The organism is Williamsia sp. z71, assembly GCF_059553375.1.
Genome location: NZ_JCANWX010000012.1, coordinates 57672 through 113185 on the forward strand (window position 1 = coordinate 57672; position 55514 = coordinate 113185).

Here is a 55514-nt window from a genome sequence, read left to right on the forward strand (position 1 = left end):
CTCATCGAAGTGGAATATCTTGACCATCCTGCGATAGCAGCCGCGGCCAAAGCCCTCTTCCGGCCCATCTAACAACTACCAAGCGTGTCTGTCGGATGACACCACATGAGAATAGTGACAGGGCAGATGAGACTGGCGCCATAGGATAGAGCCATGACATCGCGATCGTCGCAGGCGTTCCGCGACAACAGCAAAGATGTCAAGAGACTGTTGGAGATCGCGCGCGAGAACGCCAATGGTCCTGACACCGACCAGGCAGTCCACAAGGCCGCCATCGTGCTGGTCACGGCGTTCTGGGAGGCGTACTGCGAGGACATCGCCGCCGAGGGGTTGGAGCACCTCATCCTGCATGTCAACGACTTTGAAGATCTTCCGAAGAAGCTACGCCAAGATCTCGCGCGAGAACTCAAAGACGATAAAGACGAGTTGGCGGTATGGAATCTCGCTGGCGACGGATGGCGTGACGCCCTCACCGCACGGCTGGTGGCTTACACCAAGTCACGGAACGGGAGGTTCAACACCCCTAAGCCTCCGCAGATCGACGACTTGTTCAACAAGGCGCTAGGAATCCCACGGATCTCCGAGACGTGGAAGGTGCGCAAGCCACGGCAGCCCGCGAAAAACCTCATGACACCGGACGAGGCACGCCAACAACTCACAGCCTTCGTCGAACTCCGGGGGGCAATCGCTCACCGCGGGTATGCTGACGCCGATGTGACCTATATGCAGGTCCACGACTACTACACGTTGGTCCAACGAATCGTCGCCAAGACCGGTGGCCAGGTCAACACACATGTGAAGAAGTTGACCGGCGTGCCTTTGTGGTAGGCGTAGTGGGCCTGCGCCGAATGATCGGACTGAACGATCCGTTCAGCGACAACCGCTGCCGCTTCTTCATTTCTACGCAGGTAGCCACTAGGTCAACTTCCCTGTCGCCAAGAGCAAGGCCGGGTCGTCAGAAGTCGCGGCAGGATGTCAAAAGTTGAATGCGGGCCGTGGACCTTCCCGCCTACGACCCGCATCCATCACATAGTATCGAATACATGTACCCCTGAGTCCTTAAAGCCTCGTCCTCGATGTAGGCGACGAAGACGAAAGCCACCGCAGCAGTCCGGGATTCCCGTGTCATCTCGATTGTCCTCGACGCATCTCCTCGAGCCCAGCTACGGTCGGGTGATGGCGAGCACGGGAACAGTACGTGAGTGGCACCACGAACACGGATGGGGAGTAGTCGACAGCGCCGACACCCCGGGTGGGGCATCCGCACAAAGTTCGGCGGTCAGGGTGCAGGGGGTCGCCGACCTTGGCGGCGGTCTACCTCGCGTGGGACTGCGGCCAGGGACGGTCGTGACGTTCAACTGGGCTAAAACCAACCAACCGGTCAACGGCTGCAACTACGTGGTCACCACAGTCTGGCCGCCAGAATCGAAGCCACCAACAGAGCCAACGAACCGGGCATACTCAAGCGGTGCTTGGGACAGTTCCGGACCACCCGGACCAGATGGGTTGACTACGATGCTCGAAGTCGTCTTCGAGGAACAGGATTGGGCGTCCTCACCTTCACCAACCCTGCCGAGTACGTCAGGAACGGTCCGTCGCTGGGAAGGTGAGGAAGGTTGGGGCGTTCTAGATTCGGTAGACACACCAGGTGGTGCGTGGGCCCACTTCAGCGAGGTAGTCGGAACCGGATTTCGAACACTGATCCCTGGGCAAAAAGTAACGTTCAACTTCGAGAGCCGAGGCCAGGACGGTTACAACTACCGAGCTAACAACATCGAAGCCACCTGATAGTCGTCGGGCAGGCACATCAAAGGGTTCCGCACTGGTCTAACTTCGTGGAGTCAGGAAACCTGGCCGAGTCCATTCGGCCATCGTGACCAGCGGTCGCAGCTATTTTCAGATCGGCCGCCACGCCCACTAGCAGGAATCGAGGGTCACTAGCGCTAGCTGAGAGCTACCACAGCGACAAAGTGCGCCGATGAGCGGAATGGCTTGGGAGGCTCACGCAGTGATATTTATGTACCCGTTGTCGGATGTTGACAGACCGATCGACGGCACGAGTCCTTCGAGGCCGTAGTCACCCGGTTCGAGTCGGTCCGCATTGGGTGTGAGTATGTCGACGTCCGCGACGGTGACGCTTTGTCCTGGGTCGAGGCGCGAAGGTAGTTGAGCGAGTGTACGGATGAGTGCATACCGCTGCCGATAATGCGTGCACTCTGTGCATCGAGTATCCAGGCGTAGGACCACCCGTGGTCGCCTGCGACATTGACCCATGGGTGCCGCAGCGGTGTTGGTGATGGTGAGCTGCAACGCCGGGGTGACACCTCGGGTGACGCTCTGCTGCGCAGGCCAAGACAGCGTCAGTCCGGCGCGACGGGCCGCCTTCGCGGGTACGGCCGTCAGTGGTGAGTCGACGATCCTGCAAGACCATGTGTCTTGGTTCTGATGGCGAACCAGCGATACGAGTTGCCACGCCTCGGAAGCGTCTGGGTGCGGCGCCGCCAGCGTGGTGATTGCGACGTCTGGCCGCACCGGCGCCGACATCGAAGCGATCGGACGCCATCCCGTCTCCGGTAGCTGTCCTAGCTGCTCGAGCCCGCCTGGGCGGGCAGCAGTCATCTTCGAGCGGGGCGGAAGTAGATCGCGCAGTGCGGATCCCTCCTGTGTTCGCAGCGCCGCTCCGGGGAATCGTCGGTGCCGCCCAACTGGAAGGTGAGCGAATCGCCCCATGAGCTGAGCAGGCGTTCCATATACTCGGCCACACGGTCGGATGGAACGAGCCTTGTCACGAAAATCGGTCCGACCATGGTGATTTCCGAGGATATGGCTCCTTCGAAGGAGTAGCCGCCCACCGCCGGTAGGTCGATGATCGGCCCGTAGAGCGTGACTGTTCCAACACTCGCTTTGGGTGTTCCAGGTTGGACCGTCTGGCTCTCGATACGCACGGCCTGATGCCCTCGCTCGGGCATAGGTTGGTCGAACAGCACCACATCACCAATTTCGAGTTCGCGTAACGGGATTGTCTCGACACCTCGTGCACTCATGTAACGAGCATCGCATCACCAGAGACACTCAGAGAAGTTTGGCGGGGCAAGGTTTCGATGCGGAAGCCGGCCGCGGCTGTCACCTGTGCACCCAGCATCAAGACGAGATCGTCTCTGTAAGAGAGAGGTAGCGAACCATGCAGTCGGCGGCGACCAATTTTTCGTCAATCCTCATTGAGGGAGGATGAAGAGCTCGGCGGCGAAGGTCTCATCGAGAGCAAAGTGTGTCAATTCTTCTGTCCGATAGTCTGTTTCGGCGCGCACGACGACGCCCGTTCGCGCGTCGAAGGCGACCGCCACTGGGTGCCCGCCGCGCCACTCCGGCGGGAGCACGAACTCCCAGGCTGGTCGTCCCGCGATGGTGGTCGACATGGCCGGTGTTGAGTCGGGGAGCAGATCCGCAAGCGAACTGCCCCATCGGCGTTGCACCGCGAGCAGCTGTTCAGGCCACGTATTGGGTGTGTACGGGCCACGATGCCAATGTCCACGCGGCGTCGAAATCGCCACCGGGCCGTCGGAGTCAGCTTGCCGGGAGGATCCGAACGGTTCAACCCAGAACTCCACTTCGGTTTGCTCTTCGATCCCTGATCCGGAGTCGGTCAGGACGAAGGTTCCGTGGATCGTGGCGTCTGCCCACGATCGGTTGAGGCGCACGACCTCACCCCAGGACGCCTGGTCCCCCAGAAGGGAATGGCGCGGCGGCATTTCGTGGTCGACTGTGCATTCGTCGTCAGGAACGGTCGGGACGATGGCAACGGTGAAATCCGCGGACTGTAGTAGGTCTGTCGTGACGGCGACCCCGGTCAGGCGTTCGGCGAGTGCGAAGGCGCCCTCCTGGTGAAAGAACTCAGTCCTAGTCCCGTAGTAGTCGAGTTCGATGCCGCCGACCTCGGGGATGAGGTTTAAGACGGTGGGTGAGCCTGCGGTGGGTGATGCTGCCGCAGCGTCCAGATCGAAACCTGGCGACAGCGTGTCGAACGAGATCTGACAGTCACCGTCGCGCCACCAGACAAACCGGGAGTCCGCGTTGACGTTACTGAAATGACTTATGGCCTCATGCTGCTCAATAATCGGCCGCATCAATCTTCCGTCAACGCCTAAGTAGTCGCTATTGTGCTGAATCAACAAGACCCATCCATCACCCACATCGGCGACACCGACGAACTGGGCGCAACTAGTCATCGGTTTGACCAGTTCGAGCGCTTCGAACTCGCTGACCCGCGCACCGAACCCTGCGTAGCCCACACCGTGCGTACGCCTGTTGAACGCGCGCAGAGCATCGAGAACATCGCTCGAGGTGGAGTCGCGGATCAAGCTGACGAGATAACCGGTATCTACCCACGACGCGTACGACTCGTCCTTCAACCACAAATAATCCCGAAACGTAGACATCGCCGCAGCATGCCAGATCGACACAGCGAACGAGTCGGCATACGCGCCGCTCGCCACTCGAAACACACTTCAACCTTGGGTGAACGGTCGCTGTCGGTAGCCCGGGCTACGGTCCGGCTCACGTGTTTGCTTGGGCGATGAACGAAGCCGAGATGCTGGTGCAGCGGGTGCTCGACGCCGACGGTGGCGACCAATCGTGGACCGTGCTCGACGACGACTACTCGGTCGTCGAACCCGCGGAAGCGTTTCTAGCTCATCTGAGCGTCATCGAACGGTCCCCACAACGATTCGTTCGTACGCCTTCGACCTGCGCGACTACTTCACGTTCCTTCGCGATCACCAGATCGACTGGACAGCAGTAGCTCTGGAGGATCTGGGTCGCTTCGTCGCGTGGCTGCGTCTCACCCCACAAGCTCGTCGGGGTGCAGTGGTGGCACTGCCCACGGTCGCGCCCTACTGCTCGGCGGGCACGATCAACCGGAAGCTGTCCGCCATTGGCTCGTTCTATCGGTTCCATGCTCGCCACGGAGTCAATTGCGAGGAGTTGCTGACGGCAATGAAACCCGGCGGAGCGGCGTCGACCGAGTCGCGACCATTCCTCGCCCACCTGGGCGGCTCGCGCAAGACCCGCACTGTCAAGCTCATCGCACAGCGCCGACTACCTCGTAGCCTCACCGCAGACCAGGTGGCCGCGATAATTGCCTGTTGTGAGCATCTGCGAGATCAACTCTTGTTCTCGGTCCTCGCATGGGGCGCGGTGAACCACTCGTGACACAGTGATCGTCCCGGCGACCAGAAGACCAACGACAACTGCTCCGACGCCGAGCCATAACCACACTCTGCGCACTCGTGGCGTCCCGGTTTGCACCCACCTCATCGTTCGAATCAGGGGTCCGGGTCAGTCCGTCAACATGTGACGAGAAATTTCAGGAACACCCAGTGTCACCAGCGTTGCACGCCAACTGATTCCGGTAGGGACAGGCTCGCCGATCAGTACGCAGTTCACTGCTCGCCGTCACTAGTCGGTTCGCAAGTCCACGCTGACAGTCAGTAGTCGGGCAGGGGCGGTCCCCCAAACATGTGTTCGCCTTTTTCTGACATGTCCATGCCCGTTAGTCGCTTCCATTCCACGGGAATGTGCAAGCCCTTGATCTCAATCTCTTGCTTCGCTGGGCCGAGTGGATGAACCTCGGTCCAGCGAAGCGGTAACGAGAACGTGGTATCGACAAACAGTTCCGCCACGGACTGCGACATCTCACGGTCCAAGTGCAGAAGATAGCCGTGCTCGACGGACTCGGCGCCTGTCATCCGCCATTTGTCTCCAAGACGTCCCCAGATCTCGAACTTGCTCGGTTTCAACATCCTGACCAGTTTTGGCCACTCCGAAACCCCGGAGAGGTAGTCAATGACCTCGCCGCGCTCGTCGAAGTACTCCTGGCCGGACTCTTTCGAATACCGACGCCCTTCGCCGTATTTGACGACTTTCTCCGACCAGCGGTCAGACTCGTTATCGACTGTGAAGTGCACGATCTGAAGTCTCTTCGGCGGCCCCGTTAGATCGGCTTTTCCCCACGACCTGTATTCGGCAGTTCCGGAAACTCGTGAACACGATTCGGCGTTGAGGAGAAGGCCGATCGCGGCCAACGTGTCTTCCAGTGTTATGCCGATGACGCGGCCTTTCTATTTCCGTCGGGGCTGCGATGCGACTAGAACTCGCACTGGCATCACCGATGGCCGGGCATTCGAAGTCGGGCATCCGCAAGTTGGGGTGCGCCGTAAGGTTAACCCCTGTACTCGGTCCGCTGTTGATGACCATCCTCGTGTAGTCGTTCGTGAGATGGGCCGTTGCCTCGCTTTCCAACGGAAAGTAGGTCTCGTACTGGATGTGCCCTACCTCGAAAGGCAACATCTCCACCGTTTCAGGTTCCTGGATGTAGGGATCAGAACCGAACGCGACGGACCGCTGGCTGCAATGAAGGTTCAAGTGCCGCAGAAAATCCGGTAAACGGGATGGACGGCGCTCATATATGCCCATGGACGCCAGCATGGCGACGCACAGGTCTACTCGTCTCGCATCTACACGTCTCGGTGCCAGTAAACCAGGACGAGCTGAAACAAGTGAAAGTGCCTGCATTGCTGAGCCTCTGGGTAGACGCCGGGTTGTGCGCGAAGGTCACATCGTCGGACGACTTCATGTGACTTGCGTTCGAGGTCATTCGGGCGCGAACCCGCCAACCTCAATCGATATCGCGATGGGCACCAGGAACAGGACTACGGCGCTAAGGCCGGCGATGACCGTTCCGGTTAGCAACCGTCCACGCCGCCACCTCCACAGCAGCAGCGTGCTAGCGCTGTAGACCGTCAGGAGCGGAAATACCCACGACAACCAATACCCAAGGGTCGGTCCTGGTACTCCGGGGGCGCGGTCGTGAATCGGAACCGCCGAGAGTTCTGGGACATCAAATGCGTCTCGAAACGCATGAACCACCCAGGCCGACGTGTACCACCCGAGCACACCGCCAATGATCAACCCCACGATTGGCACAAGAGCTGCGAGTATTTCACGGAGAACTTCCAGCCCAACACTCTTGCCTATTCGCCCGTTGGTCGAAGGACTCGCGACCACCTCCTCTTCAACCACCTACCGACCATAGCTTGCCGTCGAACTCAGTCGTTCCGATCGCAGACCGGGGCTTGCAGCGGCGAATATCCTACGGCCCGCGTTTATTCGAAGCGCTTGGCGCCGCATATCGGAGCTGACCCAGCCATCCGAGCACCCGATCGGTAGGTCGTTCTGCTCGGTGCCAACTCGAACAAGTCTCATTACCAGCTGAATCCGGACGAGCGAAAACTCGTTGCTACGAAACAGGACAGCGCTTCTGCGCGCCAATTGATGTGATGCGGACGGGCCTGGCTCGACGACGCCGTGGTTCGAGATGAGGTCGACTCGAACGCACCTGGCGCGATCAACCCATTACGCGGTTCCGCCGGCCCGATCTGACCCCGGCTGCACCCGTCATTGCCGCAACGGTGGTTGAATGCTCTGAGGTGACCTCATGCCCGACGGCGTCGTCCGTCGGTTTCCCGAGTGCATGAGGACTGATTGTGAGTCTTCACATCGAGGACGGGTTCCTCGACAACCTCCTGTTCGGTGCCGTGCCTGTGTCCCAGGTAGAACTGTTGCGGCGCAACGTCCCGTTCACACGAGATATCTTCGACCGGTTCATTTACCGTGCTACACAGTACTCGGTCGTGGAGGGAACCTGGGACACATTCGTCGGCGAAAGCCACAGATATCTAGCGATCGCCCGCAACCAACCAAGCGATGTCGTCCCACCGCTGATTCCCCCACACGTTGCAGCAACGGTCGCCGACATCATGTCGAGGTTTCCACGCCGTCAACCTGGCGCGGCAATCATCGCAGGCCACCAAATGACCACCGCCCCACAGCAGCGCGTCGGCGAAGAGCTGATGCTCGCCCTCGGCGGCGACCACGACGACGGCATCCACGCCGCAGGCACGCGAACTTTCAGCATGATGATGTCGGCACGCATCGGCGACGGGTTTGTCCACCCCGTCATCGGTGGACACGTCTGGAGCAGCATCCTGGCCGCAGAACGCCCGGCCCGACACAGTGACCCGCACCTGACCGTCCTACCCACAATCGCCGCAGCCGTCGATACCTGGCGAACCTCGCCCACCGACCGAGCACGCTGCGAACGACTCATCATCGATCGCGCCCACGCACGCGGATGGCAAAAACTCCCGCCCGAGGACGGAAGCTGGCACGCCGTGCGACCCACATAGACCACGTCTCCCGCTGCCTATCGCCCGACTCGTCTCACTTCAGCACGTCTCAATGCTGGGCGCAGCGTAGCGCGGGCTCAATGGCGTACACACAGCATTAGCTCGTCGGACCGGATTCGGCCACGGTTGCCCAGGTGCGGGCGAAGCTGCCCTATGCAAGCACCGAGGGCGACGACGCGCAGGATCGTTCTACGCATTCAGTTGCAGCAGGTTTGGACACCGCTGAGGTTCAGCATCGCCAGTTGGAACGAGCGCGCGTCGCGAGCTAGCCGGGTGGACCGATTATGTGCGATCCATCCCGGCCGAGGACGGCGAGCAGGTCGCCCGCGCAGCTGGTGTGGTCTCGGACGTGTTCGCGGCGTGGTCGGCACGTACCGAACCGGTTCCCGGACCGCTGGCGCAGGCGGCGAACACATTGGCCCGTACAGCCTCCCGTACCTACAGCCGACCACGTCCGGTTATGCGGACCCGGTCGTCGGGAACACGGGCGGCCGCGGTGCTGATATTGGCATCAGCGCACGCCGACCCAGCGATGGCATGGGCGATGGTCATGGGTTAGCTCCTTGCCGCGGTCGAAGCAATCGCCGAGGCACAAGCAGCCGCGAACAATGCTGCTGCGGCACAACGTCTGACTCTGCTCCGCGAGCAGCAGCTCGCAGAACGTGCCCACCGAATTGGTGGCTCGACAGCGGTCCTGGAAGCTGAGCCCGCCCGCCGTCACATGCCTGACGACGGGTTCGCCGCGTTGCAGTCACCACTGCCACCGAACGACCGTCCGTTGCCGCACCTCGGAACAATCAAGCCGACCGGCAGCAAGGCGCGGGACCGCGTCGAGATGGGTATGACGATGTGGTGCGTCGCCGACGAGAGGGGCCGCGTCGGTAGACCGTTTGACCCACACCCCTAGCCAATCGCACGCCCTGCAACACTTGTGGCCATGACCCGGCACCGAGTGTTCTCGCTCGCCCGAATCACTGGCCATAGTGCGTGGTGGCTCTTTCTGGTTGCGACACTGTTCGCAGGCGGGATCACCTGGACGGGTGCTAGCGGGTACGGCAACTACATCGGGGCGACCTCTTTCACCAAGGAGTATGGCTGGACCGCGTATACCGGGTTGACCGACTCACCGGTAGTCATCGCCGACTTCGCAGGCTCGTCGTACGACCCATGGAGCGATCCTCGGTTGTGGTCGGCGATTGCGTTCGCCGCCGTACTCATCGCTGCTGTCATCGAAGCGATCTCGGCTGGTGAGGTAGTGCCCGGAATCATGACGGTCGCCGCCCCATGTATCGGGTGGGGATTGCTGCTGTCCACTACGCCAGGAGTCTTCGACAGCGTTCACGCCGACACGATGCAGGCGATGGCTGTGGTGCTGCTTGCGGTCGCTGTGCGGGAGGTGTGGGCGCGTCGGTTTGCGCCGCGCCCGAACTAATTAAACTCCGCTACAGGGCGGCTAAATTCCTTGCGCAGCTACTGCTGCGGTGGAGGGGCTGGCATTTGCACCAGCATCGCGGCGAGGGGGCGGAGTGTGTCTTCGTCTACCAGGATCTGCCAGTGCCCTCGCGGCACAAAGAGTATGAACCACAACGCGGAATCAGCGGTCGCAGCAGCCGACAGATAATCGTGACGGCCGATCACGTCAGCTCCGCCGGCATCATATTCGCTGATGTTCTTGTGGTGTTGAGTCAAGTCTCTCACCCGGCCTAAAGACCAGGTGAGATTCGCATCGAGCTCTTGCACTGTGTGGTGCAGGCGGGCCAGGGCTTCGGTGGACGTGTTCTGTGCGACGGCGTCGATGAGTTCGGCTGTAGTCAGGATGCGGGCTGGCGGCCTGCGTTTGGGTAAACCGCGGTACACCCCGTCGGGATCGGTGCCCCGGACGAAGTCATCGAAACCCGCATTGCTGATGGACAGGTTGTTTTCGATCGACCACATCTGTTCGGGAATGACGCGGATCGTTTGCCCACGTACGTGGGCGGTGTCCTCGGCCCATTCCTCTGGACTGGTGTCGATGGCGACGATGGGGTGTTCGGGATTGACGATGGTTTCGTGGTCTACCAGAAACACGTAGTGGGGCGGGCCGGAGCCGATCAACTCGAGAAGCTTGGGCACGGTCAGGCCGTCGTTGTCAGGGTGGTCGATACATGTCAGATTGGCTTGTAACTCGGTGGTGGCGTCGAGGTCGTCGGGTTGCGGGGCCACGGCCGCTAACGCTGTCTCGCGCCAGGCAGCGTCGTCGGTGAAGTCGGTGCGGATCAACAGCGACGCGTACGTGCCGAGGTAGTCGCGGAGTCTGCGGCCAGTGCCTAGCGCGGCGGTCTCTTCGGCCTCCTTGGCAGCGAGTCGTTCGCGTTCGAGTTCGGCGCGTTGACGTTTCATTTCTCGACGGTATAGGCCACAGCCGATGGGCGGCAATGCAGGATTGGCACAAAGGGCGGAAGACAGGAAAGCCTGGTCCCGGTGCTCGCGGTTTAGGGGGTGCGAGCACCCGTATGCGACGGGGGGTGGCGCACAGGACCAGGCTCGGTGGCGAACGTTAGCAGCGTGTACGGATGTTGCGTAGTCGACCACTCAGTTTCGGCTCGTAGGCGGTCGGGACAAACGCCTTGGCTCTGCAATGTCAGCACGATTAGTCACGTGCGGGTACGCAGAGGGTACGCAGCGCTACCGCACCTGACCCTCCCCCGCCAACGCCCGCAAAACACGAAAAGTACCCTGGCGCTACGTGTTCCAACAATCTCCAACAAATCCACAACATCGCTAACACCCAGAACGGCAATCTTAAAATCCGTCAAGTGTGGGTTCGAATCCCACTGGGGGCACAAAACCGCAGTTCAGAACGTTACATGCAGACATGCAACCCCGGTACGCAGTGGGTACGCAGCAGTTTGCTCTCGGAACAGGCGCCCAGCCCTCGCCGAGACGCTCAAAGACGCCGGCTGAACCAGCCAGGGCTTATCGGCAGGCATCTCGATACGCACGCAAAACTGCGGCCGGATGCTCGCGAAAACAGCTCAGTCGACCAGCACCAACTGCGGCAAGTCGCCGAGCGTCACAAGCACGACTGAGTCGTACCAATTAGTGGATCTGTCCTAAAGTTCCCCCATGTGTGTGGGTGACGCCACCGCCATCCGAAAGGATGTTGACGGGTTTCCCGCTCAGAGCCAAAGCCGTCGAATCCATTCTCATTCAAAGGATCACACGCAATGCGGGACGAGTGACTGACAGCCGAGAGAGTCGGACCTGCGGAAATAGCCAAGTCGGCAGCCACCTAGCCTCGTCATTGTTACTTAAGGGAATACTAATATCTGCACACGAAACATGTTGCACATCAACAGGTCTCGCGGACCGGCGAGGTAGTCGTGCCACTCACTGGCTGAGTCGAGATCCCCGGGGGCGTGCCCAGGTCAGCCCGGGGATCTGCATAGACGCTCGTCCCATATCCCTACGTGGCTCTGTTTCGCTTCGTTTTCGTCGCTGACGTAGTTGAGTTCCTGTTTGTGGTAGTCGCCGCGATGAATCGTTTCGGCGTAGCCTGCGCGCAACTGTTCCGCCCCGGCCTGCGAGCCCGTGGCCAGGAGCCGCACGTGTGCAAACCGCCTGCCTTTGTCGTCCGTCCGCGATTGACTTGGGTCGAAGAAGAGGCGAACTCCGCCGCCTGCCTCCTTGTTTCGAAGATGCGCAGTCGACAGTCTCCCGAGACACTGCTCGACCGCATCGGTCGCGTCGGCGCGGGGCGCCTTGATACCGATGATCGCAACGTCAACATCGTCACCGTCGACATTGACGCGCAACGTATCGCCTGACAACACTTTCGAGACTGTCAGCGCGTCCGGGTCTATGCGAGCCCATTCACCCAACGCAGATACCTTCGATGATTGCAGCTGCCGCGGCGGCTCCCCTTGACTCGACGCGGTGCACCCGCTTGCCAGAAGGCCAACTGCCAGAAGCATCAAAACGCGCCTTGCGCCCATGTTCCGCCTCGCGATTCTAGGAAATCCAACGTTCAATGTCCAATTGATAAAACCGCCCATACCTCAATGTTGAGTGAATCTTAGCAGCGTTAACGCGGCAATCTCCCCTTGAGAATGGCTGTCCCTATTATTGGGGACACTTGAGAAGTGAAACTTTCACCACCTGCGCATATTACGCGGCGCGCCGCAGGCTTATATAACATTCCAATATCGCCACCGGTTCAGCAGCCATCGGCCCCACGTCCACGCCAGGGTCAACCCCAGCCGTCGAATCGACGACCACCACGACGCCGAGCTCGCCGGACAGTACGACGACCACCACCACCTCGCCGGCGTTCCCTGCACCCCGTCTCTCTCGGAGACTCCGCTTACGGCAAGTCCGACGGAAATAGCACCAACAGTCAACGGCTCCTGGCGCCGCGGGCAGGCCCGCACTGAATCGACACCTCCGTCTAACCAACGCGCGATCACTACCAACTGCGAAAACCATCAGGAAGAATGGGCAGGCACCCGCAAGTTAACGTGCTACCTCGATCGCACAGCCGCGCTCATTCATCTAAACCTCGAAGACGAAGAAATAGGCCGCAATGAAGGTGTCGAGTCAATAGATGTGCTCGCTAATTGGAACAGCACACAATTCACCACAGAAAATATTTTGAGATCACAAACGTGGAAGGCGAGGCGCACCCAGCGTTAATAAGCGCAACGCACGAACGCCTCATTCGGTCCGGCGGGCGATTGCAACGGCACCGGAAGCACTGCCCCGGGTGTGCCCGCCGTGGTGGGTGCCGAGCTTCGCATTGTTTCCACGTTTAACGTGACAGTGGGCACAGCAAACAGTGGCGTCATCCGCTACGCCCAGGCGATCACTCGCCTCGTCGTAACCTCGCCCAGCCAGGAAGAAGTGGCGCCGTTCGCACAGGAAGTGCAGGCAGCGCGTTGAACCGACTGCCCACCGGCTAACCGTAGATTGACTGGTACCTACCAGCCTGGCGATCTCGGCATCTGTAAACACGCCCTTCTCTGCCGCCCGGTCACACACCCAATCGTAGAAGTCCATATCCGGCACTTTGTCATGAACTACGTTTGCCACACCCTGCCGATACTCAGCCTGTGGTTACCATTACGTGATGCAGCAGAGGGCGAATCGTGAGGTCTTGATCGAAGCAAGGCAGCGACTGGTCAATGCGACGGTGCAGCAGTCGATTTCACGACTGGAAGGCTACCGCGACTGTCCGACCGTGAAGTTCACCGACACTACCCCTGGCGCGTCTTCTGGCCGGTATCAGAGGAAGTCGAACGAGATATCAATCCGCGTTCCGAACTTTCTTGATGATCCAAACGTTCGCGATGAGGTGATCCGGGCGACCGTCGCGCACGAATGTGGCCACTGGGCTGATCCCTACCTAGACAAACGGATTAGACGGGCGCGGATTTATACGGCACCGATGTTCATCGTCGGCGCCGCCGCCCTGGTGGTGGTCCTCCTCTGCTCGCCTGCCTTCAACATCGGAAACCCTGATCTGGCACCACTGGCTGTGTTTAGCTGTGCAGTCGTGACAGCGCTGTCTCTTGTCGGCGCCGGTCGTTCTTACTGGCCAGGGGAATACCACGCCGATGCGGCGGCCACCAAGATCGTCGGAGTGCCAGCGGTGATCGAAATGCTCGAGACCTTCCCAGACTCAAAGATGCCCTCCCCTACCCATCCGAGCCCTAAAGCCCGGATTACACGCTTACATCGTCTGTTGTAGGTGGGTACACAACTTAGAAAGAGTGGCGGGCCTGAACCGGCCGTTATTTATTCAGCCGCCGAGATGACGCCATGAGCAAACTCGGCGTCGCCGGGGTTCACAATAAGCGGGCATACTCTGGCAACGAGCGGTGCCGTCCGGCACCATCGACCCATGGCTGATCGGGCCTACCAAGTGCGTCGGGTGAATCGCGACGAGTCGGACGCGAATCGCCTCGGCAAGTGGGCCTCACTATGGGCGGACCTGATTCACGCCGATATGGCTCTCGCCGCGAGGGCAGATTTACCCGACATCCCTCCAACGTCTTCGTTCGGCGTGCCCTTTGGGATGCTGCGGTCATCAGCTACGGACGCATAGCTGTCAGCGACTAGCGTCGCAACGTCGATTACGAGGAGTTGATCAGGGCCGCCAGCGGTGACCGCGGGATTGAGTTTCACCAGACTTTGATGGTGTGGCGCCACGACCACGTCGCTCACCGCAAGTCCCGCGAGCTTGAGACCGTCGAGGTCTACGCCGACTACCTGGACTCTGATCCCGACGTCCTCGACTCCATCAGGGTGGCGGTCGCCCTCGGGTGGGCCTCCCGAAGGCTCCTAACTCGCCGTCGCGCCAAGTCGGTGATTCCTTCGCGGCGCCGCGTCCAGATGGCGTGCTCGATTGCGTCGAGAACCAGTGGTGTGGTCATCCTTGTCGAGGTCCTCCAACCGAGGATCCGACGAGAATAGGCATCGACTACGGACGCGACAGACACCCATCCAGACCACGTCGAAACGTATGTAATGTCCGCTACCCACAACATATTTGATGCCACCGGGTTGAACTTGCGTTGCACCAGATCGTCCGCACGCTGCCCCTGAGGGTCGGCGATCGTCGTGCGCTTCTTTTTGCCGCGCCGCGCTCCCTCGAGGCCCAGTGCGCTCATCAATCGTTCGACTGTGCAGCGGGCCACCACAGTACCTTCACGTCGCAGCTGTAGCCACACTTTCCGGGCCCCATAGACCGAGTAGTTCTCGCCGTGAACACGACTGATCTCGACGTTGAGGTACTCATCGAGCAATGCCCGTTTCGATACTGCGCGGACTCGAGCGTCGTAGTAGGTAGACGGCGCGATCGGACAGCCGTGCTCGGTGAGCACCCTGCAGATCAGCACGACGGGAGTACTCCTGCTTGTTCTTCACGATGTAGTCGATGATCACTTGTTGTTGCGGTCGAGCTCCGCCGCGAAGAAAACCGATGCGATTTCAGGATCTCGTCGGCGCGCTTGAGCTTTCAATTCTCCGCACGCAGCTTACGCACCTCCGCCGCCATCTCACTCGTCACTCCCGGGGTTGGCCGGCACGGTCTGCGCCTTGCGGATCCAGTTGTGCAAAGTCTGAGCCGATCCAATGCCAAGCTTTCTCGCGACCGACTCGATAGCTGCCCACTCCGAGGCGTGCTCATGCTGAACCTCGGTGACCATCCGCACCGCACGCTCACGCAGCTCCCGCGGATACCTCTTTGCGATCCTGACGACATGACTTCCTCCTTCCCAGAGAACGAAGCCTCCGGACACACCGGGGTGATTCACTACTGTCTACATATCAATTGTTGCCCAATAGATTTCGCCACGAAAAGCAAACCAAGATGCGTCCCAGTTACGGCCGGAACGCAAACGTCTGCGCAAACCAGGCCCAGACCAGGGCCTGTGACGTCGAGCAGGGGCGAGACCACTCAGGAAGTCCGAGCATCGCGTCATCAACCTTTAAGGCCTACCGTTCGAGGTATGAAGACGGACCGATCTCCGATGCATTTCGACCCGTGGGCGATCGCCGGCACTGCCCTTTCCGTGGTCGCACTCGTGGTTGGTGCAGTGTCCGTCATCGTTACCGGCACCACCGATTCCGCACATCTATGGTCAATCCTCGCTCTGGGCGCTGTCGGTCTTGCAATGGCTTGGCGAGCACCGAACTTTTCGGTTGCAATTGCCGCACTCCTGGTCAGTCTGGAAGTGGACGACCCGGCACCATGGGGCACATGGGCAGTCGCCGCGGGCCTGCTTTTCCTTTACGCGCTGCGTAAACCCAGATTCAATGCCGTGACTGCTGGCGTTGTGGTCAGCGGTGCAGCGATGATCGCGGCCTACGCACCGTGGATCGACGGCGGCAGCGGCGGAGCTTTCGGGCTCGTGGCCATGGCGGCGGCGATGGTCGGAGTCGGCCAGTGGGTTCAGGCCCAAAGACGTTATCTTGCTGCGGAGGTCGGACGGCGTCAGGAAGAGGCTGAGCGTCGACGTGAAGAAGTGGCTCGTCATGTCGCAGAAGAACGGCTCCGTATCGCCCGCGAATTACATGACAGCGTCGCGCACCACCTGGCGGTGGTGAGCGTGCACGCCAATGTCGCGAGGGCGAACTTGCTCCGATCACCGAGCGCGGCCGAACGTGCCCTCAACGATGTTCAGGCCGCCACCCAATCCGTGTTGGAAGAGCTTGCGACAGTGCTTGGCGTTCTTCGTGCGTCCGAAGCTGAAATCGCGCCGACGACGCCGATCGACGCGGGGATGATCGAGGACCTTCTGGAGAGCTTCCGCGACATCGGCCTGGAGGTCTCGACGGCCGGACTCGAACACCTCCTATCCCTTGCGCCGCAAGCCCACACGGCCGCCCAACGTCTCTTACAAGAAGCGCTGACCAACGCGCTCCGGTACGGCGACGGCACCGTGGATCTGGCCGTTGCAGGCCCAGACAAGGGATATGTGACCCTGTCAGTCCGCAACAAGCGAAAGCCTGGAATGCCACCCTCCCCCGGTAGCGGACTCGGGCTCGTGGGCATGTGCGAGCGCGTCCAACTCCTGGGCGGAAAGTTCCATGCGGGTCCTGACGCCGACCACTTCGTGGTTTCCGCACAATTTCCGACCGCCACGCCCGAACCTGCACTGAAAGAGGCGACTTGACTCCCGCCGGTATTCTGCCCGAATGAGTGTGATTCGGGTTCTAATCGTCGATGACCAGGCGATGATCCGCTCAGGAATGCGCGCATTGCTCGAAACAAGCGACAACGTCGAGGTAATCGGAGAGGCCGCCGACGGTCGGCGAGCGGTGGACATGACGCGAGCGCTGCGGCCCGACGTCGTTCTGATGGATCTACGAATGCCGGTTCTCGACGGCGTCGGCGCAACCGCGGAAATTCGCGGTGACACACGAACGGCAAAGATCCGCATCCTGGTGCTCACCACGTTCGACACCGACGAGAACGTGATCCGCGCACTCAAAGCAGGCGCGAACGGATTTCTCGGAAAATCGGCGGGCTACGAAGAACTCCTCGAGGCGGTTGGCCGGGTTGCGGTCGGGGGCTCATCCCTTTCCTCTGTCGCAGCGGATTCTGTTGTCAGTTACCTCGCCAGTACCGGAAGCCAACTGCCGGCTCACGAACCGGCCTCTCCCGAAGATCGACGAAAAATCGCATCCCTGACCTCGCGTGAACGCGAGGTTGTCGCTCTCGTCGCACGAGGGCTGAGCAACGACGCCATCGCCGAACACTTGTTCATCTCCCCTATGACGGCCAAGACCCACGTCAACCGCGCGATGAGCAAAATGCATGTATCCGATCGCGCGCAGCTTGTGATCGCGGGCCTCCGCGCAGGCCTGCTCGACGAAAACTGACCGCACACAACACCGGCGGATATCTCACGAAATACCGCGGCTGCGGTAGGTGAATACCGCCTGTGAGGGACGACTTGCACCCCACTCACGGCCGAAGGTTGAAGCATCGGGTCGCATGAGCGCCTCCCGACTCGCCCTTCATCCCATGGAGTACTCATGTCTCGATTACTGTCCAAGGTCGGCGCTTTCAGTGCCAACCATCGTCTGACGGTCGCCGGCGCGTGGATCGCGCTCACAGCCATCCTCGTCCTCATAGCGGTCAGCGGTGCAAAGTTCTCCGACAGCCCGTTCAGCATCGACGGCGCCGAATCGACAACCGCCCTCGCGACCATGGACGAAGCGTTTCCCGCCGCCCCCGGACCGGAATCAGGCGAGCTTCTACTCGTCATCGAGGCCCCGGACGGCGGTTCGCTCAATCAGCCGGCCGACCGTGATGCGGTTATGCAAGTGGTCGCCGCTGCGGCCGAACAGCCAGACGTCTTATCCGCCTCAGATCCGTACGACGACAATCGCCCCTACGTCTCGGTGGACGGCTCGGTTGCAGTATCGACGCTCGCTGTCGACGTAGAGGCCGACCAAGGCGTCGTCGAAGACGACATCCGCAACGCCGCCGCAGATCTGACTGCCGCCGGCTACACCCTTGAACTGGGCGGGGCACTCGAGGACGGAGCGCCAGAAATCGCCAGCATCACCGAAGCGTTGGCAATCATTGTCGCCTTCATCGTGCTCTTACTGACCTTCGGTTCGCTCGCCGCCGCCGGCGCCAACATGCTGACCGCCTTGAGCGGCGTGATCTTCGGGGTCCTCGGGATCCTCGCTTGGTCATCGATCGGAGCCGGTATTGAGTCCACCACACTGATCCTTGCCCTGATGCTCGGTTTGGCCGTCGGAATCGACTACGCCCTGCTCATCCTCTCCCGATTCCGCGACGAACTCCGGCGTGGATCCGACATCACTGCAGCGGTCGCGCGCGCCTCGGGCACCGCCGGAACGTCCGTCGTGGTCGCCGGATCAACCGTCGTCATCGCACTGGTGGGGCTCGCGGTCATCCGAATCCCGTTCATCACCGAAATGGGGCTCGGTGCAGCACTTTCGGTCGTCGTGGCAGTCGCAGTTTCGCTCACCGTTGTACCTGCCGTTCTGAAAACACTTGGCTACAAAGCACTCCCCCGCAAGGAGCGGCCAACCAACAACGCCGACTTGGACACAGCACAGTTCGAGCGGGTCGATGAGGACAGCGCGGCAAAGCCCCGCCCCACTGTCCTGCGCCGCTGGGCTCTGTCCGTCGTCGATCGCCCACTGCTGAGCATGCTCGGCGGCGCAGCGATCATCGTCCTACTGGCCGCTCCCGTGATCTCGATGGAGACCGAGCTCGACCCTCCCGGCGGACCTGATCCCGCCAGTTCCCAGCGCGCGGCCTACAACACAATCAGCGACGCCTTCGGTGCCGGTGTACAGAATCCTCTCGTCGTGCTTTTCGAAGGACCAGACGCCGCCGGCACGGCAGCCAGTGCAACAGAGACGATTACAGCCATCGACGGAGTTGCCGGCGTCAGTCCCGTGCAGAATTCGGAGACCAGCGACGTCGCCTTCCTTGCTGTCATCCCTGAGCACGGACCGGCCGATGCCCAAACAGCAGACCTGGTCGGATGGTTGCGAACAGCAATGGATGGAGTCGACAGTGCCAAAGTCTCCGTGACAGGACAAACCGCAGTAGACGTCGATGTCGATGCACAGCTCTCCTCCGGACTCATCACCTATTTGATCTGCGTGGTCGGGCTGTCATTGATCTTGCTCATGGTCGTGTTCCGATCTGTTGCGGTGCCCCTCCTTGCAACTCTCGGATTCTTGATGTCACTCGGAGCCGGCCTCGGGGTCACAGTCGCAGTCTTCCAGTGGGGTTGGGCCGGACCGGCCGTCTCTCTCGACGAGGCCAGACCACTGGCCAGTCTGGTGCCGATCATCGTGGTGGGAGTCCTGTTTGGTCTTGCGATGGACTACCAAGTGTTCCTGGTATCCCGGATCCACGAAGCACACAAGAAGGGCCTGCACACTCGCGCAGCCATTCTCCAAGGTTTCGGACAGGCCTCGCCCATCGTCGTCGCAGCAGCCGCAATCATGGCGGCGGTATTCGCAGGCTTTGCGTTCAGTGGCGGTGACCCGATGGTCGCCTCCATCGGTCTGGCCCTGACCGTCGGCGTTCTGGTTGACGCATTCATCGTCCGGATGATTCTGGTGCCCGCCACACTGCAACTCCTCGGCGAGGCCGGCTGGTGGGTACCCCGTTGGTTAAATCGGGTGCTTCCCGCCATCGACACCGAAGGCACGGCTCTCGAAGAGGCGGACCCTGTCGAAGTGGGGTCGAACACCTGACACAAGGTCAAAGTCAGCAATAAAAACAACGTCGACGCCGGTCTGCCTCCAAACGGAGGCAGACCGGCGCCGCACTCGCTGGACGGGTTCCGGCTCCGCGGCCTGGAAACTCGACCGGCTCGGCCCCACCCTGACCCGTGAGGACCTCCAACCAGCGAGCAGAGCTGTGCCGGCGAACATCCCGAACACGAGTTTCCCCTTCCGAGGTTGAGGCGGCCTGACCGCTTAACGCCACGAGTCAACTAGAGGGGGCGGTTCCCTACGCTCCGTTGCGAGCAAGACGCGTCAGGTCGGCAAGCCGGGCGAAGCAGGCACGTCATGCAGGTTCACGTAGCGTGTGGCTGGTGTCGCGGCTTGGTTGCGTAGAGCGGTGCGTAGGGTCTGCGGGGCCGGCAAGAATCGACGCGTGGGAACAAATCCGTACCGGCACGTGAATCAGTTATGTTCTCCCACACGAGGTCTCGGGAAGACGCCCGCTGCGACTTCCAAACCTCACGCTCACAAACAAGAGACCGGTCGATGTCGTCCGTCGGCTTGAGACCGAGCCTGGCAAGTCAGCATGATCGGCCGACCAGATGGTCCGGTTTCCGGCGTGCTGATCTCCTCTTGACCTTGACGTAAGGTCATAGTCGACACTGGGACCATGCAAATAGGTCAGCTCGCTGCCGCTGGCGACACCACACCGAGAACGGTGCGCCACTATCACCGCCTCGGACTACTAGATGAGCCACAGCGACGCCCAAACGGCTACCGCGAGTACACAATGAGCGACGTCGTCCGACTGATGCGGATTCGCTGGCTCGCTGACAGCGGAGTACCACTCGGCTCGGTGTCCGCGATACTTTCGCAGGATTCGTCCGACGAGGAAACTGGCAATACGATCGCCGACCTCAACTCACTGATCGGAGTCATGCGCGCCGAGCACGCGAAGCTTGCGCGTCGACTCGCAAGGCTCACCGCAATGCTCGCTGATATCGACAACGGTCATCCGATCTCTGCGCTATCTGCCGATGTCACAATTCTATTGGCTACCGCCATTGACACCGCACCGACAGCTGCGGTGCGCACAGCACTCGAGCGCGAACGCGATCTGCTCGAAGTACTCGCCATCTCCGGCAATGTGCCCGATGACTTCTTGTCTTCGTACGCGGCGTCGATTGCCGACGAGGAGAAGCGTTCCCGCTACTTTTCGTTTCTCGCCCGATGGTCGAATCTAACAGGGCAGAAGCCGGATTCGGCGGAATCGGAAATAGAACTACTGGTTCAGGACTTGCTTGCACAGTTCGAAGAGGCAGGCACATTCACCGAGACGGAATCCGATACCGCGCAATGGGGAGGCCCCGGCATGCCGGTTTCCCTTGACGATGTCATACCCGACCCGGCTCAGCGAGAGGTGGTCCTACGCGTGCAACGTGCGCTCACGACCTCGCCGGATTCAGCGGCGATTGCCGAATGAGCATTCTCAGCGCCAAGGCTTTTCATCGGGTTACGCAACTGCTGACAGTGGCTATCCTGGTCGTCGATGCCGGCCTACTCGCGACAGGTGTTCTCACACCCAGACAAGGGTTGTTCTTGTTCATCGCTGTCGAACTTCCCTTGGTCATGCTGGTGACGGTCGGGTTCGTGGCACGTTTCAGACTTCTCCGTCGCCGCGGAATCGATTGGTCCGAGGCCGCGACTGCGACGCTCGATGATTCGCCCTTCTGGCCGATAATTCGGGCAGAAACCCGTGCGTACACGTCGCTATGGTTATGGGCGCGGGGCCGCGATGCCGACATCGAATCTGGCGCTCTCGTATTCCGGTCGAACCGCGGATCAGTGGTTCTGCCTGCCGCGTTCGGTGTCGCCACCCTTGTGGAGATCGGTGTGCTTCATTTCGTCCTACCGTGGTTGTGGCTTCGCGTCACACTTGCGGTGCTGTCCGCGTGGTCGCTGGTGGTGATGCTTGGATACTTGGCTGTTCACCGCGTGCATCCGCACTATCTGACCGATTCGCATTTCGTGCTGCGGCAATCCGGCACGATCGTCGCCTCGATCTCTCGTTCTGACATCACATCGGCTACACTTTCGCGCCGGTTTACCGAGAGCAATCCGATCGTCGTCGCCAGTCGGTTACACCTTCCCAATATGGACGGGACGAATGTCGATATCTCTCTCGTGCAACCAATCTCAATTCAACTGCCCGCCATGCTCCCGCGATTCCGCAAGACCTCGTCCGTCAATTCCGTCAGCATGTATGTCGACGACCCTGCTGCGCTCGTGTCCGAACTGACGAAAGAAGTGCTTCCTGCGTCGCCCTGATGGGCAGTGCTGAATCAGTAGCGCGGTCACCGGGCCAACTGGTGTCGAGCAAAACCAGGTTGCTAGCCATGGCGAAAGGCGTCAGCACTCGCTCTCCGCACGCGTCAGAACGTCATGGCGTGAACGAGCGGCACCATCAGCGGCGTCCGATCAGATCCAACCACGCCGTGAACGACCGTGTGAACTCTCCGGACAGTGGGAGCGGAGCCATCGCATCCAGCTGTCCTGGAGCTAAGGGCCCGATCTCGCCGAGTCCATGGTTCGTGCTGGTCAGTTGGGCGAAGGTGAGCGCCTCGGGCGCGACCGCCGTTCGCAGCCGCTCCACCTGATCGCAACTCACGTTCAGATCTTTCTCGGAGCACGTGACGAGAATTGGCAGTGAATCCGGTAGTGCGGCTGCAAGTTCGGCCGGATCGTAGCGATCGGCCTCGGCAAGGAAGCGCTCGTTGGCCGGTACAAACCCTACAGACTCGAGCAGCGGGTCCTGGTCGGGAGGAATGCTGCCGTTCTCCCGCAATGATCGAACCGTGTCAGCGAGACTGCTGCGCGTGGCTTCCGCGTCGGCGACAGGAAGTTGCCCGCTCTGAACGCTGCGGTCGAGACTCGCAGTGATCTGGTCCGAAAGTAGGTCGAGATACCGCTGCGAGAGCGGTTGCAGCAGTCCGAGACCAGCGTCCGACACCTCCACCCGGTGTTGCAGCGCAAGCGCGGTGAGCGCACCTTCACTATGTCCGAGGACGACGGTTCGGGCTGCCGGCGTCCCGGTCAGTTCACCGAGCAGACCGAACGCGGCATCGGCGTCGTCGACCTGCATTTCGAAGCCGTAGTCGTATGCGTCCGGGGCGCTACCACCGAGCGCCGTGCGGCCGGACCCGAACTTGTCGTACCGCAGACTCGCGATGCCGCGCTTCGCCAGCTCGTCGGCCAGGTATCCAAGGGTGTTCGGAAAGACCATCGCGCCCGCCTGGTTTCCGTTGCGATCGGTGGGTCCACTGCCCGGCAGCAGCAGCACCGCAATGTCTGACCGTTGGGAAACTGTCGGTGTCCGTAGGCTCCCGTAGAACGTCATGTCGCGGGATTCGAACGTCACCTCGGTGTCGGCACCCACACCTGCGGACAGAGATCCGGTGGCCGACGATCCTGTCGGCACTTCCGGAATCGCCTGCGCTACAGGTGAACCCAGTACGGCTAGGCCGGTCGAGAGAACGAACACGGAGATAACTGTCGCGGCGCGGCGCCAAACTGTGATCACCAGGCGAACCCTACCGGTCGCAACTCAAGCGCGACGCGGCGGCGGCCACCCAACAGCTCGCATCACTTGACCTACCAAAAGATCAAGTTCAATGAGCTCCCGTCAGATGCAATGAGCCAGAACAACAAAAGCGTGGTGACCTGAAGATTCCACGGAGGTAGGGGCCCTCACTGAGTATGTGGACCAACACTTTCGAATCCGATCTCATCGCTCGCAGGTGATCGGATGAAAAGCACTCTGTCGCTGCGTGATAGAGCAACGGGCGGGGTTCGAGCCGTTACATAGACCGGCGCCAAAGAAGGCGCTGATGCTCATCGGTCGGATTTGTCATCGCATCCTCTCGCGGATAAACGGAGCGGCAATTCCCTGCGCCGGATACGCCCCGTCATCGAGATCAGCGCAGCACTGCGCGAGTTGCGGCCCTGCGACCGGTGCCCACCGCGCCTATGGTGGGCCGATGAACAGGCGTGCGAGTACCTGGCGGTTTCTGGTCTGGGTTGGCGCGGTCTCGATTCCGATTTTTGTGTTGGGCGCGGTAGGAGATGGGATCGGGGTCGGCGCGATGCGCCTGCCGGCGAGCGCGGTGATCGTGGTCGTTCCCGGCGCGGTCGCTGCCGCACTATGCTGGCGTGCCGGCAGGTGGCCGGCGGTCCGGGCGCTGGCAGCCCGGTTGTTCGATCACCCCCACGCCCGGTGGCGCTGGTACATGGTGGGGGCGGGCGTGTTCGCGGTCGGAGCGGTGCTCGCCCAAACCGTGGCGGCGATGAGGGGCGCCGGGTCGGAATTACCGCTGCCGCTCGCGGCCGCGCCGGTGGTGCTCGTGGTATTCGTTATCGCCGCGGCCGCCGAAGAACTGGGGTGGAGCGCATATGCAACTGCTCCCCTGCTGGCTCGAATCGGTGTCGTGAGAACCGGAGCGGTGTTGGGGGTGTTCTGGGCACTGTGGCACCTGATCCCGCTCGCTCAAGCCGGACATCCCTGGTTGTGGACCGCAGGCTGGTTCGTGAACACTGTCGCCGCCCGGATGCTGATCGTCTCCGTCTACGACCGCACCGCCGGTGCGGTCGGCACCGCGGTCACCGCCCACGCCGCACTCAACCTCGCGCAGGCCTACACCCCGGCGCTGGACGCTCCCGCCACCATGGTGATCATGGCCGCCGTCACCAGCGTTTGCGCCGCCGCCCTGCTCACCAACCACCGCACCGCCCAGCCACTCCAGTGACCCGGTTCGCACCCCCTCTCGCCTACGACCCGACACCCCGACCGGCGCATGCCCGTGCCCTTCTGCGATGTCGATCCGGTCAGCACTGTGCTCTGCCCGGACCGGGCTATGGCGTGCAGCTCCAACTCTTCTGACCGCGATTACGCCCCAGTCCCTAGTAGGTCGTCTGCGGAGGGTCCGCGATCACGGCCGATGGCGGAAAGCTGATGCGCACCAGGCGGCTGTCGGCCCAGTCTTCGAGCCGGGTCGGCCGGATGGTGCCGGGGTCGTGGGGCTGGTTGAGATCCGCGACGATCTCCGCCAGCACGGCCTGACGTTCAGCCGGGGCGGTGACCGGCGTGGCCCGTGCAGGCAGATCTGCACGGATCCCGTTCTTGAGGTGGAAGGTGAAGTCGGGATTGGCCAGAAGGTTCGCATGCCAGTCGGTAGCGGCCCCGCCGGCGCCGCTACACAGGTAGGTGATGCCCGCAGCTCGGTAGAAAAAGATCTCGATGCGGCGTGGCCGGCCGGTGCGGCGCCCCAGCGTCGTGATGTCGATGATCCGTTCACTGGTGCCTGCGGCGGGTGTGATCTCGATGGCTCGCCGGATGCGATCGGGCAGGTGCGACAAAGACGCGTCCCGTACGGAGTCTTTCCATCCGGTCGTCTCTGGGCTGCTCATGCGGTCTCGGCCTGAAGGGCGGGCCCGAGAAGGAGCCCACCGTCGATGACGTACTCCGACCCCGTGATGAACGACGCGTCTGATGACGTGAGGAACAGGAGAAGCCGGGTGACGTCGGCCGGCTCCCCGAGTCGGGGAATGGCGAACGGCTCGGGTGAATAGAAGTCGGCGATTGCCGCGGTGGCGCCGGCTGCTGGTTCTTGGATGAACGGGGTGGCAATCACGCCGGGGTGGATGGTGTTCACGCGAATGTGGTCCCGGCCGAGCTCGAGCGCTGCCGTTTGGGTGAGACCTCGCACAGCCCACTTGCTGGCGACGTACGGCGCGTAGTGCCCCGTGCCGCCCAGGCCCATTGTCGAGGCGATGTTGACGATGGCTCCCCCTGTTGCCCGACGCAGAGCGGGGGCGGCGACCTTGATGCCGAGAAATGTCCCCGTGAGGTTGATGTCGAGGATGCGCGACCACGTGGCCTGGTCCGTCTTCTCGATCGGCGCCGGCGGATTCTGGACACCCGCGTTGTTGACCAGCACGTTCAGCGCACCAAAGGCGCTCTCGGCGGCCAGCACAGCGGCGGACCACGAGCTCTCGTCGGTGACGTCTAGGTGAGTGAAGCGAGCGCGGGTCCCGAGCTCGTCGGCGAGAGCGGCGCCGCGTTCGAGGTTGATGTCGCCGATCACGACGTTCGCTCCCTCCGCGTGAAAGGCACGTACGTGGCTCGATCCCTGGCCACCGGTCCCACCGGTCACGAGCACGGTTTGGTCGTCGAAGCGGTGCATCTGAAGTTCCTTTGGAAGTGGGTGACTGACCGGGCTCATCAGTGATGAACGGCCGCCCAGTGGTGAGCCGATCGACTCACCACTTCAACACTAGGACAGTGACTATGGTGAGTCAAGCCACTCACCTCGTATGCTCGGCCCATGAGCAGGGTCGTGACGACATACCACCAGCGCATCGCCCAAGAGAAGCGCGCGCTGATCTTGACGGCAGCGACCGAACTGTTCCTCGAATCGGGCTACGACCGGACGTCACTGGCGCAGATCGCAGAGCGTTCGGGAGTTTCACGGGCCACGTTGTTCAAGAAGTTTCCGAGCAAGGCCGCCCTGTTCGACGCCATGGTCACCGAGTCCTGGTCAACCGCCGACAAAGAGAACCCTCCGCCGGCAGGCAACATCGTTGACGGCCTGGGCACCATCGGTCGCCGCTACGCCGAGCTACTGAGTCGCCCCCAGATGACCGACCTGTTCCGAATCGTCATTGCCGAGCTGCCGCGATTCCCCGAACTCGCCAATGCGCAGTTCTCGCACGGGAAAATGCCCTACTTCGAGTCCGTACGCAGCTACCTGCTGACCGAGCATGAGGCGGGAACGGTGCGGGTCGAAGACCTGGACCTCGCAGCCACCCAGTTCCTGGGCATGATCTCCAACTACGTCTTCTGGCCGACACTCTTGGTGCCGGGTTGGGAAGTGAGCGCCGAACGCGTCGCCCAGGTGGTCGACGAGGCCGTTCGCACCATCGCCGCCCGGTACGCCGCGACCGAACCGGCGCCGTCGACCAACGACTGAAGCCCGCTGTCCCCGAATAGGTTCCACCGCACACGGACCGGATCCCTAAGCGACCCTCGTGGTTGCGTTGTCCCCAGCAGGTTTCGGAGTCACCCCCCGGCGCATAATCCCCGCGCCGCCATGAGTTGCCCCCAGAGGCCACTCAAAACCACGTTATTGGTCATCCAATCAAAAACGCCCTAGGATGGCGGCATGACCAACACTTCGGCGCTGACGCGCGAACAAATGATTGATATTGCAAAACAGTATTTCCACCTCGTGGACGGCGGTGAAGGTTCGATCCTCGCCCTGTTCACGTCGGATTGCCGAGTCTTCTTTCCGAAGTACGGGACAGCCAAAGGGCAGGAACAGTTCAGCGAGCTCGCGGCAGGACTGCTCAGGACGCAGCACTTCTTCAGGCACAACTTTCCGAGCATGGTCTTCACAATCGAGGGGAACCGCCTGGTAGTCGAGGGACTCGTCACCGGCGAAGCCGCGGATGGCCGGCCCTGGCCCGCACATCCGCGCAACGAGGGGCGCTACTGCAATGTGTTCGAGTTCTCCGGGCCGTTGATCTCACGCCTGCACATCTACGAAGACCCGGACTTTCTGACCGAGGACACGAACCGCCTCCTGTGGGACTGACGAGGAACAGAGGCGCGATTCACACAGTTATTGGTCGTATAACCATGAACTGGTAGCGTCGTGGCATGGCGCGACCGCGAAAGTTTGACGAAGACGCGGTGATCACTGCTGCGCGACAGCAGTTCTGGCACAAGGGCTACGAGGCGACGACCATGACCGAGCTCTGCATTGCCACCGGCGTCGCCTCGCAGAGCCTGTACGGCGCCTTCGGATCCAAACACCATCTGTTCGTGCGCACCCTTGACGACTACTGCACCAAGCAGGTCACCGCCCTTCTGGGCAGCCAAGAGGCCGCAAACGATCCGTGGGCCTGGCTGATGGATGCTGTGTCTTTCGAGGATGGCGGCCGTCTCGGACTCACCGAGGATGGCTGCTACCTGGCCGACTCTGCCGCGGCTCTGGCCCGTCTGGACAGTGAGGTCCACAACGCATCGCAGCGAACATTCACCCAAATTCTCGAGGTGTTTGCCACAGCTCTCAAGAGAGCGAAAGCCCAGGGGCAGCTCAGGACTGGCATCGATGTCGACGGAGCTGCACTGACACTGCTGACCGCTATGCAGGGCATCGAGTTCCTCCGGAAGTCGGGCTTCAACGACGATCAGTTCGAGAAGGCAAAGGCCAACACCACCGCCATGCTCACCCGAGCATTCACGATCAACGAAGAACCCCATTGATCGTCCGGCACATCATTCACCACGACCTGACGGGGTGAGTTCGACGCCGAGCTGGCGCAGGAAATCAAGATTGTCATACTGAACCCACTCCTCGGCGAGCTTGCCGTTATCGTCGAAGCGGAACATGTTGATCAGCGACAACGTGACTCGCTTGCCATGCGGCTCGACCGTGCCAATCGGAGAGAGCCCAAAGGCAGCCACGAAAATGCCGCCCATCTCGGTTCGGCAGCCGACAAGGGACCCGGACGAAACGATTTCTCTTCGCTCACAATAGAAGTCGCTGAACGATGACCGCATCGCCGTGAAAAATGCCTCCAAGCCGGCGAAGTCGAGTTCGGCGCCAGGACCGTGGAATGCGAAGTCTTCGCTGAAATACTCGCGCAACGCGGTCGGGTTTTCCCGCGCGATCGCTTCACGTCCGATACGCACAAGTGCACGCGAACGATCGTCGTATCGGATGTCGTCGGCTTCGATGAAGGCAGACATGAAGTTCCTTTACATTAGATGGTTGATTACCAACTGGCCCACGCGACGTGGGGATCACGCTGCGGATAAGCCAGTGATACGACCGTAAAAGCTGGAGTCGACTCCAGGTCAAGCCCTGCGGGCGGTCGTTATGAAATCTGCGGTCGGCGAATGCGCGCGCTCAGACGTTTCGGTCTGCAAAGTAGGCGTCGTCGGTGTCGTCCCGCACAAAAAGCTCGCCGGCAGATCCTTGAGCCAGAGCTTCGGTGTAGGCGGCAACCTTCGCAGCGATCAGGTCGAGAGATTCCTGTAGGACGGCCATTTGGGCGCGCACCTTTTCCTCGTGACGCTTCAGCAGCGCCAGCCGCTCGGTCTCGTTACCGATCCCCGCACGGACCAACTCGGCGTACCGGGCGATGTCGGACAACGACATTCCCGATGCGCGCAAGCGCTGGACTATCCCAATCCAGGCCACGTCATCCAAGGAGAAACCGCGGCGACCAGAAGCACTTCGTTGCGGCGGAGGAAATACGCCCTCACGTTCGTAGAAACGGAGCGCGTCCACGCTCAGGCCTGTGCGGGCACTGACTTCACCGATGGACAGGAGCTGCTGTGCCTCTGACATCAGATCAGAATACGTTCGACCGCGACAGTTGGATTGTCACGCCGGGCCCGTACCCGAGTAATCATTGCCGTGCACTACTTCGAATCGATCCGGCCTGGTGTGGTCGAATCTGCGTCATACGCAGCTTTGGCTCGTTCCCAGCTCGGATCCTGCGGATAGAGAGCGCTGCGCAAGAAAGCCACCGTCAAACGCTGCAGTGCCGCGACCCGGTCGGCATCCTCATCGGTGGTCTCGGCGGCTTCGTACCCAGGGATGCCGCCGAGGGAATGCTCCGCACCAAATAGAGTCAGCAGCGACTGCGCACCGGGGCTCAACCAGTAAGGATCGGCCGACCAGTCCGCTCCACGCGTGGTCAGAACGCTCACATCGGCATCTCCTGCCACAACCAGACTCGGAGTGGTCATGTTCGTGAAACTGGGGTTCAGCCAGGGCATCTGCGTGGCGAACTCCGGACGAATATCGCTCCCACCTTGACCCGCGGTGGCAAGCAAAACGCCGGCAGAGACACGAGGATCGGACATGTCGACACCCTCGTGTGTGTCCGGGTCCAGAACCCGCAAGCCGAGCAAGATACCTGCGGTTTGACCACCGAATGAGTGCCCGGCCACAGCAATCGTGTTGTGGTCCAAGCGCCCCTGCAGCCCGGGAACCGCGGCCTCAACTGCAGCCAGGTTGTCGAGAACCCGGGTCATGTCGTCAACTCGGTGCCGCCACAGCACTTTTCGCCGCGGGTCGTCCGGATCGAGACCGACCGTACGAGAATCGAGGTGCGTCGGTTGGATGACGACGAATCCATGGGCGGCCCAGAAGTCCGTCAGCGGGCCGTAGGCACGCATAGATGAGCCGAAACCGTGGGAGAACAAGATCACGGGCAAATCGCGACCAGCGATTGGGGCCGACACCCGCAGTTGTACATCCACTCCCCGGCCAGGGGCCGATAACCGCACCGGACTCACCGACACCACCGGTCCAGCCACGTCCCTATCACCCAATATCGCCTCTTCGTTGGCCACCAGTAAGTCCTTCTGATCAGTTGTGGGGATGCTGTGCAAGGATTACTCGCACGATCGTTCTAGTTAATTATTAGAACGATCGTGACAGAAAGTCAACGACGAGAGTGGAGGGTTCATGGTCGGACGACCCATAGATCACCGGCGGCGTACCGAATTGCTCGATGCGGCAGTCGATTACGCCGCCCAACGCGGTTTCGCTGAGCTGTCATGGCGCCCGATCGCTGCGGACCTCGGCGTCTCGACCTCGACGCTTGTCCACCACTTCGGCACCAAAGAGCACCTATTAGCGGCCATTCTGGAGAGATTGCGTGAGCGCGTCGTGGTCGCAACCGGAGAACTGGCCGGTGCCCAGCCCGACCTTCGCACCGCCGCGCGGGCGGTATGGTCATGGAGCTCAGATCCACGACAGTGGGCCACATTCCGGCTGTTCTTCGCGGTTTACGGCAATGCCCTGCAAACCCCAGAGCCCTACGCCGACTTCATGAGCTCGGTGGGCGACGACTGGATGCAAGCCCTGCGCAGCGCTCAGGCCGGCCACACCGATCCGGCAACCGCCAATCGCAACGCCACACTCGTGATCGCCACAATCCGGGGTCTCCTCCTCGACCTCCTTGCCGGCGGTGATCGAGTCCGAGTAGAGGACGCCGCGGAGCACTTCATCGAGACCCTCAACTGACAACCGGTCAGCTCACATGCAGATCGGCGGCTCAGGGTTGCTGATGGCCGGCGCAAACCGCCGCATCTGCGAAGAGTTCGTCCGCGACTGCGCGAGCGGGCGGTGCCGCCAAGATATACGGCACCCCGCATCATCAACGGTCACCGCCACCATCGGGCCGCATGAGGCGCCCTCAGAACATCACGGGGTTCCCAACCGCTGCCTTCCGGCGGGCGGGATTGACTTTGCTCAGCCAGGGATGTGCTGAGTACGCATAAACGGCTTTTCGCCCTTCACCTTTGGACTGCCTTCGGGGTTGTCTTGTGCCCCCCGATTTTTCCGTTCGTCACTGTCGAGCCAGCCGACCGGGTCTTCTACATAACGCCATTCGGTACCTTCGGACCAAGGCCCCTGCCCCTCATTCCAGGGTCCTCGCGTCGAGCCGCCGCCGCCGGACATGTTGAAGGTGAGATTCTGGAACCGATCGTCACCGGGCTGCTGGCCGGGCGGAAAGTTCATCGGCAATTCGTTCAAAGCAGCCGTGAACTGTTGGAAGTGTGCAACTTCACGCGACATCAGAAAAGTCAATGTGTCCTGAATACCCGGGTCCGTGGTGAATTGTTTCAGGTATTCGTAGACCACTTTGGCGCGGGACTCGGCAGCGAGGTTGCTGCGCAGGTCGACCGTGGGATCCCCGTTGGAGTTGACGTAGGCCGCGGTCCACGGCACCCCGGCCGCGTTGGTCAGGTCGACACCACCACCGCGCAGTGTCAGGTATTCGGGGGTTACCGCAACCTGGTTGATGATCGAGTCCTTACCGTCATTACTAGAGACCGCCGGCATCCAATCACAGTGCTCGTTCGCCTGCTTGAGATCATCGTTGAGCCCGTCGAGCAGCATGGTGATCGTCGCTCCGACCATCTCGAGATGCGACAGTTCCTCGGTGGCGATGTCCATGAAAAGGTCGTACATTTTCGGGCTCTTGCGTCGCAAGATGAAGGCCTGCGAAAAGTACTGCATCGCCGCTTTCAGCTCACCGTTGGCCCCGCCGAACTGTTCCTGTAGGAGCGTGGCGAACTTTGGATCGGGCCGCTCGACTCGTACATCGAACTGAAGCTCTTTGTGGTGCATGAACATGATTACCTCCAGAAGGGTGGATTAGTTCATCGGTCGACTACCCCCAGCGGCCCTCCTTCACACTGTCCGTTTCGGTTCAGGCACTGTCCGTTTCGGCTCATCCTCTGCGTGTTTCGTCAGCGGTCAAACGAGGTAAGCCACATTAATCCGGGCGTTGCTGCCCACACAGACGACGGCGAAGGAGATATCCATGGACCCGTTGGATATGTTGCGCGCGGACCACGAGAGCGTGCTCGGAATGCTGGAGCTTCTGGACGGACCCCCCGGAGACAGTGCCGACAGCCGCGCCAAGCGCAAGGAGCTGGCCACGACGCTGGTGATGGCGGAGTCACAACACGAAGCCATCGAGGAGCAGCTCTTCTGGCCCGCCTTCCGGCGCCTGGTCGACAACGGCCACGCAGTGGCAGACCAGGCGATTGAGCAGGAAGAAAAGGGTAAGCGATTGCTGCAGACCATCGAGGACAACGACGCGGGAACACCCGAGTTCGAAGATGCTCTCACGGCGTTCATAAGTCTCGCCCGCCTGCACATCGAGTTCGAGGAGACAACAGCCTGGCCGGCGCTACGAGAGAAACGCCACACCGCCGCCTCCGACCTCGAAGCTCTCGGAGATTCGTTGCGCGTGGCCAAGTCGACCGCACCCACCCGACCCCATCCCCACACCCCGTCGAATGCTGCTGCGCAGGGCACTGTCGGTATGGCGGCCGCTGCAGTGGACAAGGTGCGCGACAAGGTCACCGGACGCGACAAGCAAAAACCGGCGCAGGCGCCCCCGACGTGAGTGGTCGCACATAAACGACCAACGACGGGCACCAACGGGGTGTTCGTTGCTTCGCGCCCGAACCAGAACGGATTGTCAATGAGTGCTGCCCTTCCCACTGCCGTCGACGTCATTGTGATCGGCGGTGGTCCCGCAGGGCTCTCCGCGGCCACCTGGCTCGGCCGATATCAGCGATCCACTCTCCTCATCGATGCCGGACAGCAGCGCAACCTGGCCGCCGACGAAATCCACGGCATGCTCGTCCCGGGTCCGAGTACCCCGCAGGACTTCTACGACGCTGCCCGGGCCAGTTTGAAGCGGTACTCGCACGTGCGGCTGCACAACGGGACCGTCACCGCTGTGCGACTGGAGGGCCCGGAGAGGTTTGTCGCCACCATCGACGGCGCCCAGGTGCGCGCCAAACGGATCGTGTTGGCCACCGGTGTCCGTGACCGACTACCCCAGGTTGCGGGCATCACGAACCACTACGGCACCGACGTCCATCATTGCGCGTCCTGCGATGGCTACACCGCACGCGGCAAGACGGTGATCGTGCTCAGCAGCGGTGAGCATGCCCCCGCGTACGCGTCCGAACTGCTGGACTGGGCGGCGAAGGTGCGGATCGTCACCGAGACCAACGGCGATTCCCTCTTCGGCGAGGAACAACGCACTGTATGCGCCGAGCACGGCATCGAGGTCGTCGACGGAGTGGCCCAAGCCTTGATCGGTGATCCCGGCGCGTTGACCGGTGTCCGGTTGGCCGACGGACGATTGGTGGCGGGCGAGAAAGTGTTCTTCTCCTACGCACACCATCCGACCAACGAACTTGCCCAGCAACTTGGATGCGAACTCGATCACGAGGGCGGGATCGTCGTCGACGCGCTGCAGCTCAGTAGCGTCGACGGTGTCTACGCCGCCGGGGACATCACCTCTGGGCTGCAATTTGTATCTGTCGCCGTCGGCAGCGGTACCACCGCCGGCGTGGCGTGCGCGACATCTTTCCGTGGCCACTCCACGACCTCCGCGGCACCCGCCCCGGCCCCGCCCGCCCGGCATTTCGCCGCTAGATAGAGTCGCGCAATGGCGGACGAAACCACTTGCAGCACTGCGAATAGCCGCGACGTCGACCGCCACAATCGGAAGTCAGGTGCGGAGCGCAGTTCGAACGAGTTCGGCGACAGCCCGAGACCGACTGTGTGGTGGCCAGGCAATGACCGTGGTGACCGGTGGTGCGTCGACTATCGGCACAGCGACAAGATCGTCATGCAGGTGTGAACGGCAGGAGTCAGGCGCGAACATCAAGGTTCGGCCAAGTGAGATGAGCTGTAGAAGCTGCGTGTGACTGTGCACCTCGGGCCCATCGCCTTCTGCGAAGGTACCGTCGGGCCCGGGCCAGCGGGGCAGCGGTAGCTCGGGCACCTCAGTGAGATCCTTCAGGCGCAGATCACCGCGGGTGGCGAGCGGGTGACCGGCAGGTAGAACCGCGATCTGACCTTCGGTGTGAAGGTTCTCAGTGTCGAAACCTGTTGTGTCGTCATATGGTCGGTGAAGCAACGCAACATCGGCGCGACCGCTTCGCAATAGCTGCTCTTGTTCACCGGGCCTACACAACACCACGTCGACGCGGACGGACCCGGGTACTGCGTCATAGGCGTGCAGAAGCTTCGCCAGTAATTCATCGGACGCTCCGGCTTTGGCAACCAAGATGATGGCCGCTTCACCGACCGCTGCCTCCGCGGCACGCTGAGTGCGGTGTTCGGCAGCCCTCATTGCGTCCAGAGCCACCCGTCCTTCATGAAGCAGGACAGTACCGGCCGGGGTAAGAGTCACCCCTCGGCTGTTGCGCTGCAACAACTCACCACCGAGCCGGCGTTCGAGCTGGCTGATCGCCCGAGATAGTGGTGGCTGCGCGATGCCCAGACGCTGAGCCGCTCGACCGAAGTGCAATTCTTCAGCAACGGCGACAAAGTACCGTAGCTCTCGGGTTTCCACCGTGACAGCATAACCAGCCGGCGATGAGCGTCGATACCTTGCGGGTATCGCTCATGACCCGATTGGTCTTGGACGGACGCGTGGGCCGAACCGCATGATCGATGGCGTGAATGAAGCAAAAACTGTCCTCGTGACGGGTGCGAACAAGGGTATTGGCTACGAGATCGCCGCGGGGATGGGCAGTTTGGGTTGGAGCGTTGGTGTGGGCGCCCGAGATCAAGCGCGGCGGGACGCGGCAGTGGCCAGATTGCGAGCAGCAGGCGTCGATGCTTTCGAAGTGCCACTGGACGTCACAGACGACCGCAGCGTCACCGAGGCCGCTGACGGGATCAGTGAGCGGACCGGGCGTCTGGACGCGCTGGTCAACAACGCAGGTATCACCGGTGGCGGACTGCAGCAACCGACAACCGTCGACCCAGACATCATTCGCTCGGTCGTGGAGACCAACGTCATCGGCGTCATCCGGGTCACCAATGCCATGTTGCCGTTGCTACGGCGCTCACCCGCTCCGCGGATTGTGAACATGTCGAGCAGTGTGGGGTCGTTGACGCGACAATCCGAAGCCTGCAGTGAGACCACCACCGGTCCGGTCGCTGTCGCGTACGCACCCTCGAAAACATTCTTGAATGCAGTCACCCTCCAGTACGCGCGGGAACTGGCCGCAACCAACATTCTGATCAATTCCGTCTGCCCGGGATTTGTCGCGACCGATCTCAACGGCTTCCGCGGCGTACGCAGCCCGAAAGAAGGTGCTGCGGTTGCGATTCGCCTGGCCACGCTCCCCGAGGACGGTCCCACGGGCGGCTTTTTCGAGGACACCGGCGTGGTGCCGTGGTGACGTCCATGCTCACGCTCCCATTCGCCCGCGCCGCCAACAACTTCTCCATTCGTCCACTGCTGAGGAAGATTTCATGAATATCGCGATATTGGGTACCGGAAAAGTCGGAACCGCTCTCGGGACCCGTCTCGCTTCGGCAGGCCACCACGTGGTTTACGGGTCCCGGACACCGTCTGAGGAAGCCGGGATCCTCGCCCAGTGCGAGGCCGTCGCCTCGGCGGAGATGGTGATCACGGCCATCCCCGGAACAGCCGTACTCGATACATTGCAGGAGATCGGAGAGGAGGTCCTCGGCGACAAGATCGTGTTGGACCCGTCGGCCGCGTTCACGCCGGAAATGACGATGGCGTACCCCGGCGACAGCGTCGCCCAGAAGCTGCAGGCGCGGTTCCCGAGCGCGAGGGTCGTGAAGACCCTCAACACGATGAACTTCTCCATCATGGTTGACCCGAAAGGGTCCCTGTCACAGGCGACCGTGTTTCTCAGTGGCGACCACGACAACGCCAAAGACGTTGTCACCGAGGTACTCAAGGACCTGGGGTGGTCGACCGACAGCATCCTCGATCTGGGCGGTATCGATACTGCTTTGGCAACCGAACACGTGGCCCCACTGTTCTTCGCGCTCGTCAGGGCCCTGCAGACCACCAAGTTCAATATCACGATCTCTCGATGAGAGCCCCCCACGTGGTGGGCTCGTCGAGGATCTGGCACCTGGCGTTCCTGGCGTCAGCGAACCGGAGCATGCAACCTCCGGTGAAGGTTCTTGGGCCATTCCGTGAGACAACGTCCCCAGGGCCTGACCCGCCCCACCCGGTTGCCCGATCATAGCGTCGACAGGCGAGCGAACCTGCAGGCTGTGGACGTGAGAGAATGAACGGTGTCGGTAAAGACATTGCCGTCGCGCCCGTGTGCCTTAGTGCCCACGGGCGGCGATGAACTGTTAGAACCGAAGGGATCCCGTCCGTGAATCGAGATAGCACCGACGCAGTAATCGTCGATGGAGACGACTCAACCGCCGGCACCGCCACATTGACCGTGGTCACCGTTGCGCACAACGAGCTGGTCATCTTGACCGTGCAGGGCAGCATCGACGTCCTGACCGCACCACAGCTCACCGAGGCGGTCGCCGACGCACTGACCAGCGAGCCACGTGGACTGATCATCGATCTGACCACCACCGAGTTCCTCGCCTCGGCAGGCATGAGTGCCCTGGCCTCCGCCCATGAAGCCATCGCCCCGACCGGGCTGTTCGGCGTCGTGGCCGACGGCCCGTCCACCTCACGGCCACTTCAAATGGTCGGACTGGACCAAACATTGACCCTCTACCCCACCCTGGACCAAGCAATTGCCGCGATGGCCTGATCGGCAGCCTGCGTAAATCTGCCATCGGCTGGGTAGTCAGCACCTGTGACCCCACTACCCCAACTACGGCGCACCTCCGGGCACTGCGGGTTCTCGCTACACAACCTTCCCGCCGACGCCTCAGATGTAGCCACCTTCCGCCGCCACTTCACCCGATGGATCGCCGACCAGACCAACGCCACCGACGAACGTCGCGCCGACATCGTCCTGGCCGTCTATGAAGCTGTCGCCAACGCCGCCGAACACGCCTACGCCACCCACTCTCCCGACGCGACCTTGAACATCGCCGCGCGCTACCGGCACACCGCCCGCACCCTCGATGTGACCGTCACTGACCACGGCACCTGGAAAAAACAGCAGCCCGGCCACGCACGCGGACGCGGTCTACTGCTCATCCGCGCCCTGACCGACACCACCGACATCGCCACCGGACCTGCCGGCACCACCGTGAACCTGCAGTGGCGGTTGTTCTCCTCGAGCGCCAGCGGCAGGCCGACGACACTCTAGTGCCGGCGCCCCCCTGCGGCGGTGCGGTAAAGGACCTCACGGCACCGGGTAAGACCCAGAGCCACTACTTCGCGGACGAGGTACCGCTCTCCAGAATGCTCACGATGGAGTACAGCGAGAAGCAGATCGCGCCCAAACCGACGAGCACGCGAGCGGCGATGAACACATTCAGGTTGTCCACTGCTTCTTGGAAGACGAAGGCGGCCAGGAACAGACAGCTCAGAGCGGTGACAACGGGAATCAACGGAACCCGGTTGGCGAGCCCGAAGGTCCTGCGCCACACCAGCGCCAACAGGCCGACCTTGCTCAGGATGCTGAAGCAGACCAGTCCCAGCCCGATCATCACGAAGCCGGGCGTCAGGTAGTACTCCTTGCTGTGCAGTGCGAGGACGACGATCCCCCAGACCATGCTCAGAGCGCCCATGGTGATGACGAGCCACGGCCAGAAGATCCGCTCCCGCGGCTCATAGGTGTTCTGCACCTGCCGAACGATGCTGAACACCAACCCGATCAGGCTCGTGCAGATCATCGCCAGGCCGGCGACGACGTGGCCGACCGTGAACCGCTCCGGGGTCGTGGTCTGTGCCAGGTTGATGATCGCGAACACCCATGCGGTGATCGCCAGTGCCACCGGGATGATCGACAACACCAGGACCGAACCGCCTCTGAACGCCGCGGCGGGCGGGTGCCGGTCATTCTCCGACTGACTCGAATTCTGCGGGATGAGCGTGAATTTCGTGGACGCGGTTGCGACGGTGGCAACGCATCCGCTGATCAGACCGAGACCGAAAACGACGTGCCCGGCGACGTAAGCAGGGGCACGTGCGGATTCTGCCCCGGCGAAGATGATGATTCCGTAAACCGCCGTCCCGATCGCCGTGGCGAACCCGAGAGTCGGATAAAAGATCTTGTCGACGGTGTTGAAGCGGCCGATCAACTGTCTGATGATCGTGGCGGCGGTACAGAACAGGCAGAGACAGATGGCGGCGAGGAAGGTGACCACTCTGCCGGCGACGAAGTTCCCCGACGCGTCGCCGTCCGTCCAGATGTAGACGCCGTAGCCGATGCACAACCCCATCATGACCAATGGAATCGTCCGGAAGACCACGCTCATCCCGTAGTTCATACCGATCACGACCTCGTAGCGTTGCCGGTCGATCACCACTCCAGAGCAATGATCGAGACTTCTGAGGTGGACGCCTGGGGTCAAGGGTTGGTCCAAGGGTCCGTGATTGCAGTCAACCATGGCAGAACAGCATTGAGAGTCGTTTCACGGCAGGTGTCACGAACCAGGCCACTGCCCCTGTCCGGCTTTCCCCACCCCTCCGCTCGCCGAACCGAACGAGATACGCTGCGCCACACCGTATGGCACCCCCGCCGCAGCGGACGAAGGTCGTTGTCACACCTGACCGAACCAACCGCGAGTCATGCTCGAATCTGGCGTTTTCTGGTGGACACTCGCCAGTTCACCCTAGTCTCGGTGTAACCCATACCACCGTCAACAGCCAGTCGGGGGAACGAGCATGAAGAGCTTTTCAAGTTCGCATATCGCCCAAATCGGAACGGCCGCAACGGCCCTTGCCGCAGTCCTCACCATCGGAATCGGTACGGCCGGCGCCTCGGCGGCGACCACCGAAGACCTGGCCCACGTCATCGAGCCCGGGCTCGAGCAACCGGCCGGCGACGTCATCCTCAACGGCCCCAGCACCTGGTCGGCACCGGTCGGCAATGGCCCGAGCAGTGATTCCTTTCTGCCGGCATTTGCGTACGGATTGTTCAATCCGGATGTCGCACCTCCGGGCGCGAACGATTGGGATTGCACACCCGAGGACGGCCAAGAGCCCGTCGTCCTCCTCCACGGAACATGGGAAAACGCCTATGACAATTGGGCTTTCATGTCGCCGGCATTGAAAGCCGCAGGACTGTGCGTGTACGCATTGAACTACGGCAAGTTGCCGATCCAGGACGGTGGCGGGCTCGGGGACATCGTTCCCGGCGCCAACGGCAACGGCGATATCGCGCAGTCGGCCGGACAACTCGCGACGTTCGTAGATCGGGTGCTCGCCTCGACCGGTTCGACGAAGGTCAACCTGGTCGGCCATTCGCAAGGCGGCCTGATGGCACGGCAATACCTCAAGTTCAACGGCGGCGCCGACAAGGTCGACAACCTCGTCACGCTCGGCGCCACCAACCACGGAACCAGCCTGCTGGGCATCGGCACCCTGGGCCGGACCATCAACAACCTCGGTATCGACATTCTCGGCCCGGTCGCACTCGTGGTCGGGGTCGCCGGGATCCAGCAGGTCTACGACTCGGAGTTCCTCGAGACCCTCAACGCCGACGGTGACACCGTCCCCGGCGTCGATTACACGGTGATCGGCAGCCGATACGACGAGATCACCACGCCGTACGCGTCAACATTCCTCACCGCCGGCCCGGGCGCGAGCGTCGACAACGTCACCATTCAAGACGGCTGCGAAATCGACACATCAGATCACCTGTCCCTGAGCTATTCACCGCGTGCGGCATCCATCACCGCACGTGCGGTCGGAGGAAGGACGAGCGACGGCCGTCCGGTACCCATCGTGTGCGAACCGAACGCTTGGCTTTTCGGTTGACGGCAAACTCATTGTCCCACTGCTCTTTACCGTTATAAGGAGGCATTCCGGCGCCGTGCAGGTATTGCAGTGTCGGAGCATAGACAGGGGGATCGGCATGTCCCCTGACAGCGAAAGGACTTGATCATGAACGAGGCCGACCTGATCCGCGACGCATACGGCCGAATCTCCGAGGAGGTTCACGCGACGCTCTCCGACCTTCCAGATGCCGCCCTCACCTACCGGATCGACCCCGGTGCGAACACGATCGCATGGCTGATCTGGCACCTGACCCGCGTACAGGACGACCACATCGCCGGTGTCGCCAACTCGGAGCAGGTGTGGACCGCACAGGATTGGTATGGCCGCTTCGCATTACCTTTCGACGCCGACGAGATCGGCTACGGACAATCCAGCGACGACGTCGAGAAGGTCCGAGCCGCCGGCGACCTCCTACTCGGATACCACGACGCGGTCCACGAGAGAACCGCCGCGTTTGTCGAAACCCTGAGCTCAGAAGACCTCGACACCGTGGTCGACCGGAACTGGAACCCACCGGTCACCCTCGGTGTGCGCCTGGTCAGCGTCGTCGCCGACGATCTCCAGCACGTCGGTCAGGCAGCGTTCATCGCCGGCGTATTCGCTCGCACGGCGACCTGAATCCGCCACGCAAACCCGACCGAGTCTGAGAACTCCCCTAGAATGGTTGTGCACAATTCAATTGCGCACTATGTTCAGACATGTGACCGCACTTCGCCTGGACAGCCAACTCTGCTTCGCCCTGTATTCGGCGTCGCGGGCGACCACCGCCGCGTACCGTCCGATGCTCGACGAAATCGGGCTGACCTATCCGCAATATCTGGTTCTGCTGGTGTTGTGGGAGGAGAGGACGATCACGGTCCGCCGACTCGGGCAACGGCTACAACTGGATTCGGGCACTCTCTCGCCGCTGTTGAAGCGGTTGGAGACCGCCGGTCATGTCCGGCGTGACCGCTCCCCGACCGACGAGCGGTCGGTCGAGGTCACGCTCACCGACGCCGGCCGAGAACTCGAATCGAAGGCCCAGTGCATACCCGAACAGCTCTTTGCTGCAACAGGTTTGGATGTGGATCAAACCGTAGAACTGCGCGACGCGGTCCAGCGGTTGACCGTCGCACTACGTGAATCCGGCAATCCGGCCGGTTCGTGAACAGCCAACTCCGAAAGGCACCACCATGAAAGCTCTCTACACCGCAGAAGCACTCGCCACCGGTGACGGCCGCAATGGTCACGCCCGCACCACCGACGGCAAGGTCGACGTCGACCTGTCGGTTCCAAAAGAGATGGGCGGCAACGGTGTCGGAACCAACCCTGAGCAGCTCTTCGCCGCCGGATACGCCGCCTGCTTCCACTCGGCACTGCGTTTGGTCGCCGGACAGGAAAAGGCCGATGACACCGATTCGACTGTGGGCGCACGGGTGTCCATCGGAAGCCTCGACAACGGCGGCTTCGGCCTCGCCGTGGAGCTGGAGGTGACACTGCCGAACCTCGATCACGCCACCGCCCAGGCACTCGCCGACAAGGCACACGAGGTTTGCCCGTATTCCAACGCAACCCGCGGGAATATCGACGTCAAGCTCGTGGTGACCGACGACTGAGCCGCCAGAATCGACCGAACAGATGACGGCAGCCGTCGGGCCACAAGGCCCGCCGGCTGCCGTTTTTCGGCTTCAACGGTTCATGGAAGAGCGCCCGGTTGTGCAACAACGCCGGACATGTGGTTGATAATGCCGGGATGAGATCGCGGAACAAGATCCTGGAGGCCACACTCGGGTTGATCGCTACCGAGGGCTTCGACGGGGTCAACATCGCCGCCGTGGCAAGCGCTGCCAATGTCTCCCGCCAGACCGTCTACTCGATCTTCGGCACTCGAGAAGACCTCGTCTCTCAAGCCGTCGCAGGCCTGACCATGGAAATTCTCGGCGATATCCGTAATCACCTCGAAGCCGTCGACACACCGGTGGCCTACATCGTCGAACTCATCGTCGCCGGCCGGGCAACTGTCCGAAGCCACCCGGCACTGGCCGCCCTGCTCCACGCGGAAGTCGGAAATCCGATCTTCGACACCGGGATGATCTCCCGCGCGAAACCGATTGCCCATGAACTGCTCGCCCCGCTGGCCGAGCAATATGCCGAGGTCAAAGAGCACATCGATGACATCGTCGCAATGGGGCTGCGGCTGGGGCTCTCGACCGTCCTCTTCGATGACGTCGACGTCACCGAGGACGACGCGCTCCGCGACTTCCTCATCCGGTGGCTGGCTCCGGCGATGCAATCCTGGACCACATCACCCGACGACTCTTGACACTTTCGGACGGAACTGTCTAACTTTACCGGGCGACCAGCCGCGTCCGCGGAGCAACTTCGGTCGACGATGAACATCTGACCGGGGGCAATGTTGTCTGAAATCAAGCGCCGCACGTTCTTGGCCGGGGCCGCCGCGGCCGGGGTGATGGCGGCGAGTTCGACGGTTGCACAGGCGAAGTCGGTACCGGTCTCACGCACACCTGTCGCCCGGACACCGGTCACCCGCGAGGACCACCGGGTGATCGTGATCGGCTCCGGCTTCGGTGGCGGCGTGGCCGCGCTCCGGTTGGCCGAAGCCGGCGTACCGGTGACCATCCTCGAGCGGGGTCGCCGGTGGGCAACCGGTCCGAACTCCAACACGTTTCCCCTCGCCACGGCCCCGGACAAGCGGATCCTCTGGCACAAGGGCGCACCGCAACTGTTCGGCAAGCCCGCCGTCTTCGAGCCGTACACCGGGCTGATCGAAGCGATCATCGGCCAGAACATGACCGCCCTGTGCGCAGCCGGGGTCGGCGGCGGATCCCTTGTCTACCAAGGAATGACACTGCAGCCGGACGAGTCCGTCTTCAATGCCAACTTCCCCGAGGCCCTCGACTGGAAGACGATGGACCGGGTGCATTACCCGCGCGTGGCACAGATGCTCAAGCTCCAGGTCGCACCTGATGAGCTGATCGCCACCCCCAACTACCAGGCCCCCAGGATGTTTGCCGAGAGCGCACGACGGGCCGGGTTCCCGGTATCGAAGATCCCGATGCCCATCGACTGGAACTACGCACTCGACGAGCTGCGCGGCAAGATGAGGCCCTCCTATACCAACGGTGATGGCGCACTCGGTGTCAACAACGGCGGCAAACACTCGGTGGACGTCACCTACGTCGCCGCGGCCGAAGCGACCGGCCGCGCCACCGTCCACACGCTGCACGAGGTGACCGACGTCGAACGGACGAACGACGGCCGGTGGCGGGTGCACGTCGAACGGACCGACACCAGCGGCACCGTCCTGGAGAACAAGATCCTCACCACCAACGCACTGGTGATGGCGGCGGGCAGCATGAACACCACCAACCTGCTGATGCGGGCGGCCGGCAAGGGCGCGATCGGAGACATGCCCGACGGCCTGGGCGGCAACTGGGGCACCAACGCGGACCGCATCTATCTATGGACCAACCCGGGCTCCGGTTTCGGCACACCACAGGGCGGTCCGGTCGTCTATGGCAGCCGCAACTGGAACGACCCGAAATCCGCGTTCACCATCATCCAGGCGTCCATCCCCAGCATCGGCATCGATGCCCGCAGCACGATGATGGTCGGATTCGGGGTCAGCGCCGACCGCGGCCGCTTCGCCTACGACGCCGCGACCGACAACGCGACGCTGCACTGGCCCATCGACGGCGATTCAGAGATCCAGAAGGGCCACATCGGTCCCGCTGTCCACAAGATCGCCGGCACCGCGACCCTGACCACGGACACCAACCTCACCTTCCCGTCCACCTGGCATCCACTCGGGGGCGCGAGCATGGGTTCGGTGTGCGACCTCCAGGGACGCGTCCAGGGACAGCGGGGGCTCTATGTGCTGGACGGCGCGTTGATGCCGGGCAACTCCGCAGCGTGCAACCCGTCGATGACCATCGCCGCGGTCGCCGAGCGCGCAATGGACCACCTCGTCCGCGAGGACGTCGGAACGATCATCTGAGCGACCGAGTGACCGGCCGGGCCGACGTGTTCCCACCGCTCTGTGTCGGCAGACCTGCACACCCGTGCCAAACCCGGTTGAACGAGTTTCGGGTCATAACCGCAGGTCAGCGGCGCAGGACAAAATAATTTGCCCCCAATTTGTCCCTGGGACTATCCGTTTGGGGAAATCCGTGCAACACTATGTACCAGGGACGTGTTAATGCGTTCTGCAGGAAAAAAGAGAGAAGTACTTTAATATGGCACAGGGAACTGTGAAATGGTTCAACGGCGAAAAAGGCTTCGGCTTCATCGCCCCCGACGGCGGTTCAGATGACGTCTTCGTTCATTACTCCGAGATCCAGGGCGGCGGCTTCCGCACCCTCGAGGAGAACCAGCGAGTCGAGTTCGAAATCGGCCAGGGCGCCAAGGGCCCCCAGGCTACCGGAGTGACCGCGATCTAAGATCGTCAGACTTCAAAAAAGTGGGTTGACCAGCGAGAAATCGCGGGTCGCCCACTTTTTTGCTTGTAACCCGTTCGGTAGGGACACTACCGACCAGCTCCTCATGGCTCCTCCACGTGGCGATTGCCGTGGACACGTCCGGCGCAAGCCGACACCGCAAGTGACTGGCGCACCAGGATCGAGCTCTCTGAACCAGTGAATGATCGATCCGCGCGCCCGAGTGCGCTCTCGATCGGTCAGCGCGTCAGGACCATCTCGTGCGTCTGCACGAGATCCTGTGAACCTCCGGGACCCGTCTTTGCATGCTCGATGAGAACCGACGCGGTGTCGCCCTTCAGTCGCAATACCATCACGCCGTTGTCGAACCACGGTCCCGCATCGACCTGCCAGGTGATCGCGTGATCCCCGAGTCCGGCCCGGCGCGCGAGGAAGTGCATGAACTTGACCACGGGCCGTCGAATCGCGAGCCGATTCACCGCTCGGATCGGTAGGTCGAGCGGGTTCCGGAACGGTGACATCGTCAGCTGGTACAACGCCGTGCTGCTGTTTGCGCCGCTGTCCGTCAACTCGGCCTGGGCAACGTACGAGCAGTGCACGTCGCCGGAAAGCCACAGAATGCTCGCCGGGGCTTGCGGCCGGCTCACCAGGTCGCCGACGAGGGTCACCATCTGCTCGAACGAATTGCCGAACGCAGCCCAATGCTCGAGATCGAGTGCCAAACGCAACTTCTCCCCCACCTTTGCCCACCGGCGACCCCAAGCACCTTGCGCGACAGCCTCATTCCACTGTTCGAGCTGGTGAAGCGCCGGCAGCATCAGATACGGAAGCGACGTCCCGAATACGATGTGCCGCGCATCGGTGGCCAGAGCCTGCTCACACAGCCAGGCCCATTCGAGATCGTCGAGCATTGCTCGCCGCTCCGGGGTGAGGTCTCGCGAGCAGCGCGAGTCGATCATGATGATCCGGGTGTTGCCCAGATCCCGGACATAACTCCAGCGGGCCGACGCCGGCTCGCGGTCGGCCCGGAGCGCGAAGTCCGACAAGAGCTTTTCCCGTTCCTCTGCGCTGACCGCTGACCGCACTGCGAGGTAGAGCTTGTCCGTCGCCAGTTCGTTCGGCGACAGGTTACCCAGGTGCTGGTAGATCCAGTACGAGGAGAAGGCGCCCACGACGCGTCGGTGCCACCAGGGTTTCTGCTCCATTTCCGTTCGCCAGTCCAACGACGAGTTCCAGTCGTCGCGAAGGTCGTGGTCGTCGAGGATCATGCAGCTCGGAATGGTGGCCATCAACCCGGTGACCTGTTCTGCGCCCCACGATTCGCGGTAAAGCCACGTGTACTCCTCGAAGTCGCAGATCTCTTCGTAGACCTCCTCACCCAGTTCCGGGTCTTTTTCCGTTTCCCGGCGCTCCCGGAGCCTGGCCTTGATCTCGGGTGAGGGGTCGTCGGCATAGACCTGGTCTCCGAGCAACAGGAGCAGTTGCGGCCACAGCTCCGCATCCTGGTCTTTCACCTGGGCGGCCAGCCCGGCGAGTCCATCGGCGCCGATCGCCTTGATCCGATCGTCGTCGTAGGTATCACCTCGACGACACGAACCGAAGGCGACAGTCAGGGAGTCGTCCCGCGCTGCGGTCCTCAGCGTCCCCTCGGCACAGATCACCGGAGTCACCTCCGAATCCGGATCGCCGGTCGGCGTCAGCGTCACCGTGTAGTCGATGAGGCTGCCGGACGGAAGTCCGACCAGTTGCACGATCGCAAAGTGATGCCCGTGCACCGACCAGGTGTTCTCAGCGCCGATCTGGCCGGTGGACGTTCGGACTTCCGCGTTGCACGCGTCATCGGTTTCCACCCAGATCGTGGCTCTCGTGGTGTCGACATAACGAAGGATCGGTCCGAGGACGAGCCCCGGCAGTCTCATGCTCATCGGTCCCACAGTTACACCGATTCGCCGATTCCGCACGTTTCCGTGGTCATCGACCTGTCGAACGCGCCACCGCGCTGCCGATCGGCGATTCTCCCCGGGGCCTGCGGACCGCCCGACCCATCAGTAGTATCCAGCGTGGACGGCGCCATGGCGTTCAGTCGCGGCCCGTCCGACGATTCCGTAGCGGGATAGGGGCGTTCACGATGACGAGTCCACACGATCCGCGGCCTGCGACGGTCAACATGACCGATCACCCCTACCTGTCCGGCTTCTTTGCCCCGCAACGCAAAGAAGTCGATGTCTCCGCGCTGACCGTGGACGGTGACCTGCCGGCCGATCTGATCGGCAGCTATCTCCGCAATGGGCCCAACCCACGATTCGATCCGATCGGCAGTTACCTGTATCCGATCGATGGTGACGCCATGGTCCATCAGATCGAATTCGACGGGACGACGGTGTCGTACCGGAACCGTTTCGTCCGGACACCGGCTGTCGTATCGGAGGAAGAGGTCGGTCACGCCCTGTGGTCCGGACTCTTCGATCCGTACGTCCCTACCGAAGACGATCTGGACGGGGCCGAGAACACCGGTCGCGATCTGCCCGACATCAACGTCGTCAAACACGGGGGCAGACTACTCGCGATGGCCGAGGCCGCACGGCCCTATGGCCTCGACCCCAGTGATCTGTCGACCCTGGGAGTCGAATCATGTGACGGCGCAATGCTCGCGGGCAGTACCGCGCACCCGAAGATCGATCCGGTGACCGGCGAGATGCTGCTGTTCAACTATGCGTTCGAGGCACCGTTTCTCACTTGGTCCGTGGTCGGTCCGGACGGAAAGTGTACGCGCCCACCGACTCCCATCAACGGAGTCGATGCCCCGATGATGATCCATGACATGGCACTGACCGAACGGTACGTCGTGATCTTCGTCTGCCCCCTGAAGTTCGACATCATCGCATCCTTCACCACCGGCGCCTCACCCCTGGAATGGCTTCCCGAACGAGGCACCCGGATCGCGCTGGTCCCCCGCGACGGCTCAGCCGTGAAGTGGGTCGACGCCGACCCGTTCTGGGTGTGGCATTTCGCCAATGCCTTCGACACCGAAAATGGCGAAGTGGCCGTCGATTACGTGCGTTGGAACGAGCCGACCAACCTGGGTGTGGAAACCGGACCGGGCGTCGCCGCCATCACCCGCACCCGACTCGACCCCGTCAGTGGACGCGTGACGCATACGCCGCTCAGTGACTCGATGGTCGAGTTCCCCCGTGTTGATGACCGGTCGTTGACGCGCCCACACACCGCGATCGCCTCCGCCGGACAGTTACCCGGTGGACCGGCCGGTATCGAGACCCTGTTCTTCGACGACCTGACCACCGGCACGCAGACGTCCTGGGACTCGGGCACGGTCTGCGTCGGTGAACCCATCTTCCTGTCGGGTGCCGGCAACGATTACTGGGGCACCATCGGCACCGATCGGGAGACCATGACGTCGGCGTTCTACGTATTCCCCACCGACGATCCGGCATCGGGGCCCCTGTGCTCCGCGCGACTTCCGATCCGGGTCCCGGCCGGCCTGCATGGAGCCTGGGTTCAGGGCTCACCCGAGTAGGCGACCGATTCCGTAGCCCTTCTCCCCTGCCACAATGGGTGATCCAATAGCTTGTCGCGCCGGCGAGACCTGCAGAATGCGGCCGGCACCGGAGTGCTGCTACTTCTGGGCAGGGCGGCAGCCTGGCGTTTTGGACGACTCGAGCCAACCAATATCGTCGCGTGAGGCGAACGCTACTTCAGTTGCCATTTCACGGTCACCGAGAACCCGACGGTCTGCTGGCCGGGTTCGAGCGGAACCGAACTGTCCAGCATCGTGCGCTGCTGCTCGGACGCCGACACTGCCTGCCCAGAGGTGGTCTCGTCGATCGTCAGCACGGCACCGAGATCGTCCCCCGACAGGTCTGCGTACTGCTGAGCGCGGCTTCGTGCGTCATTGAACGCTTCCTCTCGAGCATTGGCGACCAACTCGGAATCGTCGTCGATGACAAACGACACGTTGCTGATCCGGATGTCGTTGCCACCCGCCTCGGCTGCCACCTTGAGCACGTCAGAACCCTTGGCCAGGTCGTGGATGTCCACCCGGATCGAGTTGGTCGCGCGGTAGCCCGAGATCTGGCTCGACCCACCGGGGCCGGGATTGGTCATATCGGGTGAGACCGTGACCTGTTGGGTCTGCACATCTTCGCGCGGCACACCGGCATTGACCACTGCATCGGTCACTGCGGTGATCTGCGCGTTGGCCGCATTGATCGCAGTCGACACGTCGTCGCCGGTCGTCTCGACGCCGATATCGACCCGCAACGTGTCAGGTGCCCCCCTGACCTCACCGCTGCCGACCACCGTCACCGAACGCTGGTTCGCCGGATCCGATGGGTTGTCCTCACCGCATGCGGCCAGGCCGAGCACCAACACAGCCGAACCGGCCACGGCAAGGGCGATCCGACGCGGGCTCGGTGCATTCAGCACTCGCCGGCGGGCAGTTGATCGAGGTTCACTGGTATCCACGTCAGGACTGTATCGGGGATCCAGGCGCAGGCATCGACAACGCCGGGATCGGGTGCCTTGATCGTCGAACCCCGGCAGCCGGTCAGTCCTGCGACGGGCGCCATGCGCCCATTCCCAGGAATGTCATGACTATTTGTTTTTCCGTCCGCCGGATCAAGTCTTCTTCTTCGCGGGCATTGCGCGGATCGAGTTCGACGAGTTCCGCGACGGCGTGGAGCATCACGGTGACGATCAGGTCTCCGGCGATCTCGAGATCATCGGCCGGCCAGTGTGCCAACTCAGGAATCCTGGACAGATCGATGGCCAGCTCCCGCGAAAGCAGTTTGAGCTCGGTGTCGATGGCGCGCCGGACCTCGGTGCTCCCGCCATATTGCTCTCGCACGAGAAACCGGAACTGCGACTCGTTGGCGCGGGCCTGCCGGACCACGACGGCCAGGGAATCCTTCGCGGTGGGCACGGCCGTGCGGGCGGCTAGATCACGTCGCCCGTCACGCAACATACGGCGCAGGGTCCGCATCGCGTCCTCGACCAGGGTCACGCCCACTTCGTCCATCGACGCGAAGTGGCGATAGAAAGCCGTCGGCACGATTCCGGCCCGCTTCGTCACCTCACGCAGACTGATCGACGAGAAACTGCGCTCACCCACCAACTCGAGAGTTTCGTCGAGCAGCGCCTGACGGGTCCGGCTCTTCTGCTCGGCGCGGGTTCGGGATACCTCGGCAACACGCTCGGCCGACGCGGAGCCATGCCGAGAACCACTGGCGATTCTCGAGCTGTGATGTTTCGAACTCCGCGACACGCAGCTGAGTGTACGTCCGTACACCGGAGACGTCTGCAACCCCGCATCCAAAACGTGGCGCCCGTTACACCTGAAACCCTTGACGGCGGGGGGCCCGGTGATGCGACACTGCTAGTGAACAGTCGTGCACTGAATGAAAGGACTCGACAATGTCGAGAACCATTTCCAGATTCCTCGGCCCTGTACTCGAAGCTGCCCTGACGCCTCACGCCGTCGATCGCTACCTGGAGTTGATCGACCCGCGCATCACCTGGAGCGACCTGCGCGCCGAGATCGTCGACGTACAACACCGCTCGCCACGATCGGTGACGCTGCTACTGCGCCCGACCCGGCAGTGGACCGGATTCGAGGCAGGGCAATTTGTGCAGCTCAGCACGGTGATCAACGGCGTTCGACACACCCGCTGCTACTCGCCCGCCAACAGCGCCACGACCGACGACCACATCGAACTGACACTCACCGCGCACGACGACGGACTCGTGTCCAAGCACCTACGCGAACACGCCCGCCCCGGCCAGGTCCTGGGACTCTCGCCCGCGACCGGATCCTTCACGCTGCCTGCCGAGCGGCCTGACCGGATGGTCTTCGTCAGCGGGGGCAGCGGTATTACACCTGTGCTCTCAATGTTGCGCACACTTGTAGCCGAGAACTACCGCGGACACGTCGACTTCATCCACTACGCGCGCAACGCCGACGATCACCCGTACGCGCGCGAGCTCGGGGCCATCGCTTCTGATCACCCCGAGTGGAACATTCGCACCCACTTCACCCGCCCGGCCGACGGATCGCCCGCCGAGCATTTTCGGGCTGAGCACCTACCCGGCGCCCACCGAGCCGATACGCCGATCTTTCTCTGCGGCCCATCCGCCCTGCACGACAGCGTGCGTGATCACCTCACGGACATCGGTGCGGTCGACAATCTGCACATCGAACAGTTCGTGCTGGTCACACCGGCCGACGACGACGATGCCCCCGCACACGGACAGCTCAGCTTTGCTGCCAGCGGCAAGACCGCACCCAACACCGGTGCGTCCATCCTCGAACAGGCAGAAAAGGCCGGGCTGCAACCAGAGTTCGGCTGCCGGATGGGCATCTGCTTCTCATGCACCGCGGTCAAGCGCTCCGGTCTGACCAAGAACATCCTCACCGGCGACACCGACGCCGAATCCGATGAGCACATCCAGCTCTGCATAAGCAAACCGGTCGGCGACTGCGTCATCGAGATCTGACACCCAGATTGCCCGGCATCCCAAGCTCCCCCACACCCCGAGTTTCCGACACCTCTGTAGGAGTCACCATGACAAACAAAGAACTCGTCCTCACCCACGACCAAGTCGAAGAACTCGGCCAGGAACTCGACGCACTGCGTGCGCGGGTGGTCGCCGACCTCGGCGCGGCCGACCGTGAGTACATCTATTCGATCATCAAAACGCAGCGCACCCTCGAGGTCGCCGGCCGCGCACTGATGTACTTCCCGTTCATCCCGCCGGCCTGGCTCGCCGGAGTCGGGGCCTTGAGTGTCTCGAAGATCCTGGACAACATGGAGATCGGCCACAACGTCATGCACGGCCAGTACGACTGGATGCGTGAGCCGGGCCTGAACTCCCGCGAGTTCGAATGGGACACAGTCTGTCCGGCAGATCAGTGGCGACACAGCCACAACTACATGCACCACACCTTCACCAATATCGTGGGCCAGGACCGCGACATCGGCTACGGCATCCTCCGTATGGACCGCGACCAGAAGTGGAACCCCTACTACCTGGGCAATCTCGCCTGGGCGAGCGCACTGATGGTGCTGTTCGAGTGGGGCGTGATGCTGCATGATCTCGAGACCGAGAACCTGTTGGCAGGCAAACGCAAGTGGACCGACGTCAAGGGTCTGGTGAAGGGCATGTGGCGCAAGGCGAGCCGACAGGTCCTCAAGGACTACGTCGTCTTCCCCGCGCTCACCGGACCGTTCTTTGTCAGCACATTGGTCGGCAACGCCGGCGCGAACCTGGCCCGCAACCTGTGGACGTTCTCCATCATCTTCTGCGGCCACTTCCCTTCGGGTGTCCAGACTTTCAGCAAGGAAGAGACCCAGGACGAGACCCGCGGTCAGTGGTACCTGCGACAGATGCTCGGTTCGGCCAACATCACCGGCACCCCGTTGTTCCACATCATGAGCGGCAACCTGTCCCACCAGATCGAGCACCACCTGTTCCCCGACATCCCGGCCAACCGCTACCCGCAGATCGCCGGTGAGGTCCGCGAACTCTGCGAGCGCTACGGATTGCCTTACAACACCGGCAGTTTCAGTCATCAGATCGGATCGACGTGGCGGAAGATCGCCCGGCTCTCGCTGCCCAACTCATGGGTGGCCGATGACGCAGAGTTCAGTGTTAAGGTCGAATCCAAAGTTGCTGCCTAACGCCGAATCCTCTGACAAAATGGGACGATTCCGGCATCGACACGGAAGGCCCTCATGGTCTCGCAATTCGAACGCAACAAGGACATCGCCCAGGAACTGATCGAACAGACCACTCACCGGGTCGGTCGGATCGCGTCCATCATCACCGGAGCAGTCATCGACGTCACCAGGGAGGTCGGCGACCTGATCAGCGACGGCATCGAGATGCGTGAGGCATCCAAGCGCGCCCGCCTCGACGATGCGGAACGCACAGACGGTCCGAGCGCCTGAATGACCGCGCCGGTCTACCAGCGGCGCAACCTGGCGATGGCGATTCTCGCCTTCGCGATGTTCATGGATCTCATGGACGTGACGATCGTCAACGTGGCGATCCCATCCATCCGCGGCGACCTCGGCGCCACCCCGGCGCAGATCGAATGGCTGGTCGGCGGCTATGTCCTGGCCTTCGCCGCCGTGCTGATCACGGCCGGTCGCCTCGGTGACCGTTATGGCAAACAAAAGGTCTTCCTCGTCGGAATCGTCGGCTTCACCCTGGCCTCGGTCCTGGCGTCCACCGCGCAGACCGGTGGCGTCCTGGTGGCATCGCGGGTGCTGCAGGGCTTCTTTGCCGGGCTGATGGTTCCGCAGGTACTGGCCAACGTGCAGGTCCTCTACCGACCAAAGGAGCGCGCGCCGGTCTTTGCGATCCTGGGCACCATCACCGCGATGGCGGCGGTGATCGGTCCGGTCCTGGGCGGCTGGCTGGTCACCGACAACCCGTTGGGTGGGCAGTGGCGGGCGATCTTCTTCATCAACGTTCCGATCGGCATCATCATCGCGGTCGCCGGCTGGTTCCTGATCCCCGACACCAAGTCCGCGAAGGTCACCAACCTCGACCTCCTCGGGGTGGTACTCGCCGTCGGTGGCGTCCTGCTGCTCGTCTATCCCCTGGTGGAGGGACGGCAGTTGGGCTGGCCGACCTGGTCGTTTGTGCTGATGGCGTTGTCGCCGGTGGCATTGATCGCGTTCGTGTTCCAGCAGCGACGGCGAACCGTCGAAGGCAGCGCACTGATCCCGCTGCGCCTGTTCCGCAGCCGCGGCTTTGTCGGGGGTTCGGCCATCCAGTTCCTGTTCCAGGGCTCGATCACGTCGTTCTTCCTGATCCTGGCGCTCTACGTCCAGGTCGGGCTCGGCTTCGAGGCCATCACGGCCGGCGCGATGACGCTGCCCTTCAGCATCGGCGCCACCGTCGCCGCCGGCATCGGTGCCGCGCTGACCACCAGACTCGGACGTAATCTGCCGCTGATCGGTGGTCTCATGATGAGCGCCGGCACCGCCTGGACCATTGTGGTGATCCGCGACGCCGACGCAGCCTTCTCGAGTTGGGACACCGTCTTCCCGATGGCCCTGGCCGGTCTCGGTCTGACGATCATGCTGGTACCGCTGCTCGATATCGCCCTGTCGACCGTGGACGTGTCCGATTCCGGTGCCGCGTCGGGCACCTTGAACACCTTTGCCCAGATCGGCGGCGCCGTGGGTGTGGCCGTCACGGGCGTGCTCTTCTTCGGCGAGGCCGGTCGCTACACGCAACCGGAGTTGCTGCACGCGTTCACGATCGCCGCCTGGGTGCCGATCTGCGGTTATGCCCTATGTGCGGCGGCCAGCTTCCTGTTGCCCGGGCTCAGTGCCGTCCGAAAACACGCCGAAGATCAGGAACGGCTCGCCGAACTGGAAGAATCCAGCCCCGCCTAACCCGAAAGTGTGCCCTTTTGGCGAACAAACTCCCAGGTCAGCACCGCCAAAAGTTGCTCCTATGTCAAGCGGCGGCGGTCTGAATGGCTCGTGGTTGGGGCGCAGTGTCGGTGATCAGGCGTTGATAGACGGTGCGGACCAGGCGGCGTCGGAGTGCTCGGAGGGCTGCGGTGGTGGAGTCGCCGGCGGCGCGGCGTTTGCGGTAGTAGGTGTAGCCGTCGCTGTCTTCGAGTCGGGTTTGGGTCAGGGCGATGCGGTGCAGGGCGGTGGTGAGTTGTCGGTTGCCGCAGCGCGGTAGCCGGACGCGGCCGGCGGTGTTGCCGGACCAGACCGGGATGGGGGCGGTGCCGGCGTAGTTGGCGTAGGCGTCGGCCGAGTGGAAGCGGGCGATGCCGGCGGTTTCGCCGACGATTTTGGCTGCGGTGAGTTCCCCGCAGCCGGGTAGCTGTAGTAGCGAGGGAACCAGTTCGCGGACTCGTTTGCCGATCTCGGTGGCCGTGGTGTTGATCCGGGTGGTCAGGGAGATGATCTCGTCGAGTTCTTCGCGGGCGATGTCGGCCAGCAGTCCGGTCTCGGTGGCCAGCTGTGCGGCGAGGATCTGTTGGTGTTTGTGCATGCTCAGCGAGCGTGGTTTGGGGGCGTAGGCGGGGTTGATTTCATGGACTCGCCACAGCAGTCGGTTGATTGTTGAGGTGCGTTGTGCGACAAACACTTCGCGTCGATCGACTAGTAGACGTATCTCGCGGGATCGGGGGTCGGCGCCGGCGGCGGGCAGGTTCGGTTCGCGCAGCACTGCCCGCGCGACGGCCAGAGCGTCGATGGGATCTGATTTGCCGCGGGTACGTGCCGAGGCACGGGTGTGGGCCATCATTTTGGTGGGTACCCGCACGGCGGTCTGGCCGGCGGTGAGTAGGTCGCGTTCGAGGCGGGTCGACATCTGTCGGCAGTCTTCGATGCCCCAGAGCAGGTCGGTACCGAACTGGGTGTGGGCCCATCGCATCGCGGCATGATGGCCGGCGGTGGTGGCCGGGGCGGTGAGTTGGCCTAGCTTTTTGCCGACGGGATCGACGGCAACAAATGTGTGTGAGCTCTTGTGTACATCGACTCCAACTACAACCATGGTGGTTGCCTCCTGATTTCAGAAACAGGGACCAGGGACGGTTGGGCCGGTCGGTGGGCAATCCTCAGTTGGGGGCGTTGCCACGCTCCTATCAAGCCACATCGGCCGGTCCTTCCCACCTGGTGTTGGCATAACTTTTGCAAGACCAGACATGCGCATCAATGCGATGCCGGCAGGCACATCAAGAGCCAAACACCAGGTGACCAGGACCCAACCACCGCTCAGGCGGCAACACAAGAGTCACACTGAGGGCACATCATCGGGG

General features: G+C 62.2%; 55 protein-coding genes and 2 pseudogenes. 37 read left to right on the forward strand and 20 right to left on the reverse strand.

From position 1 onward, the window contains the following. The first annotated feature begins 153 nt into the window (after positions 1-153). The gene (locus AC51GR_RS23875) at positions 154-828 is read left to right on the forward strand and encodes a HEPN domain-containing protein (RefSeq protein WP_496327146.1); all 675 of its coding nucleotides are present in this window, start codon (positions 154-156) and stop codon (positions 826-828) included. Positions 829-1515: 687 nt separating this feature from the next. Continuing rightward, entirely contained in the window at positions 1516-1788 is a 273-nt protein-coding gene (locus tag AC51GR_RS23880) for a cold-shock protein (protein WP_496327194.1), read from the forward strand. Positions 1789-2615: 827 nt separating this feature from the next. On the opposite strand, the gene AC51GR_RS23885 is transcribed toward AC51GR_RS23880, so the two are convergent. After that, positions 2616-3044 carry a hypothetical protein gene (locus AC51GR_RS23885; protein WP_496327147.1) on the reverse strand — a complete coding sequence of 143 codons (429 nt, stop codon included), beginning with the start codon at positions 3042-3044 and terminating at the stop codon, positions 2616-2618. A gap of 171 nt (positions 3045-3215) precedes the next feature. Further along, positions 3216-4436: a DUF6461 domain-containing protein gene (locus AC51GR_RS23890; RefSeq protein ID WP_496327148.1), complete on the reverse strand. Its 1221-nt coding sequence runs from the start codon at positions 4434-4436 to the stop codon at positions 3216-3218. 137 nt (positions 4437-4573) lie between these two features. Here AC51GR_RS23890 and AC51GR_RS23895 point away from each other — a divergent pair, with 137 nt between their 5' ends. Then, entirely contained in the window at positions 4574-4798 is a 225-nt protein-coding gene (locus AC51GR_RS23895; protein ID WP_496327199.1) for a hypothetical protein, read from the forward strand. After that, positions 4744-5208 (forward strand): site-specific integrase, encoded by a 465-nt coding sequence (locus AC51GR_RS23900; protein ID WP_496327195.1) that lies wholly within the window; start codon positions 4744-4746, stop codon positions 5206-5208. Before AC51GR_RS23895 ends, AC51GR_RS23900 begins: the two co-directional genes overlap by 55 nt. A gap of 275 nt (positions 5209-5483) precedes the next feature. On the opposite strand, the gene AC51GR_RS23905 is transcribed toward AC51GR_RS23900, so the two are convergent. Both AC51GR_RS23905 and AC51GR_RS23910 read right to left on the reverse strand, forming a co-directional pair. Next, entirely contained in the window at positions 5484-5963 is a 480-nt protein-coding gene (locus AC51GR_RS23905; RefSeq protein WP_496327149.1) for a hypothetical protein, read from the reverse strand. A 685-nt stretch (positions 5964-6648) separates the two neighbouring features. Continuing rightward, entirely contained in the window at positions 6649-7077 is a 429-nt protein-coding gene (locus tag AC51GR_RS23910; RefSeq protein WP_496327150.1) for a hypothetical protein, read from the reverse strand. Between the two features lie 791 nt (positions 7078-7868). Between AC51GR_RS23910 and AC51GR_RS23915 the strand changes: the two genes are divergently transcribed. The 3 genes from AC51GR_RS23915 to AC51GR_RS23925 all read left to right on the forward strand — a co-directional run bounded on the left by AC51GR_RS23915 (position 7869) and on the right by AC51GR_RS23925 (position 9675). Then, entirely contained in the window at positions 7869-8243 is a 375-nt protein-coding gene (locus tag AC51GR_RS23915) for a hypothetical protein (RefSeq protein ID WP_496327151.1), read from the forward strand. A 286-nt stretch (positions 8244-8529) separates the two neighbouring features. Beyond that, the gene (locus AC51GR_RS23920) at positions 8530-8802 is read left to right on the forward strand and encodes a hypothetical protein (RefSeq protein WP_496327152.1); all 273 of its coding nucleotides are present in this window, start codon (positions 8530-8532) and stop codon (positions 8800-8802) included. Positions 8803-9180: 378 nt separating this feature from the next. After that, positions 9181-9675, forward strand: a complete 495-nt coding sequence (locus tag AC51GR_RS23925; RefSeq protein ID WP_496327153.1) for a hypothetical protein — start codon at positions 9181-9183, stop codon at positions 9673-9675. Positions 9676-9713: 38 nt separating this feature from the next. On the opposite strand, the gene AC51GR_RS23930 is transcribed toward AC51GR_RS23925, so the two are convergent. Next, positions 9714-10622: a DUF6924 domain-containing protein gene (locus tag AC51GR_RS23930; RefSeq protein WP_496327154.1), complete on the reverse strand. Its 909-nt coding sequence runs from the start codon at positions 10620-10622 to the stop codon at positions 9714-9716. 1028 nt (positions 10623-11650) lie between these two features. Continuing rightward, positions 11651-12277 (reverse strand): thermonuclease family protein, encoded by a 627-nt coding sequence (locus AC51GR_RS23935; protein WP_496327155.1) that lies wholly within the window; start codon positions 12275-12277, stop codon positions 11651-11653. Positions 12278-13347: 1070 nt separating this feature from the next. Here AC51GR_RS23935 and AC51GR_RS23940 point away from each other — a divergent pair. Further along, the gene (locus AC51GR_RS23940; RefSeq protein ID WP_496327156.1) at positions 13348-13968 is read left to right on the forward strand and encodes a M48 family metalloprotease; all 621 of its coding nucleotides are present in this window, start codon (positions 13348-13350) and stop codon (positions 13966-13968) included. Between the two features lie 610 nt (positions 13969-14578). Here the strand turns inward: AC51GR_RS23940 and AC51GR_RS23945 are convergent. Continuing rightward, a pseudogene (locus AC51GR_RS23945) lies at positions 14579-15472 on the reverse strand (IS3 family transposase); the annotation flags it as partial. Between the two features lie 258 nt (positions 15473-15730). On the opposite strand from AC51GR_RS23945, the gene AC51GR_RS23950 reads away from it, so the two are divergent. The 6 genes and pseudogenes from AC51GR_RS23950 to AC51GR_RS23975 all read left to right on the forward strand — a co-directional run bounded on the left by AC51GR_RS23950 (position 15731) and on the right by AC51GR_RS23975 (position 22280). Further along, positions 15731-16897 carry a sensor histidine kinase gene (locus AC51GR_RS23950; RefSeq protein ID WP_496327157.1) on the forward strand — a complete coding sequence of 389 codons (1167 nt, stop codon included), beginning with the start codon at positions 15731-15733 and terminating at the stop codon, positions 16895-16897. Positions 16898-16919: 22 nt separating this feature from the next. Further along, positions 16920-17606, forward strand: coding sequence for a response regulator transcription factor (locus AC51GR_RS23955; protein WP_496327158.1), 687 nt, complete (start codon positions 16920-16922; stop codon positions 17604-17606). A 156-nt stretch (positions 17607-17762) separates the two neighbouring features. After that, complete coding sequence (locus AC51GR_RS23960) at positions 17763-19979, forward strand: MMPL family transporter (RefSeq protein ID WP_496327159.1); 2217 nt, start codon at positions 17763-17765, stop codon at positions 19977-19979. A 643-nt stretch (positions 19980-20622) separates the two neighbouring features. Further along, positions 20623-20817 (forward strand): annotated as a pseudogene (locus tag AC51GR_RS23965) (MerR family transcriptional regulator); the annotation flags it as partial. 72 nt (positions 20818-20889) lie between these two features. Next, positions 20890-21435: a hypothetical protein gene (locus tag AC51GR_RS23970; RefSeq protein ID WP_496327200.1), complete on the forward strand. Its 546-nt coding sequence runs from the start codon at positions 20890-20892 to the stop codon at positions 21433-21435. Continuing rightward, positions 21432-22280: a hypothetical protein gene (locus AC51GR_RS23975; RefSeq protein WP_496327160.1), complete on the forward strand. Its 849-nt coding sequence runs from the start codon at positions 21432-21434 to the stop codon at positions 22278-22280. The genes AC51GR_RS23970 and AC51GR_RS23975 overlap by 4 nt, the downstream gene beginning before the upstream one ends. A gap of 136 nt (positions 22281-22416) precedes the next feature. Here the strand turns inward: AC51GR_RS23975 and AC51GR_RS23980 are convergent, their stop codons facing one another. After that, positions 22417-23532, reverse strand: a complete 1116-nt coding sequence (locus AC51GR_RS23980; RefSeq protein ID WP_496327161.1) for an alpha/beta hydrolase — start codon at positions 23530-23532, stop codon at positions 22417-22419. Between the two features lie 457 nt (positions 23533-23989). On the opposite strand from AC51GR_RS23980, the gene AC51GR_RS23985 reads away from it, so the two are divergent. Continuing rightward, positions 23990-24754: a CPBP family glutamic-type intramembrane protease gene (locus AC51GR_RS23985; protein ID WP_496327162.1), complete on the forward strand. Its 765-nt coding sequence runs from the start codon at positions 23990-23992 to the stop codon at positions 24752-24754. 154 nt (positions 24755-24908) lie between these two features. Here AC51GR_RS23985 and AC51GR_RS23990 read toward each other — a convergent pair whose 3' ends face one another. Continuing rightward, positions 24909-25415: a nitroreductase/quinone reductase family protein gene (locus tag AC51GR_RS23990; RefSeq protein ID WP_496327163.1), complete on the reverse strand. Its 507-nt coding sequence runs from the start codon at positions 25413-25415 to the stop codon at positions 24909-24911. Then, positions 25412-26191: a glucose 1-dehydrogenase gene (locus AC51GR_RS23995; protein ID WP_496327164.1), complete on the reverse strand. Its 780-nt coding sequence runs from the start codon at positions 26189-26191 to the stop codon at positions 25412-25414. Before AC51GR_RS23995 ends, AC51GR_RS23990 begins: the two co-directional genes overlap by 4 nt. A gap of 141 nt (positions 26192-26332) precedes the next feature. On the opposite strand from AC51GR_RS23995, the gene AC51GR_RS24000 reads away from it, so the two are divergent. From AC51GR_RS24000 to AC51GR_RS24010, 3 genes are all read left to right on the forward strand, one after another. Further along, entirely contained in the window at positions 26333-26977 is a 645-nt protein-coding gene (locus AC51GR_RS24000) for a TetR/AcrR family transcriptional regulator (protein ID WP_496327165.1), read from the forward strand. A gap of 192 nt (positions 26978-27169) precedes the next feature. Further along, positions 27170-27601 (forward strand): nuclear transport factor 2 family protein, encoded by a 432-nt coding sequence (locus AC51GR_RS24005; protein WP_496327166.1) that lies wholly within the window; start codon positions 27170-27172, stop codon positions 27599-27601. Between the two features lie 65 nt (positions 27602-27666). Then, positions 27667-28275: a TetR/AcrR family transcriptional regulator gene (locus AC51GR_RS24010; RefSeq protein WP_496327167.1), complete on the forward strand. Its 609-nt coding sequence runs from the start codon at positions 27667-27669 to the stop codon at positions 28273-28275. Positions 28276-28287: 12 nt separating this feature from the next. Here the strand turns inward: AC51GR_RS24010 and AC51GR_RS24015 are convergent, their stop codons facing one another. The 3 genes from AC51GR_RS24015 to AC51GR_RS24025 all read right to left on the reverse strand — a co-directional run bounded on the left by AC51GR_RS24015 (position 28288) and on the right by AC51GR_RS24025 (position 30381). Continuing rightward, positions 28288-28761, reverse strand: coding sequence for an ester cyclase (locus AC51GR_RS24015; RefSeq protein ID WP_496327168.1), 474 nt, complete (start codon positions 28759-28761; stop codon positions 28288-28290). 160 nt (positions 28762-28921) lie between these two features. Then, the gene (locus AC51GR_RS24020) at positions 28922-29365 is read right to left on the reverse strand and encodes a MerR family transcriptional regulator (RefSeq protein WP_496327169.1); all 444 of its coding nucleotides are present in this window, start codon (positions 29363-29365) and stop codon (positions 28922-28924) included. A gap of 74 nt (positions 29366-29439) precedes the next feature. Beyond that, entirely contained in the window at positions 29440-30381 is a 942-nt protein-coding gene (locus tag AC51GR_RS24025) for an alpha/beta hydrolase family protein (RefSeq protein ID WP_496327196.1), read from the reverse strand. Positions 30382-30493: 112 nt separating this feature from the next. Here AC51GR_RS24025 and AC51GR_RS24030 point away from each other — a divergent pair, with 112 nt between their 5' ends. Next, entirely contained in the window at positions 30494-31054 is a 561-nt protein-coding gene (locus AC51GR_RS24030; RefSeq protein ID WP_496327170.1) for a TetR/AcrR family transcriptional regulator, read from the forward strand. A gap of 228 nt (positions 31055-31282) precedes the next feature. Here the strand turns inward: AC51GR_RS24030 and AC51GR_RS24035 are convergent, their stop codons facing one another. Further along, positions 31283-32170 (reverse strand): manganese catalase family protein, encoded by an 888-nt coding sequence (locus AC51GR_RS24035; protein ID WP_496327171.1) that lies wholly within the window; start codon positions 32168-32170, stop codon positions 31283-31285. A 190-nt stretch (positions 32171-32360) separates the two neighbouring features. Here AC51GR_RS24035 and AC51GR_RS24040 point away from each other — a divergent pair, with 190 nt between their 5' ends. Both AC51GR_RS24040 and AC51GR_RS24045 read left to right on the forward strand, forming a co-directional pair. Next, on the forward strand, positions 32361-32951 hold the full coding sequence (locus AC51GR_RS24040) for a hemerythrin domain-containing protein (protein WP_496327172.1): 591 nt from the start codon (positions 32361-32363) through the stop codon (positions 32949-32951). Positions 32952-33029: 78 nt separating this feature from the next. Then, positions 33030-34001, forward strand: coding sequence for an NAD(P)/FAD-dependent oxidoreductase (locus AC51GR_RS24045; RefSeq protein WP_496327173.1), 972 nt, complete (start codon positions 33030-33032; stop codon positions 33999-34001). Positions 34002-34073: 72 nt separating this feature from the next. Here AC51GR_RS24045 and AC51GR_RS24050 read toward each other — a convergent pair whose 3' ends face one another. Continuing rightward, entirely contained in the window at positions 34074-34922 is an 849-nt protein-coding gene (locus AC51GR_RS24050; protein WP_496327174.1) for a LysR family transcriptional regulator, read from the reverse strand. 106 nt (positions 34923-35028) lie between these two features. On the opposite strand from AC51GR_RS24050, the gene AC51GR_RS24055 reads away from it, so the two are divergent. From AC51GR_RS24055 to AC51GR_RS24070, 4 genes are all read left to right on the forward strand, one after another. After that, a complete protein-coding gene (locus tag AC51GR_RS24055) occupies positions 35029-35760 on the forward strand; it encodes an SDR family oxidoreductase (RefSeq protein WP_496327175.1) in 732 nt (243 codons plus the stop codon). 73 nt (positions 35761-35833) lie between these two features. After that, a complete protein-coding gene (locus tag AC51GR_RS24060; RefSeq protein WP_496327176.1) occupies positions 35834-36433 on the forward strand; it encodes an NADPH-dependent F420 reductase in 600 nt (199 codons plus the stop codon). 290 nt (positions 36434-36723) lie between these two features. After that, on the forward strand, positions 36724-37122 hold the full coding sequence (locus AC51GR_RS24065) for an STAS domain-containing protein (RefSeq protein ID WP_496327177.1): 399 nt from the start codon (positions 36724-36726) through the stop codon (positions 37120-37122). Positions 37123-37167: 45 nt separating this feature from the next. After that, positions 37168-37629, forward strand: a complete 462-nt coding sequence (locus AC51GR_RS24070; protein WP_496327178.1) for an ATP-binding protein — start codon at positions 37168-37170, stop codon at positions 37627-37629. A 64-nt stretch (positions 37630-37693) separates the two neighbouring features. On the opposite strand, the gene AC51GR_RS24075 is transcribed toward AC51GR_RS24070, so the two are convergent. Further along, entirely contained in the window at positions 37694-38791 is a 1098-nt protein-coding gene (locus tag AC51GR_RS24075; RefSeq protein WP_496327179.1) for a DUF2776 family protein, read from the reverse strand. A 361-nt stretch (positions 38792-39152) separates the two neighbouring features. On the opposite strand from AC51GR_RS24075, the gene AC51GR_RS24080 reads away from it, so the two are divergent. The 7 genes from AC51GR_RS24080 (at position 39153) to AC51GR_RS24110 (ending at position 44707) form a co-directional block, all read left to right on the forward strand. Beyond that, positions 39153-40247 carry an esterase/lipase family protein gene (locus AC51GR_RS24080; RefSeq protein ID WP_496327180.1) on the forward strand — a complete coding sequence of 365 codons (1095 nt, stop codon included), beginning with the start codon at positions 39153-39155 and terminating at the stop codon, positions 40245-40247. Between the two features lie 126 nt (positions 40248-40373). Beyond that, positions 40374-40886, forward strand: coding sequence for a mycothiol transferase (locus AC51GR_RS24085; RefSeq protein WP_496327181.1), 513 nt, complete (start codon positions 40374-40376; stop codon positions 40884-40886). 82 nt (positions 40887-40968) lie between these two features. After that, entirely contained in the window at positions 40969-41415 is a 447-nt protein-coding gene (locus tag AC51GR_RS24090) for a MarR family winged helix-turn-helix transcriptional regulator (RefSeq protein WP_496327182.1), read from the forward strand. A 25-nt stretch (positions 41416-41440) separates the two neighbouring features. Beyond that, a complete protein-coding gene (locus AC51GR_RS24095) occupies positions 41441-41863 on the forward strand; it encodes an organic hydroperoxide resistance protein (RefSeq protein WP_496327183.1) in 423 nt (140 codons plus the stop codon). 137 nt (positions 41864-42000) lie between these two features. Next, positions 42001-42570, forward strand: coding sequence for a TetR/AcrR family transcriptional regulator (locus tag AC51GR_RS24100; RefSeq protein ID WP_496327184.1), 570 nt, complete (start codon positions 42001-42003; stop codon positions 42568-42570). A gap of 93 nt (positions 42571-42663) precedes the next feature. After that, positions 42664-44265, forward strand: coding sequence for a GMC oxidoreductase (locus AC51GR_RS24105; RefSeq protein ID WP_496327197.1), 1602 nt, complete (start codon positions 42664-42666; stop codon positions 44263-44265). Between the two features lie 238 nt (positions 44266-44503). After that, the gene (locus AC51GR_RS24110; protein WP_020108824.1) at positions 44504-44707 is read left to right on the forward strand and encodes a cold-shock protein; all 204 of its coding nucleotides are present in this window, start codon (positions 44504-44506) and stop codon (positions 44705-44707) included. 236 nt (positions 44708-44943) lie between these two features. Here AC51GR_RS24110 and AC51GR_RS24115 read toward each other — a convergent pair whose 3' ends face one another. Continuing rightward, the gene (locus tag AC51GR_RS24115; protein ID WP_496327185.1) at positions 44944-46629 is read right to left on the reverse strand and encodes a DUF7800 domain-containing protein; all 1686 of its coding nucleotides are present in this window, start codon (positions 46627-46629) and stop codon (positions 44944-44946) included. Between the two features lie 203 nt (positions 46630-46832). Here AC51GR_RS24115 and AC51GR_RS24120 point away from each other — a divergent pair, with 203 nt between their 5' ends. Beyond that, the gene (locus AC51GR_RS24120) at positions 46833-48239 is read left to right on the forward strand and encodes a carotenoid oxygenase family protein (RefSeq protein ID WP_496327186.1); all 1407 of its coding nucleotides are present in this window, start codon (positions 46833-46835) and stop codon (positions 48237-48239) included. A 173-nt stretch (positions 48240-48412) separates the two neighbouring features. On the opposite strand, the gene AC51GR_RS24125 is transcribed toward AC51GR_RS24120, so the two are convergent. Next, positions 48413-49186, reverse strand: coding sequence for an SIMPL domain-containing protein (locus tag AC51GR_RS24125; protein WP_496327187.1), 774 nt, complete (start codon positions 49184-49186; stop codon positions 48413-48415). Between the two features lie 82 nt (positions 49187-49268). Continuing rightward, positions 49269-49952: a TetR family transcriptional regulator gene (locus AC51GR_RS24130; protein ID WP_496327198.1), complete on the reverse strand. Its 684-nt coding sequence runs from the start codon at positions 49950-49952 to the stop codon at positions 49269-49271. A 182-nt stretch (positions 49953-50134) separates the two neighbouring features. On the opposite strand from AC51GR_RS24130, the gene AC51GR_RS24135 reads away from it, so the two are divergent. From AC51GR_RS24135 to AC51GR_RS24150, 4 genes are all read left to right on the forward strand, one after another. Further along, complete coding sequence (locus AC51GR_RS24135; protein WP_496327188.1) at positions 50135-51214, forward strand: ferredoxin reductase; 1080 nt, start codon at positions 50135-50137, stop codon at positions 51212-51214. A gap of 68 nt (positions 51215-51282) precedes the next feature. Continuing rightward, complete coding sequence (locus AC51GR_RS24140; protein ID WP_496327189.1) at positions 51283-52398, forward strand: fatty acid desaturase family protein; 1116 nt, start codon at positions 51283-51285, stop codon at positions 52396-52398. Between the two features lie 54 nt (positions 52399-52452). Further along, a complete protein-coding gene (locus tag AC51GR_RS24145; protein ID WP_496327190.1) occupies positions 52453-52668 on the forward strand; it encodes a hypothetical protein in 216 nt (71 codons plus the stop codon). Next, positions 52669-54129 carry a DHA2 family efflux MFS transporter permease subunit gene (locus tag AC51GR_RS24150; protein ID WP_496327191.1) on the forward strand — a complete coding sequence of 487 codons (1461 nt, stop codon included), beginning with the start codon at positions 52669-52671 and terminating at the stop codon, positions 54127-54129. 64 nt (positions 54130-54193) lie between these two features. Here AC51GR_RS24150 and AC51GR_RS24155 read toward each other — a convergent pair whose 3' ends face one another. Next, entirely contained in the window at positions 54194-55249 is a 1056-nt protein-coding gene (locus AC51GR_RS24155) for an IS110 family RNA-guided transposase (protein ID WP_496323328.1), read from the reverse strand. Positions 55250-55514 lie beyond the last annotated feature (265 nt).

What these genes read in the sequence shown, in the direction of transcription:
- AC51GR_RS23875 (WP_496327146.1), top strand. Translation starts at nt 154, where the DNA reads ATGACATCGCGATCGTCGCAGGCGTTCCGCGACAACAGCAAAGATGTC.
- AC51GR_RS23880 (WP_496327194.1), top strand. Translation starts at nt 1,516, where the DNA reads ATGCTCGAAGTCGTCTTCGAGGAACAGGATTGGGCGTCCTCACCTTCA.
- AC51GR_RS23885 (WP_496327147.1), bottom strand. Translation starts at nt 3,044, where the DNA reads ATGAGTGCACGAGGTGTCGAGACAATCCCGTTACGCGAACTCGAAATT.
- AC51GR_RS23890 (WP_496327148.1), bottom strand. Translation starts at nt 4,436, where the DNA reads ATGTCTACGTTTCGGGATTATTTGTGGTTGAAGGACGAGTCGTACGCG.
- AC51GR_RS23895 (WP_496327199.1), top strand. Translation starts at nt 4,574, where the DNA reads ATGAACGAAGCCGAGATGCTGGTGCAGCGGGTGCTCGACGCCGACGGT.
- AC51GR_RS23915 (WP_496327151.1), top strand. Translation starts at nt 7,869, where the DNA reads ATGACCACCGCCCCACAGCAGCGCGTCGGCGAAGAGCTGATGCTCGCC.
- AC51GR_RS23925 (WP_496327153.1), top strand. Translation starts at nt 9,181, where the DNA reads ATGACCCGGCACCGAGTGTTCTCGCTCGCCCGAATCACTGGCCATAGT.
- AC51GR_RS23930 (WP_496327154.1), bottom strand. Translation starts at nt 10,622, where the DNA reads ATGAAACGTCAACGCGCCGAACTCGAACGCGAACGACTCGCTGCCAAG.
- AC51GR_RS23935 (WP_496327155.1), bottom strand. Translation starts at nt 12,277, where the DNA reads ATGGGCGGTTTTATCAATTGGACATTGAACGTTGGATTTCCTAGAATC.
- AC51GR_RS23940 (WP_496327156.1), top strand. Translation starts at nt 13,348, where the DNA reads ATGCAGCAGAGGGCGAATCGTGAGGTCTTGATCGAAGCAAGGCAGCGA.
- AC51GR_RS23950 (WP_496327157.1), top strand. Translation starts at nt 15,731, where the DNA reads ATGAAGACGGACCGATCTCCGATGCATTTCGACCCGTGGGCGATCGCC.
- AC51GR_RS23955 (WP_496327158.1), top strand. Translation starts at nt 16,920, where the DNA reads ATGAGTGTGATTCGGGTTCTAATCGTCGATGACCAGGCGATGATCCGC.
- AC51GR_RS23960 (WP_496327159.1), top strand. Translation starts at nt 17,763, where the DNA reads ATGTCTCGATTACTGTCCAAGGTCGGCGCTTTCAGTGCCAACCATCGT.
- AC51GR_RS23970 (WP_496327200.1), top strand. Translation starts at nt 20,890, where the DNA reads ATGCGCGCCGAGCACGCGAAGCTTGCGCGTCGACTCGCAAGGCTCACC.
- AC51GR_RS23975 (WP_496327160.1), top strand. Translation starts at nt 21,432, where the DNA reads ATGAGCATTCTCAGCGCCAAGGCTTTTCATCGGGTTACGCAACTGCTG.
- AC51GR_RS23985 (WP_496327162.1), top strand. Translation starts at nt 23,990, where the DNA reads ATGAACAGGCGTGCGAGTACCTGGCGGTTTCTGGTCTGGGTTGGCGCG.
- AC51GR_RS23990 (WP_496327163.1), bottom strand. Translation starts at nt 25,415, where the DNA reads ATGAGCAGCCCAGAGACGACCGGATGGAAAGACTCCGTACGGGACGCG.
- AC51GR_RS23995 (WP_496327164.1), bottom strand. Translation starts at nt 26,191, where the DNA reads ATGCACCGCTTCGACGACCAAACCGTGCTCGTGACCGGTGGGACCGGT.
- AC51GR_RS24000 (WP_496327165.1), top strand. Translation starts at nt 26,333, where the DNA reads ATGAGCAGGGTCGTGACGACATACCACCAGCGCATCGCCCAAGAGAAG.
- AC51GR_RS24005 (WP_496327166.1), top strand. Translation starts at nt 27,170, where the DNA reads ATGACCAACACTTCGGCGCTGACGCGCGAACAAATGATTGATATTGCA.
- AC51GR_RS24010 (WP_496327167.1), top strand. Translation starts at nt 27,667, where the DNA reads ATGGCGCGACCGCGAAAGTTTGACGAAGACGCGGTGATCACTGCTGCG.
- AC51GR_RS24015 (WP_496327168.1), bottom strand. Translation starts at nt 28,761, where the DNA reads ATGTCTGCCTTCATCGAAGCCGACGACATCCGATACGACGATCGTTCG.
- AC51GR_RS24020 (WP_496327169.1), bottom strand. Translation starts at nt 29,365, where the DNA reads ATGTCAGAGGCACAGCAGCTCCTGTCCATCGGTGAAGTCAGTGCCCGC.
- AC51GR_RS24030 (WP_496327170.1), top strand. Translation starts at nt 30,494, where the DNA reads ATGGTCGGACGACCCATAGATCACCGGCGGCGTACCGAATTGCTCGAT.
- AC51GR_RS24035 (WP_496327171.1), bottom strand. Translation starts at nt 32,170, where the DNA reads ATGTTCATGCACCACAAAGAGCTTCAGTTCGATGTACGAGTCGAGCGG.
- AC51GR_RS24040 (WP_496327172.1), top strand. Translation starts at nt 32,361, where the DNA reads ATGGACCCGTTGGATATGTTGCGCGCGGACCACGAGAGCGTGCTCGGA.
- AC51GR_RS24045 (WP_496327173.1), top strand. Translation starts at nt 33,030, where the DNA reads ATGAGTGCTGCCCTTCCCACTGCCGTCGACGTCATTGTGATCGGCGGT.
- AC51GR_RS24060 (WP_496327176.1), top strand. Translation starts at nt 35,834, where the DNA reads ATGAATATCGCGATATTGGGTACCGGAAAAGTCGGAACCGCTCTCGGG.
- AC51GR_RS24080 (WP_496327180.1), top strand. Translation starts at nt 39,153, where the DNA reads ATGAAGAGCTTTTCAAGTTCGCATATCGCCCAAATCGGAACGGCCGCA.
- AC51GR_RS24085 (WP_496327181.1), top strand. Translation starts at nt 40,374, where the DNA reads ATGAACGAGGCCGACCTGATCCGCGACGCATACGGCCGAATCTCCGAG.
- AC51GR_RS24095 (WP_496327183.1), top strand. Translation starts at nt 41,441, where the DNA reads ATGAAAGCTCTCTACACCGCAGAAGCACTCGCCACCGGTGACGGCCGC.
- AC51GR_RS24100 (WP_496327184.1), top strand. Translation starts at nt 42,001, where the DNA reads ATGAGATCGCGGAACAAGATCCTGGAGGCCACACTCGGGTTGATCGCT.
- AC51GR_RS24110 (WP_020108824.1), top strand. Translation starts at nt 44,504, where the DNA reads ATGGCACAGGGAACTGTGAAATGGTTCAACGGCGAAAAAGGCTTCGGC.
- AC51GR_RS24115 (WP_496327185.1), bottom strand. Translation starts at nt 46,629, where the DNA reads ATGAGCATGAGACTGCCGGGGCTCGTCCTCGGACCGATCCTTCGTTAT.
- AC51GR_RS24120 (WP_496327186.1), top strand. Translation starts at nt 46,833, where the DNA reads ATGACGAGTCCACACGATCCGCGGCCTGCGACGGTCAACATGACCGAT.
- AC51GR_RS24135 (WP_496327188.1), top strand. Translation starts at nt 50,135, where the DNA reads ATGTCGAGAACCATTTCCAGATTCCTCGGCCCTGTACTCGAAGCTGCC.
- AC51GR_RS24140 (WP_496327189.1), top strand. Translation starts at nt 51,283, where the DNA reads ATGACAAACAAAGAACTCGTCCTCACCCACGACCAAGTCGAAGAACTC.
- AC51GR_RS24145 (WP_496327190.1), top strand. Translation starts at nt 52,453, where the DNA reads ATGGTCTCGCAATTCGAACGCAACAAGGACATCGCCCAGGAACTGATC.
- AC51GR_RS24150 (WP_496327191.1), top strand. Translation starts at nt 52,669, where the DNA reads ATGACCGCGCCGGTCTACCAGCGGCGCAACCTGGCGATGGCGATTCTC.
- AC51GR_RS24155 (WP_496323328.1), bottom strand. Translation starts at nt 55,249, where the DNA reads ATGGTTGTAGTTGGAGTCGATGTACACAAGAGCTCACACACATTTGTT.